The organism is Bradyrhizobium sp. CER78, assembly GCF_029846235.1.
Lineage (GTDB): Bacteria > Pseudomonadota > Alphaproteobacteria > Rhizobiales > Xanthobacteraceae > Bradyrhizobium.
Genome location: NZ_JARVWP010000026.1, coordinates 1 through 56752, shown reverse-complemented (window position 1 = coordinate 56752; position 56752 = coordinate 1). Strand labels below are relative to the sequence as shown.

At 64.1% G+C, this 56752-nt stretch carries 52 protein-coding genes and 1 tRNA gene (1 of these 53 cut by a window edge); 31 read left to right on the top strand and 22 right to left on the bottom strand.

The genetic code is table 11. From position 1 onward, the window contains the following. Both QDT69_RS34710 and QDT69_RS34705 read left to right on the top strand, forming a co-directional pair. A protein-coding gene (locus QDT69_RS34710; protein WP_050631102.1) for an N-acyl homoserine lactonase family protein crosses the window boundary here: on the top strand, positions 1-719 show its 3' portion. Its footprint begins 88 nt before the window's first position; 719 of the gene's 807 nt are visible here — the last part of the coding sequence; its start codon lies off the left edge, out of view; it ends in the stop codon at positions 717-719. A gap of 24 nt (positions 720-743) precedes the next feature. Then, positions 744-1676, top strand: a complete 933-nt coding sequence (locus tag QDT69_RS34705) for an NAD(P)-dependent oxidoreductase (protein ID WP_279710982.1) — start codon at positions 744-746, stop codon at positions 1674-1676. A 256-nt stretch (positions 1677-1932) separates the two neighbouring features. On the opposite strand, the gene QDT69_RS34700 is transcribed toward QDT69_RS34705, so the two are convergent. Then, the gene (locus QDT69_RS34700) at positions 1933-2382 is read right to left on the bottom strand and encodes a MarR family transcriptional regulator (RefSeq protein ID WP_245321347.1); all 450 of its coding nucleotides are present in this window, start codon (positions 2380-2382) and stop codon (positions 1933-1935) included. 406 nt (positions 2383-2788) lie between these two features. On the opposite strand from QDT69_RS34700, the gene QDT69_RS34695 reads away from it, so the two are divergent. The 5 genes from QDT69_RS34695 to fahA all read left to right on the top strand — a co-directional run bounded on the left by QDT69_RS34695 (position 2789) and on the right by fahA (position 8452). Beyond that, positions 2789-4414 (top strand): FAD-dependent oxidoreductase, encoded by a 1626-nt coding sequence (locus tag QDT69_RS34695; protein WP_279710962.1) that lies wholly within the window; start codon positions 2789-2791, stop codon positions 4412-4414. Positions 4415-4424: 10 nt separating this feature from the next. Further along, positions 4425-4652: a DUF2783 domain-containing protein gene (locus tag QDT69_RS34690; protein WP_050425419.1), complete on the top strand. Its 228-nt coding sequence runs from the start codon at positions 4425-4427 to the stop codon at positions 4650-4652. 23 nt (positions 4653-4675) lie between these two features. Beyond that, positions 4676-5629 (top strand): MBL fold metallo-hydrolase, encoded by a 954-nt coding sequence (locus QDT69_RS34685; RefSeq protein ID WP_097675815.1) that lies wholly within the window; start codon positions 4676-4678, stop codon positions 5627-5629. A 2-nt stretch (positions 5630-5631) separates the two neighbouring features. Continuing rightward, complete coding sequence (gene hmgA, locus QDT69_RS34680; protein WP_279710961.1) at positions 5632-6978, top strand: homogentisate 1,2-dioxygenase; 1347 nt, start codon at positions 5632-5634, stop codon at positions 6976-6978. Between the two features lie 202 nt (positions 6979-7180). Next, complete coding sequence (gene fahA, locus QDT69_RS34675; RefSeq protein WP_279710960.1) at positions 7181-8452, top strand: fumarylacetoacetase; 1272 nt, start codon at positions 7181-7183, stop codon at positions 8450-8452. A 99-nt stretch (positions 8453-8551) separates the two neighbouring features. Here the strand turns inward: fahA and QDT69_RS34670 are convergent, their stop codons facing one another. Next, positions 8552-8863 (bottom strand): DUF1272 domain-containing protein, encoded by a 312-nt coding sequence (locus QDT69_RS34670; protein ID WP_279710959.1) that lies wholly within the window; start codon positions 8861-8863, stop codon positions 8552-8554. Positions 8864-8949: 86 nt separating this feature from the next. Further along, a complete protein-coding gene (locus QDT69_RS34665) occupies positions 8950-9426 on the bottom strand; it encodes an Lrp/AsnC family transcriptional regulator (protein ID WP_279710957.1) in 477 nt (158 codons plus the stop codon). A 123-nt stretch (positions 9427-9549) separates the two neighbouring features. Between QDT69_RS34665 and hppD the strand changes: the two genes are divergently transcribed. After that, positions 9550-10668 carry a 4-hydroxyphenylpyruvate dioxygenase gene (gene hppD, locus QDT69_RS34660; RefSeq protein ID WP_279710956.1) on the top strand — a complete coding sequence of 373 codons (1119 nt, stop codon included), beginning with the start codon at positions 9550-9552 and terminating at the stop codon, positions 10666-10668. Between the two features lie 168 nt (positions 10669-10836). Here hppD and QDT69_RS34655 read toward each other — a convergent pair whose 3' ends face one another. The 5 genes from QDT69_RS34655 to QDT69_RS34635 all read right to left on the bottom strand — a co-directional run bounded on the left by QDT69_RS34655 (position 10837) and on the right by QDT69_RS34635 (position 16470). Beyond that, positions 10837-11949: a CaiB/BaiF CoA-transferase family protein gene (locus QDT69_RS34655; protein WP_279710955.1), complete on the bottom strand. Its 1113-nt coding sequence runs from the start codon at positions 11947-11949 to the stop codon at positions 10837-10839. 322 nt (positions 11950-12271) lie between these two features. Continuing rightward, positions 12272-13072 (bottom strand): xanthine dehydrogenase family protein subunit M, encoded by an 801-nt coding sequence (locus QDT69_RS34650; protein ID WP_279710954.1) that lies wholly within the window; start codon positions 13070-13072, stop codon positions 12272-12274. A gap of 13 nt (positions 13073-13085) precedes the next feature. Further along, positions 13086-15425, bottom strand: a complete 2340-nt coding sequence (locus tag QDT69_RS34645; protein WP_279710953.1) for a xanthine dehydrogenase family protein molybdopterin-binding subunit — start codon at positions 15423-15425, stop codon at positions 13086-13088. Positions 15426-15515: 90 nt separating this feature from the next. Continuing rightward, a complete protein-coding gene (locus QDT69_RS34640) occupies positions 15516-16001 on the bottom strand; it encodes a 2Fe-2S iron-sulfur cluster-binding protein (protein WP_279710952.1) in 486 nt (161 codons plus the stop codon). A gap of 268 nt (positions 16002-16269) precedes the next feature. Beyond that, complete coding sequence (locus QDT69_RS34635; RefSeq protein ID WP_279710951.1) at positions 16270-16470, bottom strand: hypothetical protein; 201 nt, start codon at positions 16468-16470, stop codon at positions 16270-16272. Here QDT69_RS34635 and QDT69_RS34630 point away from each other — a divergent pair. The 4 genes from QDT69_RS34630 to QDT69_RS34615 all read left to right on the top strand — a co-directional run bounded on the left by QDT69_RS34630 (position 16454) and on the right by QDT69_RS34615 (position 20915). After that, a complete protein-coding gene (locus QDT69_RS34630) occupies positions 16454-18121 on the top strand; it encodes a PQQ-dependent methanol/ethanol family dehydrogenase (RefSeq protein ID WP_347952184.1) in 1668 nt (555 codons plus the stop codon). The two genes, QDT69_RS34635 and QDT69_RS34630, sit on opposite strands and share 17 nt — an antisense overlap. A gap of 28 nt (positions 18122-18149) precedes the next feature. Further along, positions 18150-19349 carry a transporter substrate-binding domain-containing protein gene (locus tag QDT69_RS34625; RefSeq protein ID WP_347952185.1) on the top strand — a complete coding sequence of 400 codons (1200 nt, stop codon included), beginning with the start codon at positions 18150-18152 and terminating at the stop codon, positions 19347-19349. Positions 19350-19373: 24 nt separating this feature from the next. Further along, positions 19374-20054 (top strand): response regulator transcription factor, encoded by a 681-nt coding sequence (locus QDT69_RS34620; RefSeq protein WP_279710948.1) that lies wholly within the window; start codon positions 19374-19376, stop codon positions 20052-20054. Between the two features lie 81 nt (positions 20055-20135). Then, complete coding sequence (locus tag QDT69_RS34615; protein WP_279710947.1) at positions 20136-20915, top strand: response regulator transcription factor; 780 nt, start codon at positions 20136-20138, stop codon at positions 20913-20915. Here QDT69_RS34615 and QDT69_RS34610 read toward each other — a convergent pair. Both QDT69_RS34610 and QDT69_RS34605 read right to left on the bottom strand, forming a co-directional pair. Further along, positions 20910-22283, bottom strand: coding sequence for an ATP-binding protein (locus QDT69_RS34610; RefSeq protein ID WP_279710946.1), 1374 nt, complete (start codon positions 22281-22283; stop codon positions 20910-20912). The genes QDT69_RS34615 and QDT69_RS34610 overlap by 6 nt on opposite strands. After that, complete coding sequence (locus QDT69_RS34605; protein WP_279710945.1) at positions 22280-23452, bottom strand: FIST N-terminal domain-containing protein; 1173 nt, start codon at positions 23450-23452, stop codon at positions 22280-22282. Before QDT69_RS34605 ends, QDT69_RS34610 begins: the two co-directional genes overlap by 4 nt. Before the next feature lie 455 nt (positions 23453-23907). On the opposite strand from QDT69_RS34605, the gene QDT69_RS34600 reads away from it, so the two are divergent. Then, positions 23908-25941 (top strand): methyl-accepting chemotaxis protein, encoded by a 2034-nt coding sequence (locus tag QDT69_RS34600; protein ID WP_279710981.1) that lies wholly within the window; start codon positions 23908-23910, stop codon positions 25939-25941. A gap of 164 nt (positions 25942-26105) precedes the next feature. On the opposite strand, the gene QDT69_RS34595 is transcribed toward QDT69_RS34600, so the two are convergent. Beyond that, positions 26106-26486 (bottom strand): DUF3175 domain-containing protein, encoded by a 381-nt coding sequence (locus QDT69_RS34595; RefSeq protein WP_279710944.1) that lies wholly within the window; start codon positions 26484-26486, stop codon positions 26106-26108. 185 nt (positions 26487-26671) lie between these two features. On the opposite strand from QDT69_RS34595, the gene QDT69_RS34590 reads away from it, so the two are divergent. From QDT69_RS34590 to QDT69_RS34575, 4 genes are all read left to right on the top strand, one after another. Continuing rightward, a complete protein-coding gene (locus tag QDT69_RS34590; RefSeq protein ID WP_279710943.1) occupies positions 26672-28165 on the top strand; it encodes an MFS transporter in 1494 nt (497 codons plus the stop codon). A gap of 27 nt (positions 28166-28192) precedes the next feature. Next, positions 28193-29002: a trehalose-phosphatase gene (otsB, locus tag QDT69_RS34585; protein ID WP_279710980.1), complete on the top strand. Its 810-nt coding sequence runs from the start codon at positions 28193-28195 to the stop codon at positions 29000-29002. Between the two features lie 366 nt (positions 29003-29368). Continuing rightward, entirely contained in the window at positions 29369-30820 is a 1452-nt protein-coding gene (locus QDT69_RS34580; RefSeq protein WP_279710942.1) for a trehalose-6-phosphate synthase, read from the top strand. A 452-nt stretch (positions 30821-31272) separates the two neighbouring features. Further along, positions 31273-31362 (top strand) — tRNA-Ser (locus tag QDT69_RS34575). 216 nt (positions 31363-31578) lie between these two features. Here the strand turns inward: QDT69_RS34575 and QDT69_RS34570 are convergent. Next, positions 31579-32238 (bottom strand): hypothetical protein, encoded by a 660-nt coding sequence (locus tag QDT69_RS34570; RefSeq protein ID WP_279710941.1) that lies wholly within the window; start codon positions 32236-32238, stop codon positions 31579-31581. A gap of 395 nt (positions 32239-32633) precedes the next feature. On the opposite strand from QDT69_RS34570, the gene QDT69_RS34565 reads away from it, so the two are divergent. From QDT69_RS34565 to QDT69_RS34555, 3 genes are all read left to right on the top strand, one after another. Beyond that, positions 32634-33896: a pilus assembly protein TadG-related protein gene (locus QDT69_RS34565; RefSeq protein ID WP_279710940.1), complete on the top strand. Its 1263-nt coding sequence runs from the start codon at positions 32634-32636 to the stop codon at positions 33894-33896. Between the two features lie 101 nt (positions 33897-33997). Continuing rightward, the gene (locus QDT69_RS34560) at positions 33998-34408 is read left to right on the top strand and encodes a TadE/TadG family type IV pilus assembly protein (RefSeq protein WP_279710939.1); all 411 of its coding nucleotides are present in this window, start codon (positions 33998-34000) and stop codon (positions 34406-34408) included. Further along, positions 34405-34785 carry a pilus assembly protein gene (locus QDT69_RS34555; protein ID WP_279710938.1) on the top strand — a complete coding sequence of 127 codons (381 nt, stop codon included), beginning with the start codon at positions 34405-34407 and terminating at the stop codon, positions 34783-34785. Before QDT69_RS34560 ends, QDT69_RS34555 begins: the two co-directional genes overlap by 4 nt. A 63-nt stretch (positions 34786-34848) precedes the next feature. On the opposite strand, the gene QDT69_RS34550 is transcribed toward QDT69_RS34555, so the two are convergent. From QDT69_RS34550 to QDT69_RS34530, 5 genes are all read right to left on the bottom strand, one after another. After that, complete coding sequence (locus QDT69_RS34550; RefSeq protein ID WP_279710937.1) at positions 34849-36525, bottom strand: alkaline phosphatase family protein; 1677 nt, start codon at positions 36523-36525, stop codon at positions 34849-34851. A gap of 210 nt (positions 36526-36735) precedes the next feature. After that, positions 36736-37398, bottom strand: coding sequence for a hypothetical protein (locus QDT69_RS34545; RefSeq protein WP_279710935.1), 663 nt, complete (start codon positions 37396-37398; stop codon positions 36736-36738). Continuing rightward, positions 37395-37988 carry a papain-like cysteine protease family protein gene (locus QDT69_RS34540; protein WP_279710934.1) on the bottom strand — a complete coding sequence of 198 codons (594 nt, stop codon included), beginning with the start codon at positions 37986-37988 and terminating at the stop codon, positions 37395-37397. The genes QDT69_RS34545 and QDT69_RS34540 overlap by 4 nt, the downstream gene beginning before the upstream one ends. Then, entirely contained in the window at positions 37985-38890 is a 906-nt protein-coding gene (locus QDT69_RS34535; protein ID WP_279710932.1) for a phosphatase PAP2 family protein, read from the bottom strand. The genes QDT69_RS34540 and QDT69_RS34535 overlap by 4 nt, the downstream gene beginning before the upstream one ends. 48 nt (positions 38891-38938) lie before the next feature. Next, a complete protein-coding gene (locus tag QDT69_RS34530) occupies positions 38939-40747 on the bottom strand; it encodes an adenylate/guanylate cyclase domain-containing protein (protein WP_279710931.1) in 1809 nt (602 codons plus the stop codon). A gap of 581 nt (positions 40748-41328) precedes the next feature. Here QDT69_RS34530 and QDT69_RS34525 point away from each other — a divergent pair. The 6 genes from QDT69_RS34525 (at position 41329) to QDT69_RS34500 (ending at position 46340) form a co-directional block, all read left to right on the top strand. Beyond that, on the top strand, positions 41329-42306 hold the full coding sequence (locus QDT69_RS34525) for a tripartite tricarboxylate transporter substrate-binding protein (RefSeq protein WP_279710979.1): 978 nt from the start codon (positions 41329-41331) through the stop codon (positions 42304-42306). Positions 42307-42499: 193 nt separating this feature from the next. Then, complete coding sequence (pstS, locus tag QDT69_RS34520) at positions 42500-43510, top strand: phosphate ABC transporter substrate-binding protein PstS (protein WP_279710930.1); 1011 nt, start codon at positions 42500-42502, stop codon at positions 43508-43510. A 700-nt stretch (positions 43511-44210) separates the two neighbouring features. Further along, complete coding sequence (gene minC, locus QDT69_RS34515) at positions 44211-44927, top strand: septum site-determining protein MinC (protein ID WP_279710929.1); 717 nt, start codon at positions 44211-44213, stop codon at positions 44925-44927. A 26-nt stretch (positions 44928-44953) separates the two neighbouring features. After that, positions 44954-45769, top strand: coding sequence for a septum site-determining protein MinD (gene minD / locus QDT69_RS34510; RefSeq protein ID WP_050419827.1), 816 nt, complete (start codon positions 44954-44956; stop codon positions 45767-45769). Beyond that, the gene (gene minE / locus QDT69_RS34505; protein ID WP_279710978.1) at positions 45769-46047 is read left to right on the top strand and encodes a cell division topological specificity factor MinE; all 279 of its coding nucleotides are present in this window, start codon (positions 45769-45771) and stop codon (positions 46045-46047) included. The genes minD and minE overlap by 1 nt, the downstream gene beginning before the upstream one ends. Then, positions 46044-46340, top strand: coding sequence for a hypothetical protein (locus QDT69_RS34500; protein ID WP_074125256.1), 297 nt, complete (start codon positions 46044-46046; stop codon positions 46338-46340). Before minE ends, QDT69_RS34500 begins: the two co-directional genes overlap by 4 nt. A gap of 154 nt (positions 46341-46494) precedes the next feature. On the opposite strand, the gene QDT69_RS34495 is transcribed toward QDT69_RS34500, so the two are convergent. Beyond that, positions 46495-47337, bottom strand: a complete 843-nt coding sequence (locus QDT69_RS34495) for an NAD-dependent protein deacetylase (protein WP_279710977.1) — start codon at positions 47335-47337, stop codon at positions 46495-46497. A 73-nt stretch (positions 47338-47410) separates the two neighbouring features. Here QDT69_RS34495 and QDT69_RS34490 point away from each other — a divergent pair, with 73 nt between their 5' ends. Further along, positions 47411-47791 carry a c-type cytochrome gene (locus tag QDT69_RS34490; RefSeq protein WP_279710928.1) on the top strand — a complete coding sequence of 127 codons (381 nt, stop codon included), beginning with the start codon at positions 47411-47413 and terminating at the stop codon, positions 47789-47791. Between the two features lie 20 nt (positions 47792-47811). Here QDT69_RS34490 and QDT69_RS34485 read toward each other — a convergent pair whose 3' ends face one another. The 3 genes from QDT69_RS34485 to QDT69_RS34475 all read right to left on the bottom strand — a co-directional run bounded on the left by QDT69_RS34485 (position 47812) and on the right by QDT69_RS34475 (position 51192). After that, positions 47812-48966, bottom strand: a complete 1155-nt coding sequence (locus tag QDT69_RS34485; protein WP_279710927.1) for a LysM peptidoglycan-binding domain-containing protein — start codon at positions 48964-48966, stop codon at positions 47812-47814. Between the two features lie 148 nt (positions 48967-49114). Next, on the bottom strand, positions 49115-49795 hold the full coding sequence (locus QDT69_RS34480; protein WP_279710926.1) for a hypothetical protein: 681 nt from the start codon (positions 49793-49795) through the stop codon (positions 49115-49117). Further along, entirely contained in the window at positions 49786-51192 is a 1407-nt protein-coding gene (locus QDT69_RS34475) for a selenium-binding protein SBP56-related protein (RefSeq protein ID WP_279710925.1), read from the bottom strand. Before QDT69_RS34475 ends, QDT69_RS34480 begins: the two co-directional genes overlap by 10 nt. Before the next feature lie 322 nt (positions 51193-51514). On the opposite strand from QDT69_RS34475, the gene QDT69_RS34470 reads away from it, so the two are divergent. After that, positions 51515-53080 carry a serine hydrolase gene (locus tag QDT69_RS34470; RefSeq protein ID WP_279710924.1) on the top strand — a complete coding sequence of 522 codons (1566 nt, stop codon included), beginning with the start codon at positions 51515-51517 and terminating at the stop codon, positions 53078-53080. Between the two features lie 42 nt (positions 53081-53122). Here QDT69_RS34470 and QDT69_RS34465 read toward each other — a convergent pair whose 3' ends face one another. Next, positions 53123-53587 (bottom strand): Lrp/AsnC family transcriptional regulator, encoded by a 465-nt coding sequence (locus QDT69_RS34465; RefSeq protein WP_279710923.1) that lies wholly within the window; start codon positions 53585-53587, stop codon positions 53123-53125. Between the two features lie 160 nt (positions 53588-53747). Here QDT69_RS34465 and QDT69_RS34460 point away from each other — a divergent pair, with 160 nt between their 5' ends. The 3 genes from QDT69_RS34460 to QDT69_RS34450 all read left to right on the top strand — a co-directional run bounded on the left by QDT69_RS34460 (position 53748) and on the right by QDT69_RS34450 (position 56607). After that, entirely contained in the window at positions 53748-54761 is a 1014-nt protein-coding gene (locus QDT69_RS34460) for a 1-aminocyclopropane-1-carboxylate deaminase (RefSeq protein ID WP_146989586.1), read from the top strand. Positions 54762-54894: 133 nt separating this feature from the next. Continuing rightward, positions 54895-55140, top strand: a complete 246-nt coding sequence (locus QDT69_RS34455) for a hypothetical protein (RefSeq protein ID WP_279710976.1) — start codon at positions 54895-54897, stop codon at positions 55138-55140. Between the two features lie 204 nt (positions 55141-55344). Next, positions 55345-56607 carry a trypsin-like peptidase domain-containing protein gene (locus QDT69_RS34450; protein ID WP_279710922.1) on the top strand — a complete coding sequence of 421 codons (1263 nt, stop codon included), beginning with the start codon at positions 55345-55347 and terminating at the stop codon, positions 56605-56607. Positions 56608-56752 lie beyond the last annotated feature (145 nt).

Below are 56752 nucleotides of genomic sequence, written 5' to 3'. Positions count from 1 at the left end.
ATGACACCACGGCACAGGATCTGGATTATTTTGTCTGGCTGATCCGTGGCCACGGCCGCGACATCCTGGTCGACACCGGCTTCAATGCGGAGGAGGCCAAGGCGCGCGCCCGCAAGCTGACGCTCAACCCGGTCGATGCGCTGGCCGGCTTCGGCGTCAGCGCCGACGCAATCCGCGATGTCATCGTCACCCATCTGCATTATGACCACGCGGGCAATCTGGATCGCTTCCCGAACGCCAAATTCCATCTGCAGGAACGCGAGATGAGCTACGCGACCGGCCGCTGCATGTGCAACGGCATGCTGCGCCATCCGTTCTCGATCGAACATGTCACGCAGATGGTGCGCCACGTCTATGGCGAGCGTGTCACCTTCCATTCCGGCGATGGCGAGATCGCGCCCGGTGTCACCGTGCATCGGGTCGGCGGCCATTCCGATGGTTTGCAAGTGGTGCGGGTCGAGACCGCGCGCGGCCCGGTCGTGCTGGCGTCCGACGCCGCGCATTACTACGCGAACCTGCACAAGAAGAGCCCGTTCCCGATCGTCTACAATGTCGGCGACATGGCGCAGGGCTGGGAGACGGTCGAGCGGCTCGCCGGTCATCCCGACCGCTTCATCCCCGGTCACGATCCGATCGTCAGCGAGATCTATCCGCGCGCCAGCGACAAGGTCGATGCGTTCGCGCTGCATCTCGCGCCATCGCGATCGTTCGCGAAATAGCCTCGCCGATCGGACGAGGCGCACCTGCAACATTTCAAGAAACGTCAAAGAAGAAGCGATATGACTGACTACAAGACTGCCGACACCAAGACTCTTGGGTTCATCGGCCTCGGTGTGATGGGTGAGCCGATCTGCCGCAACCTCGTCAGGAAGAGCGGCAAGCGCGTCGTGGTGTTTGACCTTTCGGCCGAACCGCTAGAGCGCTTGCGCGCTGACGGTGCTGAGATTGCCGGCTCGGTCGCCGACGTCATCAGGCAGAGCGACGTGCTGTTCCTCTGCCTGCCGAGCGCCAAACATGTGCGCGCGGTGTTCGAGGGCGACGGCATTTTGAAGAACGTGAGGGCCGGCCAGGTCGTGGTCGATCTCGGCACGTCGTCGGTGAGCCAGACCCGCGATTTCGCCGGTCGGTTGCAGGCCAAGGGCGCGGCCTGGGCTGATGCACCGATCGCGCGCACGCGGCAGGCGGCGCAGGACGGCACGCTCAGCGTGATGGTCGGGGCCGTGCCCGCGCTCTATGCTGCGATCGAGCCGCTGATCCGCTGCTTTGCCACCGACGTCACCAATTGCGGCGATGTCGGCGCCGGGCAGGTGACCAAGATCCTCAACAACATGGTGCTGTTCGAGACCGTGAACGCGCTGGCCGAGGCCGTCGCGGTGGCCAAGCACAATGGCGTCGATCCGAAGCTGCTGCTGGACACCCTGTCGAAGGGCTCCGCCGACAGCTTCGCGCTGCGCAACCACGGCATGAAGGCGATCGTGCCCGGCGTGTTTCCCGAGCGCGCGTTCTCGACCGAATATGCGCTGAAGGATCTGTCCTACGCGCTGGAACTCGCCGCCGACGCCGGCATCAAGATCCGCGGCGCGGAGCTGATTGGTACGGTGCTGCAGGAGGCGATCGACAAGGGGTCGAAGGATTATTACTTCCCGGTGATCGCCAAGCATATCGAGGGGGCGTGACGGCTCCGTCACTGCGAGGAGCGCAGCGACGAAGCAGTCCATCGTTCCGCATGCATGGATTGCTTCGCTTCGCTCGCAATGACGGTGGAGGGACTACGCACAAAATTCCATCACCGTCACCCTGAGGAGCGCGCTCTTGCGCGCGTCTCGAAGGGTCGACGGCCACCAGCCGGGCCGTGCATCCTTCGAGACGCGCTACGCGCTCCTCCAGCGACAAAGGCGAAGCCTTTGCGCGGGGATGACGGGTTGAGTGACCCTAATACGCGTCCTTCGCGTCGGCCTCTTCGCTGGTCTGCACCAGCTCGAGGCTGCTTTCGACCTTGCCGAGCAGGCGCCCGAGGTCGCGGCGTTCCTGCGCGGAGAGGCAGGACAGGATCTCCTGCTCCTTGCGCAACAGGCGCGGGATCAGCTCTTCGTACAGCGCCTGGCCTTTCTTGGTCAGCCGCAGGCGGAATTCGCGGCGGTCGTCGGCGTTCTCGACGCGCTCGACGATCTCGCGCTCCATCAGCGCCGACACCGCGCGGCTGATGGTGGATTTATGGGTGCGGGTGCAATGCGCGATGTATTGCGCGCTGCAGGGATCGCTGCGGAAGCCTAGCGTCGCGAGCACCCGCCACTCCGGAATGTCGAGGCCGTAGCGTGCCTGATATTCGCTCGACAGCGCCGAGGAGACCTCGGCCGCCAGCCGGTTCAGGCGGAACGGCATGAAGTGGAACAGGTCGAGGCGCTTCTTCGCCGGCGCGGCATCGTCGCGCGCGTCGGCTTCCACGGCGCTGCGCGGCCGGATCGGAGGCTGGCTTGCAGAGGTCCTGGCCAAAAATTCCTCCAAATTGAGTTGACGTCGAGCCCGACTGGGAGTTTAAGATAGTTGCAAGTGAGACTAATTTAGCAAGGTCGCGGCCGACCCGCAAGGTCCTGTCGCAAGCCGGTCACACACGCCGCAGCCCGAGCTACAGACGAGGGCCGGCAGAACTAGAGCGTTTTCGAGCGAAGTGGATACCGGTTCGCGTGAAGAAAACGCGTCAAACAAGAATCGAGAGCCCCGTTCCGATTGAATCGGAACGGACAAGGCTCGAGGGGAACATCCAGGGTCACGCAAGTAGGGTCAAGCAATGGCAGCCAATACGGCACAGGCCAAAACCCAGTTCGGCTATCGCCGCCACCCCGACCAGGACCGGTCGGGCGCTAACGTCGCGGAGCATCCGGTCGTCGTGGTCGGCGCCGGGCCTGTGGGACTGTCGCTGGCGATCGATCTTGCGCAGCGCGGCCAGCGCGTGGTGCTGCTCGACGATGCCGACCGGATCGGCGAGGGCTCGCGCGCGATCTGCTTCTCGAAGCGCTCGCTGGAGTTCTGGGATCGCCTCGGCGTCGGTGACCGCATGGTCGAGAAGGGCGTCGTGTGGAGCGTCGGCAAGATTTTTCACGGCGCCTCGCAGCTCTACCAGTTCAACCTGCTTCCCGAGGAGGGCCACAAGCGGCCCGCCTTCATCAATTTGCAGCAGTTCTATGCCGAGGCCTATCTGGTCGATCGGGTCGAGCAGTTGCCTGAGATCGATCTGCGCTGGCGCAACAAGGTGATCGCGCTGGAGAGCCGCAATGACGGCGTCGCGCTGACCATTGCAACGCCCGAAGGCTCCTACCAGGTGCATGCCTCGTTCGTCGTCGCCTGCGACGGCGCGCGTTCGTCGCTGCGGCAGATGGTCGGTGCGGAGTTCGCAGGCCAGGTGTTCGAGGATCAGTTCCTGATCGCCGACGTCAAGATGACGGCGGCGTTCCCGACCGAGCGCTGGTTCTGGTTCGATCCGCCGTTCCATGCCGGACGCTCGGCGCTGCTGCACAGGCAGCCGGACGACATCTGGCGGATCGACCTGCAGCTCAATCCGGATGCCGATCCAATCGCCGAGAAGCAGCCTGAGAATGTGCGGCCGCGGATCGAGCGCATGCTGGGCCACGACAAGTTCGAGTTCGAGTGGATCTCGCTCTACAAATTCCAGTGCCGCCGGATGGCGAGGTTTATCCACGGCCGGGTGATCTTCGCCGGCGATTCCGCGCATCAGGTCTCGCCGTTCGGCGCGCGCGGCGCCAATTCGGGGCTGGAGGACGCCGAGAATCTGGCGTGGAAGCTCGACCGCGTGCTGCGCCGGCTGTCGCCCGAGACTTTGCTGGAGAGTTATCACATCGAGCGCAGCGCCGCGGCGGACGAGAACATCCGCGAGTCCACCCGCTCGACCGATTTCATGGCGCCGGTGACGAAACAGGAGGCGCGGCTGCGTCGGGCGGTGCTGTCGCTCGCCGAGGATACCGAGTTCGGCAAGCGGATGGTCAATGGCGGCCGGCTCTCGGTGCCGTCGGTCTACGACACGCCGCTGTCGAGCGGCGATCGCGACGACTGGCGCGGCGGCCCGCGACCGGGCACCTCGATGCCGGATGCGCCGGTGACCGAGCCGGGTGGCGGTTCCGGCTATCTGACCGACGCTTTCATCAGGCAGGGAACGCGTTTCACGCTGCTGGAGTTTGGCAATGGCGCTGATGTCGATGTGCCCGAAGGCGTCGGCAGCATCCGGGTCGGCGGCGCGGGCGGGCTGGTCGACGCGCAGGGCCTTGCCGGCCAGCGCTACGATGCCGAACCCGGCGCCGCCTATCTGCTGCGGCCGGATGGTTACGTCGCGGCGCGTTTCCGGAATGTCGCGCGGCCGGCGCTGGATGCAGCGCTGGCGCGCGCAGCTGGCCTGAACTGAGGGATCTGCGATGGCGCTCTCGACCAGTTCGAACTTCGCAAAGCCCGATGACGCCTTCCGCGCCATCGTCGAGGCGCATCGCGGCCTCACCGACGCACAGAGCGCCGATCTCGATGCCGCACTGGTCCTGGTGCTCGCCAACCATATCGGCGATCTCGACGTGCTGCGCGAGGCGATCGCGCTGGCGAAACGACGAACGCTGGATGCAAGCCAGCAGCAACAACAGCAACAGCAATAGATCAAACGGACAGGATTGAACTGATGGCCAAAGGTTTCGCATCGACCACCGACCTCGCCGAGAAAAAGGTCACCTTCTCCGAGATCGGCACCGATCTCTACGCCTTCACCGCCGAAGGCGATCCCAACACCGCCGTGATCGTCGGCGAGGACGGCTGCCTGGTGTTCGACGCGCAGGCAACGCCGGCGATGGCCAACAAGGTGATCGAGCGGGTCAAGACCGTCACCGACAAGCCGATCAAATATGTCGTGCTGTCGCATTATCACGCGGTGCGCGTGCTCGGCGCCTCGGCCTATCACGCGCAGGGCATCGTCGCCTCGCAGGAGACCTATCGCTTGATCCAGGAGCGCGGCCAGCAGGATTGGGATTCCGAATACGGCCGCTTCCCGCGGCTGTTCCAGGATGCCGCGAGCATCCCGGGCCTGACCTGGCCGACGCTGACCTTCGAAGGCGAGATGTCGATCTATCTCGGCAAGCGCGAGGTGCGGCTGATGCAGCTCGGCGCCGGTCACACCTCGGGCGACATCGTCGCCTGGGTGCCGGATGCCGAGGTGATGTTCTCCGGCGACCTGATCGAATACCACTCGGCCTGCTATTGCGGCGATGCGCATCTGCGCGAGTGGCCGATGACCTTGAACGAGATCCGCGCCTTCAATCCGAAGGCGATCGCGCCGGGCCGCGGCGATGCACTGAAGGGCCTCGAGACCGGGCGCGATGCGATCGCGATGACCCGCGATTTCGTCACAACGCTTTATGGCGCCGCGGAATCGTCCGTCGCCAAGGGCCGCTCCTTGAAGGAATCGATGGCGGCGACGCGCGAGGTGATGGATCCGAAGTTCTCGAAGTTTGCGATCTACGAGCACTGCCTGCCGTTCAACGTTTCGCGCGCCTATGACGAGGCGTCCGGGATCGATGACCCCGTGATCTGGACCGACAAGCGCGACCAGGAAATGTGGGCCGCCCTGCAAGGAGGATAGTGATGAACATCAATACCTCGCCTGATCAGATCGTGCGCAGCTCGGGGCAGGTGACCCCGGGCTACATGTCCGGCTTCGGCAACAGCTTTGAGACCGAGGCGTTGCCCGGTGCGCTGCCGATGGGGCGCAACTCGCCGCAGCGCTGCGCCTACGGGCTCTATGCCGAGCAACTGTCCGGCTCGCCGTTCACGGCGCCACGCGGCACCAATGAGCGCTCCTGGCTCTACCGCATCCGGCCGTCGGTGCGGCACTCCGGCCGCTTCGCGAAGGCCGATGCCGGCCTGTGGCGCACCGCGCCGTGCCACGAATACGACATGCCGATCGCGCAGCTGCGCTGGGATCCGGCGCCGATCCCGAAGGAGGACATGACCTTCCTGCAGGGCGTGCAGACCATGACCACGGCGGGCGATGCCAACACCCAGGCGGGCATGGCGGCGCACGTCTATCTCATCACCAAATCGATGGTCGATCAGCATTTCTACAATGCCGATGGCGAGATGATGTTCGTGCTGCAGCAGGGCAATCTGCGTCTCGTCACCGAGTTCGGCCGCATCGATGCCGAGCCGGGCGAGATCGTGGTGATCCCGCGCGGCGTCAAATTCCGTGTCGAGATTCCGAATGGACCGGCGCGCGGCTATCTCTGCGAGAATTATGGCGGCGCCTTCACGCTGCCGGAGCGCGGCCCGATCGGCGCCAATTGCCTGGCCAATTCGCGCGACTTCCTGACGCCGGTGGCCGCCTACGAGGACAAGGACACGCCGACCGAGCTCTACGTGAAATGGGGCGGTTCGCTGTTCAAGACCACGTTGCCGCATTCGCCAATCGACGTGGTCGCCTGGCACGGCAATTACGCGCCCTACAAATACGATCTGCGCACCTTCTCGCCGGTCGGCGCGATCGCCTTCGACCATCCCGACCCGTCGATCTTCACGGTGCTCACCTCGCCGTCGGAGACCGCGGGCACCGCGAACATCGACTTCGTGATCTTCCCGGAGCGCTGGATGGTGGCCGACAACACCTTCCGCCCGCCGTGGTACCACATGAACATCATGTCGGAGTTCATGGGTCTGATCTATGGCGTCTACGACGCCAAGCCGCAGGGCTTCGTGCCGGGCGGCATCAGCCTGCACAATTGCATGCTGCCGCACGGTCCCGACCGCGAAGCCTTCGAGCACGCCAGCAACAGCGAGCTCAAGCCGGTGAAGCTGACCGGCACCATGGCCTTCATGTTCGAGACCCGCTTCCCGCAGCGCGTGACGCGGCACGCCGCGACGTCATCGACGCTGCAGGATGACTACTCGGATTGCTGGAAGGGCCTGGAAAAGAAGTTCGACCCGACCAAGCCGTGATCTTACCCTCCCCTGGAGGGGGAGGGTCGACGCGAATGAGATGAGCGGCGGGGTGGGGTGACAGTCTCTCCCTTGAGGCGGTACCCGAGTGGAGGGATCACCCCACCCCGTCTCGCATTTCGCTTCGCTCCATGCGAGCCGACCCTCCCCCTCCAGGGGAGGGTGGCGAAAGTGGCACCACCATTATTGCATCGAGAAAACGATGACCCACCCCAACGACCCCAAACTTCGCTCCTTCATCGACGTCGCGCCCACCTCCGACTTCCCGATCCAGAACCTGCCCTACGGCGTGTTCTCGTCGAAGGACGGCCTTGCGCCGCGCGTCGGCGTTGCGATCGGCGACTATGTGCTCGACCTCTGGGAGCTCGAGCAGGATTCCCGGCTCGATGTCGGGCCGCTCGGCGTGTTCTCGCAGCCGTCGCTGAACGCCTTCATGGCGCTCGGGCCGAAGGTGTGGTCGGCGACGCGGGCGCGGATCAGCGAGCTGCTGCGCTCGGATCATCCGGAGCTGCGCGACAACAGGGAATTGCGCGCACGGGCGCTGGTGCCGATGGCCGACGCCAGGCTGCACATGCCGTTCGCGGTCTCGGGCTATACCGATTTCTATTCGTCGAAGGAGCACGCCACCAATGTCGGCGTCATGTTCCGCGGCAAAGACAACGCGCTGCAGCCGAACTGGCTGCATATGCCGATCGGCTATAACGGCCGCGCTTCGACGGTGGTGGTGTCGGGCACCAAAGTGAAGCGGCCGCGCGGTCAGCTCAAGCCGCCGACCGCTGAGGTGCCGAGCTTCGGCCCCTGCAAGCGGCTCGACTTCGAGCTCGAGATGGGGGTCGTCGTCGGGCAGGCGTCAGCGATGGGCGAGATGCTGACCGAGAAGCAGGCCGAGGAGATGATCTTCGGCTTCGTCATCCTCAACGACTGGAGCGCGCGCGACATCCAGCAATGGGAGTATGTGCCGCTCGGCCCGTTCCAGGCCAAGGCGTTCGCGACCTCGATCAGCCCATGGGTGGTGACGCGCGAGGCGCTGGAGCCGTTCCGGATGCAGGGTCCGGCGCAAGAGCCGGAGCCGCTGGCCTATCTGAAGCAGGCCCAGCCAAACAATTACGACATGCAGCTCGATGTCGCCTTGCGGGCCGGCGCGATGAACGAGGCGAAGACGATCTGCAGCACCAACTTCAAGTACATGTACTGGTCGTCGGTGCAGCAGCTTGTGCACCATGCCTCCAGCGGCTGCGCGATGAATGTCGGCGATCTCCTAGGGTCCGGCACGATCTCCGGCCCGGAAAAGCACCAGCGCGGCAGTCTCCTGGAGATCAGCTGGAACGGCACCGAGCCGGTCGAGCTTGCCAGCGGCGTGACGCGCTCGTTCCTCGAGAACGGCGATTCGCTGGTCATGCGCGGCTGGTGCCAGGGCGACGGCTATCGTGTCGGGTTCGGCGAGGTCGAGGGGACGATCGTCGCGGCGGAATGACGTCTCGTCATTGCGAGCGAAGCGAAGCAATCCATCGATCCGCGTATGACGACGGATGGATTGCTTCGTCGCTTCGCTCCTCGCAATGACGAGGGAAGCTCACCGCTCCTCCGGCCTGATGTCCCTCAGCCGCGCCGTATGCGCCGCGCAGTCATCAAGACTATATTTCAGATGCACCCGCTTGTCCGACGGCGGCTGGTTCACGATGCAGACGCCCGCTCGCCACGGCTTGGTCGGGCGGATCGGGCGCGGCGCAAAGCCGCCGCCGCAGTTCGGGCAGACATTGCCGAGCTTGGTCTCAGCGCAATCCGCACAGAACGTGCATTCATAGGAACAGATCCGCGCGTCGGTGGCGCTCGGTGGCAGGTCCTTGTCGCAGTACTCGCAGTTCGGTCGCAGCTGCAGCGCCATGGTTGTCTCTCTTGCCGGATGTTGGAGGAATGATCGCAAATCGGACCGGGAAAGCGAATGACGTATTTCCCTCGATTCGCGACGGATCAGGTCGGTAGCGATTTCAGCGGCAGCTTGGTGCTCTCCTTCAGGCGGTCGAGCACGATCGAGGAGCGCACATGCGCCACGCTCTGGTGCGGCATCAGCACGTTGTTGACGATGTCGGACAGGCTCTTGAGGTCGCGCAGCATCACCTTCAGCACGTAGTCGGCATCCCCCGTCAGCGCGTAGGCCTCCTGGATGTCGTCGACGCGGTTGACCAGTTCGCGAAATCGCTTGGCATTGTCGGGCGAGTGGGTTGCCAGCGTAATGTGGATGAAGGCGATCAGGCCGAAGCCGAGCGCCTCGCCGGCGAGGTCGGCGTGGTAGCCGGAGATCACCTTCTCCTCCTCCAGCCGCATCCGCCGCCGCGAGCATTGCGAGGCGGATAGCCCGACGAGGTCGGCGAGCTGCTGGTTGGTCAGCCGGCCGTCATCCTGCAGCGCGGCGAGCATTTTGAGGTCGAAGGCGTCGACTTCTGGCATGCGTTAAATGTCCATTTCATGCACGGATCATGCGCGATATTAGCAAAACGGGCCTCATTTTGCACGCACGTTGCGTCGAAGATGACGGAAGCTGATCCCCAGACAAACCAGGGAGTTACCGCCATGGGTCCGTTTCCGCACGATGCGCCGCCCGCTGAAATCAGCGCCGACAACCCGATGGGCACCGATGGCTTCGAGTTCGTCGAATACGCTCATCCCAATCCGGCTGAGCTGCACGCGCTGTTCAAGCTGATGGGCTTCGTCGCGGTCGCCCGCCACCGGACCAAGGCGATCACGGTCTATCGCCAGGGCGATATCAACTATCTCGTCAATGAGGAGCCTGGCAGCCACGGCTTCAACTTCGTCGCCGCGCACGGCCCTTGCGCGCCGTCGATGGCGTTCCGCGTGGTCGATGCCAAGCACGCCTATGAGCGTGCGATCGCACTTGGCGCGGAGCCGGCGAATCTGTCGTCCGCGGAGAAGACGCTCGATGTCCCCGCGATCAAGGGTATCGGCGGCAGCCTGCTCTATTTCGTCGATCGCTATGGTGCCAAGGGCTCGGCCTATGATGCCGAGTTCGAATGGCTGGGGGCCGCCAACCCGCGTCCCGCGGGCTCGGGCCTTTATTACGTCGATCACCTCACCCACAACGTCCATCGCGGCCGCATGGATGTCTGGACCGGCTTCTATGCAAAGCTGTTCAACTTCCGCCAGATCCGCTTCTTCGACATCGAGGGCCGCGCCTCCGGCTTGTTCTCCCGCGCGCTGACCAGTCCGGACGGCAAGATCCGGATTCCGATCAACGAGGACGCCGGCGATTCCGGGCAGATCGAGGAATATCTCAATGTCTATCACGGCGAGGGCATCCAGCACATCGCCTGCGGCGCGCGCGACATCCACGCGACGGTCGAAAGGTTGCGCGCGGATGGCCTGCCGTTCATGCCGTCGCCGCCCGACACCTATTTCGAGCGGATCGACGCCCGTCTGCCCAAGCATGGCGAGGATGTCGCGCGGCTCAAGACCAACGGCATCCTGATCGACGGTGAGGGCGTGGTCGACGGCGGCCAGACCAAGGTGCTGCTGCAGATCTTCTCGGCGAACGCGATCGGGCCGATCTTCTTCGAATTCATCCAGCGCAAGGGCGACGATGGCTTCGGCGAAGGCAACTTCAAGGCGCTGTTCGAATCGATCGAGGAAGACCAGATCCGCCGCGGCGTGCTGAAGGTCGATCACGCGGCGTAAGCGAGCCGTAGCGTGCTACGCTAGCGTACAGTCAAAGGTGTCGTCCCGGCGAAGGCCGGGACCCATAACCACAGCTGTTCGTGGTTAGAAAACGCTGGGGCCCCAGCTGCGCGCAATCAGCGCGGCCGGTGGTTATGGGTCCCGGCCTTCGCCGGGACGACGGGGGATTTACTTCCCCGTTTTCCACTCGGCCGTCACATCCCCAATGCTCGCAAGTTCCGGCTCGCGGATCGCCGACGGCGTGCGCGAGAAGCGCGGCGCGGGGGCGGGCTGGGTGACGCCGTGGCGTTCGACGAACACCTGGCGCGCCGCCATGTGCGGATGCTTCGGCGCTTCCTCCATGGTCAGGATCGGGGCGAAGCAGATGTCGGTGCCTTCCATGATCTTGCACCAGTCGGCGCGCGACTTGCTCTTGAACACCTTTTCCAGCTTCGCCTTCAGCGCCGGCCAGGCCTTGCGGTCCATCTGCGCGTCGAAGTCGGCATCGGTGAGGTCGGCATGCTTGCGCAGCAGTGCGTAGAACTGCGGCTCGATCGAGCCGATCGAGATGAAATTGCCGCAGGAGCATTCGTAGACGCCGTAGAAATGCGCGCCGCCGTCGAGGAAATTCTGGTCGCGGCCGCCGCTCCAGCGGCCCTGCGCAGCCATGTCGTAGAACATCGACATCAGCGAGGCGGCGCCGTCGCACATCGCGGTGTCGACCACCTGGCCCTTGCCGGACTTCTGCGCTTCCAAGAGCGCGGCGAGCACGCCGACCACGAGGTACAGCGCGCCGCCGCCGAAATCGCCGACCAGGTTGAGCGGCGGCACCGGCTTCTCCTTGGTGCCGATCGCAGCCAGCGCACCCGTGATCGAGATGTAGTTGATGTCGTGGCCGGCGGCGTTGGCCAGCGGGCCTTCCTGGCCCCAGCCGGTCATGCGCCCGTAGACCAGTTTCGGATTGCGCGCGAACACGACATCGGGGCCGAGGCCGAGGCGCTCCATCACGCCGGGACGAAAGCCTTCGATCAGCGCATCGGCATGGCTCAGCAGGTCGAGCACTTCGGATATCGCCGCCTTGTTCTTGAGGTCGAGCTCGATGACCTTGCGGCCGCGGGTCGCGACCGCCTTCAAATTCTTGCCCGCGCCGACCCGGTCCAGCGTGATGACCTCGGCGCCCATGTCGGCGAGCAGCATGCAGGCGAACGGGCCGGGGCCGATGCCGGCGAATTCGACGATGCGGAAGCCCGTGAGCGGGCCCGAGGTGCGAGCGGCGGTTTGGGAGGCGGGCTTATCGAGCACGTTGTTGTTCCGTTGTTGCTATTGGGGAGTAATCGAAGGGATCTTGTTCACTTGTCCGACGCGCCAGGGGACCGCACCGGCGCTGCCGTCAAAGGCGCGGCCTAGCCGTCGCTAGCCATGGGAATGGGGGCTCGTTTGCTCTGCCGAACGTCATGGGTCCTCTCCCCGGGGCCGTCCGTCTGACGGTATTTTTAATTAGCTGATTAGCTAAATTCTCTCGCCTAATGCGGGATGTGGCAAGTCCTTTCGGCTGGAATGCCAGCAAAACGCGAACGGCGCGCATCGCTGCGCGCCGTCTGCATAGGTTCCGGTAGGATAGCGGTTAGCCGGCGGCGGTCACCGCCCGCTGTCCCATCACCTTCACCAGGTTCGCACGGTAATCCGCCGAGCCATGGATGTCGGCGAGCAGGCCGCTCGCCGGGATCGTGACGCTGTCGAGCGCCGACGCCGCCCAGTTCGCCTTCAGCGCCTGCTCGATCGGCGCCACCCGCATGACGCCGCTCTGCGACGCACCTGTCGCGGCGACGCGCACGTCACCCGACTTGGTCTTGGCGACAAACACGCCGGTCAGCGCGAAGCGCGAGGCCGGGTTCGGAAACTTCGCATAGCCCGCCTTGGCCGGAACCGGGAACGACACCGCGGTGATGATCTCGCCATCCTCGAGTGCCGTTGAGAACAGGCCCTTGAAGAAGTCCTCCGCCGCGATTGACCGCTTGTTGGTCTTGACAACAGCGCCAAGCGCCAGCACCGCCGCCGGATAGTCCGCCGCCGGGTCGTTGTTGGCGAGTGAACCGCCGATCGTGCCGCGATAGCGCACGGCGGGATCGCCGATCTCCGACGCCAGTTTGGCGAGCGCCGGGATCGCCTTCTTGACCGCATCGCTTTGCGCCACATCGTAATGCGGCGTAGCGGCCTTGATGGTGACCGTGTCGCCCGAAACCTCGATGCCGATCATCTCCTGCACCTTGGAGAGGTCGATCACGTCGGAAGGCGCGGCGAGACGCTGCTTCATCACGGGGAGGAGGGTCTGTCCGCCGGCGAGGAATTTTGATTCCGCGCCTTTGGCGAAGGTCGCAGCGGCATCGGCGACCGAGGAAGCGCGGTGATAATTTGTCTCGTACATGGCTCTTCCTCCCTCAACCGTGAATGGCGTGCCAGACGCGATCGGGCGTCGCCGGCATTTCCAGCTTGTTGTTGCCGATGGCGTCCGTGATCGCGTTGATCACGGCAGCAGAGGCGCCGATTGCGCCGGCTTCGCCGCAGCCCTTGACGCCGAGCGGGTTGCCCGGACACAGCGTCGTGGTGTGGGAGAGCTGGAACGACGGCAGGTCGTCGGCCCTTGGCATCGTGTAATCCATGAACGACGCGGTCACGAGCTGGCCGGTGTCGTCATAGACCGCACCTTCGAGCAGCGCCTGGCCGATGCCCTGCGCAAGGCCGCCATGGACCTGGCCTTCGACGATCATCGGGTTGATCAGCCGGCCGAAGTCGTCCGCCGCCACGAAGTTGACGAAGGAGGTCTTGCCGGTGCCGGGATCGACCTCGAGCTCGCAGATGTAAGCGCCGGCCGGGAAGGTGAAGTTGGTCGGGTCGTAGAACGCCGTCTCCTTCAGGCCGGGCTCCATGCCGTCAGGCAGGTTGTGCGCGGTGTAGGCGGCGAGCGCGACCATCGGCAGCGCGATCGACTTGTCGGTGCCGGTGACCTTGAACTCGCCGTTCTCGATCACGATGTCGCTCTCGGACGCCTCGAGCGCATGCGCCGCGATCTTCTTGGCCTTGGCCTCGACCTTCTCCATCGCCTTCACGATCGCCGTACCGCCGACCGCGAGCGAGCGCGAGCCGTAGGTGCCCATGCCGAACTGCACCTTGTCGGTGTCGCCATGGACGATCGAGACCTGGCTGATCGGCACGCCGAGCCGCTCGGCGATGATCTGGCAGAACGTCGTCTCATGGCCCTGGCCGTGGCTGTGCGAGCCGGTGAGCACCTCGATGGTGCCGACCGGGTTGACGCGGATCTCCGCTGACTCCCACAGACCGACGCCGGCACCGAGACTGCCGACCGCCTTCGACGGCGCGATGCCGCAGGCCTCGATGTAGCAGGAGAGGCCGATGCCGCGCAGCTTGCCGTCGGCCTTCGCCTTGGCCTTGCGCGCCGGGAAGCCGGCATAGTCGATCGCCTTCATCGCGGCGTCGATCGAGGCGTGGAAGTCGCCGATGTCATACGCCATGATGACCGGCGTCTGATACGGGAACGTGGTGATGAAGTTCTTCTTGCGCAGCTCGGCCGGATCGACCTTCAACTGCCGCGCCGCCGTCTCCATCATCCGCTCGATCAGATAGCTCGCCTCGGGACGGCCGGCGCCGCGATAGGCGTCGACCGGCGTGGTGTTGGTGTAGACGCCGATCACCTCGGCGTAGATCGCCGGGATCACGTACTGGCCCGACAGCAGCGTCGCGTAGAGATAGGTCGGCACCGCCGAGGAGAACAGCGACATATAGGCGCCGAAATTGGCGTGGGTCTTGACCCGCAGGCCAAGGATTTTGTTGTCCTTGTCGAACGCCATCTCCGCCTTCGAGACATGGTCGCGGCCATGCGCGTCGGTGAGGAAGGCTTCCGAACGATCACCGGTCCACTTCACCGGGCGGTTGACCTTCTTGGATGCCCACAGCGCCACCATCTCTTCCGGATAGATGTAGATCTTGGAGCCGAAGCCGCCGCCGACGTCGGGCGCGATCACGCGCAGCTTGTGCTCCGGCGCGATGTTGTAGAACGCCGACAGCACGAGGCGGGCGACGTGCGGGTTCTGCGACGTCGTGTAGAGCGTGTAGTGCTCCTCGGCCTGGTCGTAATGCGCGACCGCCGCGCGCGGCTCCATCGCATTCGGCACCAGGCGGTTGTTGGTGAGGTCGAGCGTCACCACATTGGCGGCCTTGCTGAAGGCATCCTTGACCGCGGCTTCGTCGCCGAGATGCCAGTCATAGACGATGTTGCCGGGGGCTTCGGGATGCAGCTGCGGCGCGCCCGGCTTGATCGCGGCCTTGATGTCGGCCGCCGCGGGAAGCTCTTCGTAATCGACGACGACGGCTTCGGCCGCATCCTTGGCCTGGTTCTTGGTCTCCGCGATCACGACCGCGACCGCCTGTCCGACGAAGCGCACGGTCTCCGGCGCCATCGCCGGCCACGCGCCCATTTTCATCGGCGAACCGTCCTTGGAGGTGATCGCCCAGCCGCAGATCAGATTGCCGACCTTGTCGTCGACGATCTGCTGTCCGGTCAGCACCGCGATCACGCCCGGCATCTTCATGGCCTCGGTGGAGTCGATGCCCTTGACCTTGGCATGTGCATGCGGGCTGCGGATGAAGTGCGCGTAACTCATGCCGACCATTTTGACGTCGTCGACGTAACGTCCTTGTCCGGTGATGAACCGGCGATCTTCCTTGCGCACGACACGTGCGCCAATTCCTTCAACACCCATTGTCTTGTCCTCCCGACCGGAGATTCGATTTGCCGCCGTTTCCATCGAGACCGGCGGTGATGAGCTTGATCGTATGCGTTGTGCGGGCTGCTATTCGGCGGCCTGCGCCACCTTCATGCGGCCGGCAGCGTCGAGCACCGCCTTAACGATGTTGTGGTAGCCGGTGCAGCGGCAGATGTTGCCTTCGAGCTCATGGCGAACCGTTTCCTCATCGAGCTTGCCGCTATGGCGGTGTACGATATCGACCGCGGACATGATCATGCCGGGGGTGCAATAGCCGCACTGCAGGCCGTGATTGTCGCGGAACGCCGCCTGCATCGGATGCAGCTCGTCGCCCTTGGCGAGGCCTTCGATCGTGGTGACGTTGGAGCCGGCGGCCTGGCCGGCCAGCATGGTGCAGGATTTGACCGCCCGTCCATCGACATGGACGACGCAGGCGCCGCACTGGCTGGTATCGCAGCCGACATGGGTGCCGGTGAGGTTGAGGTTTTCGCGCAAGAGATGCACGAGGAGGGTCCGGTCCTCGACGTCGACCGAAACCGCCCTGCCGTTTACCGTCAGTTTGACTGTAGACACGCGTTTCTCCCAATAGCTTCGTTATGGGCCCAGTAGATCACGCTTCATGTGGGACGTAACCGCGATCAAAGTCGTAGGTGCGGCCCTGTCAGGAAGGCTCCGGGCTGTGCCTGTGATCCTAGCAGGCGGCCGTTCAATGGGCAATTTGCAAGCGGCCAGTCGCGTGCTCCGGCGCGATGAAAATGCCCGGCGGCGTAAGCGATTTTGGGCCGACTGACGCTGTTAGCGGCACGCAAAAATCGTTGCCGCTGACGCTACTACCTTCCGCCTATAACGACGCAAAAGCGTTGCTGTCATTTTGATCGCCGACGCAGCGACGCAAGATCGCTGGTTCATGAAATTGGGTATCGATTCGCGCGCGCGATGCATCCATCGCGGCAACGAAACCATATTGGAGGAAGCCAATGAAGCTGAGGAGCGGGATTTTCTTTGCCGGTGTGTCGCTGGTTGCCATGGTGATGGCCAGCATTGGTGCGTCGAAAGCAAATGATTCCGTCGTGAAGGCGGCGTCCGATCCGAACGGATGGGCGATCGCCGGCCACGACTACGGCAATACGCGCTTCAGCCCGCTGAAGCAGATCAATTCCGAGAATGCCGGCAAGCTGCAGCTCGTCTACTCGCTGTCGCTTGCCTCGCTGCGATCCAACGAGTCCTCGCCGCTGGTGATCGGCAAGACGCTCTATGTCTCGACCTCGTGGGGTCCGAAATACGTCTATGCGATCGACGCCGCGACCGGTGCGCGCAAATGGACCTGGCAGCCCGACATTCCCGATGACGTGCTTCAATACGCCTGCTGCGACGTCAACAATCGCGGCGTGTCCTATGCCGAAGGCAAGATCTTCGTCGGCCGCCTCGACGGCAAGCTGACCGCGCTCGACGCCGAGACCGGCAAAGAGCTCTGGACCTCGACGGTCGTCGACTACAAGCAGGGCTCGGTCATCACCTCGCCGCCGCTTATCGTCCGCGACAAGGTCATCACCGGCTTCGGCGGCGGCGAATACGGCGTCCGCGGCTCGTTGCAGGCCTTCAACCTCAAGGACGGCAAGCTGCTCTGGCAGACCTTCACGGTGCCGGCGCCGGGCGAGCCCGGCAGCGACACCTGGAAGGGCGACACCGGGCAGCATGGCGGCGGCGCCGCCTGGCTGGTCGGCTCCTACGACGCCAAGACCGATACGGTCTACTGGGGTACCAGCAATCCGGGACCGTGGAATACCGGCGTGCGCTCCACCGGCGACGGCAATTTCGGCAAGCTGACCAACCTCTATACGGCCTCGACGCTGGCGATCGATCCCAACACCGGCAAGATCAAGTGGCACATCCAGGGCACGCCGGCCGACGCCTGGGACTATGACGGCGTCAACGAGCTCTTGCTCGCCGACCTCAAGATCAAGGGCGCCGAAACCCCCGTTCTGATGAAGGCGGATCGCAACGGCTTCTTCTTCGTCGCCAACCGCGAGACCGGCAAGGTGATCTCGGCCGAGAAGTACGTCTTCGCCAACTGGGCCAAGAAGTGGGACATCAACACGATGCGGGCGGAAGAGGATCCGGACAAGCGTCCGGGCCCCGGCCATCCCGCCAAGGACATCTGCCCGAACCTGATCGGCGGCAAGAACTGGCAGCCGATGTCGTTCAACCCTGGGACCGGCCTCGTCTACATCCCGAGCAACAATGTCTGCATGGACTGGTCGGTCTCTGACGTGAACTACAAGCGCGGCGTGTTCTATCTCGGCGCCGAATTCCCGACCAAGCCGGGACCCGGCGGCTTCCTCGGTGAGCTCGTGGCCTGGGATCCCGTGGCCAACAAGAAGGTGTGGAGCATCAAGGAAGACCTGCCCTTCAACGGCGGCACGCTGACGACCGGCGGCAATCTGGTGTTCTCCGGCAATCTGCACGGCGATTTCCGCGCCATCGATGCCAAGAACGGCAAGGTGCTGTGGAGCAAGAACCTCGGCAGCGGCATCGGCGCTGGCCCGGTGACCTATTCGGTCGACGGCAAGCAGTATGTCGCGATCGTGGTCGGACGCACCGCGGCGCTGCCGGCTTTCCTCGGTGACATCGGCAAGAAGATGGTCGCCGCGGCGCCGGAAGGCGGCTCGCTGTTCGTGTTCGCCCTGCAGTAACGACCCTCACGAGGAGGCAGCATTGTCCGTGTCACGCATCAACTCGAACAAAGTGCCGAGCTCAACGCGCAGCGTGCAGTTGGGGAAGGTGATCCGGACCGTGCTGCTCTCCGCCACGCTACTCGCGCCGGCCTTTTCGGCCGGCGCGGAAGAGGCCAAGCCGCCGCTGCGGCTTTGCGCCGACCCGACCAACCTGCCGTTCTCGAGCGACGAACCCGGCAAGCCCGGTCTCTATCTCGAGATTGGTCAGGCGGTGGCGCAAAGGCTCGGCCGCACGGTGAGCCATAATTGGTACAAATCCTATTTCGGCAAGCGCACCGTGCGGGAGACGCTGCTCAGCAAGCAGTGCGACGCCATGGTCGGCCTGCCGCTGATCGACGATTTCATGGGCCCGGCGGTGATCTTCTCGAAGCCGATCGCTCATGAAGGCTATGCGCTGGTCGGCGCCAGGGATCGCAAGCTTGCCGGCATCGACGATCTCAGGGGATTGCGGGTTGCGGTGCAGTATCAATCGACGCCGCAAAACCTGCTGGCGATGCGCGACGATGTCCAGAAGGTCACCGTGCTCAGCCCGGAAGAGGGCATGACCGCCCTCGACCAGGGCAAGGTCGATGTCGCCTTCATCTGGGCGCCGGTGGCGGGCTGGCTCAACAAGACCAGCTACGGCGACAAGTATCAGATCGTCTCGACCGAGGGCGACGGCCTGCTCTGGGCGACCGCGATCGGGTTCGCTAAGGCGTCCGGAGCGCTGCGCGATGAGGTCGATGGCGTGCTGCCGTCGCTGCAGGGCGACATTTCGGCCCTGTTCGCCAAATATGGTGTGCCGAACGGTGCTCCGGTGAAGTTCGGCCAGGCCGCGCCGGCGACGACATCGTCCATCGGGGCCAGCGAGCCGGTCACGGTTGGGCAGGCGACTGCGGCCGAGAAGCCGGTTCAGACCGCCGCATCCGCAGGGGATGCCAAAGGCGATTCCATCGCGGGCCGGGAGGTCTTCAACGGCACCTGCGCCCATTGCCATGGTCCGGATGCGGTGCAGGCCGAACGAAAGATCGATCTCAGGCTGCTCAAGAAGCGCTATGCTGACGACATGGAATCGACGTTCTGGAAGACGGTCCATGACGGGCGGCCAGCCAAGGGCATGCCGGCCTGGAAGGACGTCTTCAGCGACGACGAGCTCAGAAACGTATATGCCTATCTGCAGAGCGTGCAGGATACCGGCGGGAACTAGGTGAAGAGCAGTGCGAGGGTCCTCATGATGGGGTTCCTGATCATCGACGATCACCCCCTGTTCGGGGAGGCGCTTGGCAATGCCATCCGCATCTCGCATCCCGATGCCCGGATCTATGAGGCGACCTCGATCAAGGGCGCGCTCGGCATTCTGGCCAGCGAGCCGAATATTGATTTGGCGCTGCTCGATCTGCTGCTGCCCGACGTGGTCGGCTTCTCCGGCTTCCAGAAGCTCAGGGATCGCTATCCGCGGCTGCCGATCGCCATTGTCTCCAGTGAAGAAGACAAGCACACCATCCGCGAGGCGCTGGAAATGGGCGCGGTCGGTTATCTGCCGAAATCGACCTCACTCGGCGAATTGTCGCAGGCGATCGCGCGGGTGCTGAGCGGATCGGTCTCGGCACCGCGGGATTTCGTCGCGGTCGGCGCGCTGGACCAGTCCGAGACGGCGCGAACGCTGCGCGAGCGGATCCAGAAGCTGACGCCGCAGCAGATCCGCGTGCTGCACTTGATCATCCGCGGCCTGCAGAATCGCGAGATCGCCTCCGAGCTCAAGCTCGCGGAATCCACTGTCAAGGCGCATGTCACCGAGATCCTGCGCAAGCTGAAGCTGTTCAGCCGCAACAAGGCGATCATCGAGCTCGGCAAGATTCCGCTTCCGGCCCTTGAGACCAGCTCGGGAGCGAAGGCGGAGAAGACGCCTTAAGGCCTGCTGCGCTGCAAGGCGAATGCATTGACTATCCGCCTATAGGCTGTTGGTCGGCTTTGAGATAACGTCGTGCACATCATGGCTGTCATCAGCGATCCGAGGGAGGACGGCGCAGCATTGACCACGACCGCGCCCCTGGCGGACGAGCCGCCGCTCGATCAGGCGGGTGCGCCTCGACTGCTGATCGTCGAGGATCACCCGCTGTTCCGGGCCGCCCTGATCGGCGTGATCGGGGCCGAATTTCCCGATGCCGAGGTGCTGCAGGCGACCTCGATCGACGGCGCGCTTGATGTGATCGCCGCGCGCGATGGCCTCGATCTGATCCTGCTCGATCTGTCGATGCCCGGGACCACGGGCCTGCTGGGCGCCTACCGGGTGCGCGCCGCGGCGCCGCGCAGCGCGCTGGTGATCGTGTCGGCGCATGACGATTCCCGGATCATCGGCGGCGCGATCTCGCTCGGCATTTCCGGATTTATTCCGAAGTCGACGCCGAAGGCCGAACTGGCCCGCCTGCTGCGCGGCATCCTCGAAGGCGAGGTGTGCCTGCCGACGCGCTTCCGCGATGCCGCCGCGGCGCGGAAGGGCCAGGCCGAGACCAAGGAACTGGTGCAGCAGCTCGGCCAGTTCACCGCCCAGCAGCTGCGCGTGCTCGACATGATCTGCCGCGGCCTGCAGAACAAGCACATCGCCTATCAACTCGATATCTCGGTCACCACCGTGAAGGTGCATGTCTCGGAGATCCTGCGCAAGCTCGGCGTGCGCAGCCGGACCGAGGCCATCATCGCGCTGTCGAAACTGGATTTCGGCAAGCAGGACCATGCACCGGTGACGGCCGCGCCGCACAACGCTGAATCATAGCCGCGCACCCGATTGCTCCGCCGCGAGCAGGAACGACAGCAGCGAGCGCATCTCGGCGGGCTTGATCGGCTTCTTCAGGAGTTCGTGGCCAAAGGCCGAGACGTCGGAGGCGGCCTTGGCCGAGTAGTCGGCGGTGACGATGATCGCCGGCACCTTGGCGTTGATCTCGCCGCGGATCACGTCGACGGCCTGGATCCCGGTCTCGCCATTGTCGAGATGCAGGTCGGCGATGATGGCGTCGGGAATGCCGTCCAGCGCGTGGATGCGTTCGAGCGCCTCGGTCTTCGAGATCGTCACGGCAACGTCGCAGCCCCATTTCTCCAGCAGATGCGCGAGACCCTCGGCGCTCGATAGGTCGTTCTCGATCAGCAGGATCTTCGCGCCCTCCATGCCGCCATAGCGATAGTCGACGCTGGCCTGCTCGCGCACCGGGATCGCAACCGGATCGAGGGTGCGCGGCACCGTGACCGAGAACACCGAGCCCTTGCCGGCGCGCGAACTCAGCCTGATGTTATGGCCGAGCAGGTCGGCAAAGCGGCGCACGATCGAAAGACCGAGCCCGATGCCTGCCTTGTCGCCGGCGCCGGCGTCGCCGCGCTGAAACTCGACGAAGATCGCCTCGCGCTGGGCTTCCGGGATGCCCGGCCCGGTGTCGTGCACCTCGATGCAGATATCGTCGCCCTTGAGGCGGCATCCCATCAGCACGGTGCCGCGCTGGGTGTAGCGCAGCGCGTTGGCCAAGAGGTTCTGCAGGATCCGGCGCAGCATCAGCGGATCGGAGCGGACCACCGCCGACGACGGCATGATCCGGAAGTCGAGATTGCGCTTGGCGGCGGTCGCCACGAATTCCTGCTGCAGCGGCTCGAACAGCGAGGCGATCGCGACCGGACCGAATTCGGGCCTGAGCACGCCGGCATCGAGCTTCGAGATGTCGAGCAGCGTCCGCAGCATATCCTCGAGCGTCGCCAGCGAGCGGTCGATCTGGTCGGTCAGCGCGACGCTCTTGGGCTCGGTCGCCATCTCGGTCAGCGCGGACAGCGTCAGCCGCGCCGCATTCAGCGGCTGCAACAGGTCGTGCGTCACCGAAACCAGCACCGATGATTTCAGCGAGCTTGCCGCCTCGGCCTGCTGCTTGGCTTGCAGCAGGCGTCCGTTGGTCTTCTCCAGCGATTGCAGCGCCTGCTTGAGCTGCTGGGTTCGGTCGCGCACCTGCTGATCCAGCGCGATCGCGGTCTCGAACAGGGAGAAGGCGTTGAGCTGCTGGTCGGTCGAACGTTCGACGCGCGACATCAGCGCCGCGTTGATCTTGCGCAGCTTCTCGGCTTCGCGTTCGAGGGCAGCGATGCGCGTGGTCTTTGTGTCGGTCATTGCGGCGCGACAGCCCGCTTGCCGATGGCGATGCCGGTCAGCGTCTGGTTGACATGCATGGAGCGATACTGCTCGCCATAGGTCTGAAAGCCAATCACTTTATTGCGGCGATAGAGCTCCGACATCTCCCGCGACAGCTGGCGCTGCTCGACGTCGAGCCGGCGCAGCACGCATTCGAAGCCGATGAACATCGAGACCTCGCCGAGATCCTCGGTCAGCTCCTTGAGCAGGCGGCTCGTGACGTCGATCGGATCGCGCTCGCGCGCCACCGTCAGCACCATGCCCTCGTCGATGGCGCAGAAGAATTGCAGCGACCCGTCGGGATTGGTGCGCTGGATCGACCGCGCATAATAGGCGCCGCCGACGCGGACCAGCACCGGATGCGCCGCGAACGAGAACAGTTCGAGCTTGCTGTCGCTGAGGCCGACGGCGCGGGAATATTCCAGCGCGGCCGGCTCGGCGTTCAACTCCTTGACGATGCGGTGCTCGATGTCGGCCTCGGTCACCACCATCTTGGTCGAGGTCGGCTCGAAATGGTCGCACTTGAACAGGCGGAACGGCAGCCGGGTCCGGATCAGGATCAGGACGGCGGCGTCGGTATGGGCCTTGCCGCCGTGGAACACCCAGGACTTCTCGAAGCGCAGGCCGTCGCCGGCGGAGCCGCCGACCACCGGGATGTCGCCGAGCGATGCGTAGATCGCCGACATGATGGTTTCCTCGCGCTGGCACATGCCGTCGATGAACAGCAGCCCGAAGGAATCGTCGGTGTGATCGCAATGCTCGGTGCGCTGCGCGAATTCGCTCTGCAACTCGGTGCAGATCGAGCGGCCGTGGTCGACCCGAAACGTCGCGAGGTCGAACAGCGGCCGGGCCGCGATGACGAAATCGGCCGCGTCGAAGCCCATCGCGACGACGCTGTCTTCCTCCCAGCCGCCGGGCGATAGTTCTCCCGCCGTGGTGCAGCCGAAGATCGGAATGTCGGGCAACCGGCCGGACAGTTCGGCAATGAATTGTTGCGGATCATAGAACGGCGACACGAACACCACGAGCATAGCGAGATCGACCGCCGCCAATTGGCGCGCGATCTCGTCGGCGGCCTCCCGCGGCCCGGTGGTCTTTGCCTGCACCACGACAATACTGTCGGTGGCGCTGCCGTTCTGCTTCGCCAAAGGCGTCCTCCCTGACCAGAATTTTTTGCTTTTCTTGGCGCGGTCGGCCGCGCGGGTCGCAAGAGTGTCGGCGCCATGCCGCGAGGTTCGCGGTTCGGCCCGTCTTTATATTCTAGGTCGTGAGGGGGAATGTCATTGGCCGGGCCACTTCGCCGGCAGCTATGCTCGCCGCAAGCGCCAACGGCGCCGCTCGACGCGATGACATGGGACACCTCCCGATGTGTTCTCCTGGCCCGGGCAGGGACAGGTTTGATCGGTTCTAAAGTATCGGGCCGGACCCGCGCGTCAATCACCTTGCCCGCAGCCCCGGGCCGACCAAGGTAGTACCGGACAGAGACCGGCGGCCAGTGCCTATTTACCGGGCCTTATTGATTTTGCCTTAGTTTTGCCCTCCGGGGCTGGGGCGGTTTGCCGCCGGACCCCACGTGGTTTTCAGAATGAAGACGGGGGTTGGAATGCCGGGGCTGAAGCGATCGTCGTCGATCAGGTTCCCAACCCTCAGATTTCGCGCCAAGATCATGGTCGGCTTTGCCGTCACGCTGGCGCTTTCGGCAGCCACCATGGGCTTCGCCTATATGGGCTTCGAGCGGGTCTCCGCCGGTGTCGGCTCCTATCGCCAGAGCGTTGCGGAAGCCGATCTTGCCCGCAACATCGATCGTGAAATGATCTCCTACCGTTCGCTGGCGCGCTACTACGTCGCGACCGGCAAGGAGGACGACGCCAAGGCCGCGCTCGCCGCCGAGGCCAGCCTGAAGGACGCCATCGTGGCGTCGATGAAGGGCACCACCAATCCGGCCCGGCTCGAGCAGGTCACCAAGCTGGAGCGCGAATTCCGCGCCTTCACCAAGATCTTTGCCGAGATCGTCCGCATCAAGGACGAGAGCGCACAGGTCGCGCAGAACCAGCTGACCCGCAGCGCGACCTCGATGCGCTACAAGCTCGACGATCTGCCGAGCAATGCCGACGATTCCGAGCTGCAATCGATTCAGTTCGGCGCCAAGAAGGTCGCCGACCAGCTGCAGTCGATCACCGGCGCTGTCAACACCTTCGTCGTCAATGGCGACAAGACCGTCGCCTCCAGCGCGCTCGCCCGGCTGAAATTCGCCGACAATCTGGTGAAGGGCATCACCTCGAAGGACGAGCGGATCACCCAAAGCGTGAAGGACATCACCGCGCTGCTTGGAGAGTACCGCGAGGCGCTCGCCAAGCTGATCGCGAATGCCAAGTCGATCGACGAGTTAACGGTCGAGATGACGGAATCCGCAGCTGCCATCAGCCAGGGCGCGGCGGCGATGAAGTCCGATCTGCTCGCCGACCAGAAGCGGCTCGAGAACGAATCGCATGCCATGATCGGCGAAACCGAGCAGCTGATCCTGATGCTTGCGGCCGGCAGCTTCGTGCTCGGGCTGGTGTGGGCGTTCCTGCTCGGCAAGGGCATTTCACGCCCGATCGCGGCGATGTGTGCCGCGATGCGCGAGCTTGCGGCGGGCAATTTCGACGTCGTGCTGCCGGGCCTCGGCCGCCGCGACGAGCTTGGCGAGATGGCCGGTGCCGTGGAAGAGTTCAAGGTTCAGGCGGTCGCCAAGGCCGAGCGCGACGCCGCGACCCAGGAAGCGCAGAACAAGGCGAGCGCCACCGCGCGGCGCGCGGAGCTCATTCGTTTCGCCGACGAATTCGAAGCCGCCGTCGGCTCGATCGTCTCCAACGTCTCGGCGTCCGCCGTGCAGCTCGAATCCGCAGCCGGTACGCTGACCCGGACCGCGGAGACCACGCAGAACCTGTCGAGCCAGGTCGCCGGCGCCTCCGAGGAGGCGTCGAGCAACATGCAATCGGTTGCGTCTGCGACCGAGGAGCTGTCGGCGTCGGTCGACGAGATTGGCCGCCGCGCCAAGGAATCCAGCCAGATCGCCGATTCCGCCGTGCGTCAGGCCGAGCAGACCGATGCGCGGATCGGCAAGCTCTCGCGCGCTGCGCAGGAGATCGGCGACGTCGTCAAGCTGATCACGGCGATCGCCGAGCAAACCAACCTCTTGGCACTGAACGCCACCATCGAGGCCGCGCGCGCCGGCGATGCGGGCCGCGGCTTCGCGGTGGTCGCCGCCGAAGTGAAATCGCTGGCGAGCCAGACCGCCAGGGCCACGGACGAGATCTCCACCCACATCTCGGGCATGCAGGCCGCGACGCAGGAGTCGGTTGCCGCGATCAAGGAGATCGGCGGCACGATCGGGCAGATCTCCGGGATCGCGACCAATATCGCGAGTTCGGTCGAGCAGCAGAGCGCGGCCACGCAGGAGATCGCGCGCAGCGTGCAGAATGTCGCGCAAGGCACCCAGGAAGCCGCTTCCAGCGTCACCCAGGTCAATCGCGGCGCCACCGAGACGGGCGCCGCCTCCGAAGAGGTGCTGAACTCCGCCCGCTCGCTGTCGGTCGAGAGCTCGCGGCTGCGCGAGGAGCTCGATCGCTTCATGGCGAACATCCGCGCGGCGTAGATTGGATTGCGGTAGCTGACAAACCACCGTCGTCCTGGCGAAAGCCAGGACCCATACGTCGCGGCCCTCGAAAGGGGCAAGCGGCGAGTTGTCCCTACACCATTAGACAGTGGTGGTAATGGGTCCTGGCTTTCGCCAGGACGACGGCAGTCGGGACGACAATCTCAATCCCGCCCGAACTGACGCTTCAATTCAACCTTGGCTCGTTCCAGCCGTGACCGTTCGGTCTTCGGCAGCGTCCTGCCGGCGCGGTTGATATAGAAGGTGAGCATCGACAACGCGGAACGATAGGCACCGCTCTTGCGTCGCGTGCTGCGCTCGGCGGATGTCTTCAGCGATGCCGCGATCTTCTTCGCGCTCGTCAACTTGAAGACGCCGCGCTTGAGGTCGAGGGCGTCGCTCTCTCTAGTTACCCGTTGCGACCAGCGCTTCGGCGTTGTCTTCTTCGCTCCACGCTTGCGGCGTGCCGTGCCCGTGGATTGTGCGGTCGATCTTCGTGCCGGCTTTCGTGCCGTCTTGCGCGTCGCTCGCTTGCGTGCGGCCATCGATCCCTCCGTGGATCTTCGGTCGAGAACAGTCTGCCGCGGTCGCGGTTCCTATGCCGCATTGCGGGAACCCTTGCCGGTCTGCGGCGTTGACATCGCGTGGCGGGCACTCTGTTTGCCGCAATCCTGGGAGGGAGAACCTTGGAACGCACCGTTCCGGGGATTTTCTCATTTGGTCCAATCTGATGAATTTGCAGCAGACACAGGTCAGCTCTGCGACAACGGCGGACAGGACGGCGTCGCTGGATGCAGGGAATAACGACCGCATCATCGAGACCTCGATTCCGGTTCGGCTCGACAATCTCAGCTGGAGTGGCTTTCACACCCGCGTCGTGCTGGCGCTCGGCATCACCTGGATTCTCGACGGGCTCGAAGTGACGCTGGCGGGTGCGTTGTCGGGCGCGCTGAAAGAGAGCCCGACGATGGGCTTCTCCAACGCCGATGTCGGGCTTGCCAGCAGCGCTTATCTCGCCGGTGCCGTGCTCGGCGCGCTCGGCTTCGGTTGGCTCACCGACCGGATCGGGCGCAAGAAGCTGTTCTTCATCACGCTCGCGGTCTATCTCTCGGCAACCGCTGCGACCGCGCTGTCGTGGAATGTCGCGAGCTATACGCTGTTTCGCTTCCTCACCGGCGCCGGCATCGGCGGCGAATACACCGCGATCAATTCGACGATCCAGGAGCTGGTACCGGCGCGCTATCGCGGCTGGACCGATCTCGTCATCAACGGCAGCTTCTGGATCGGTGCGGCGATCGGCGCGGTGACCGCGATCGTCCTGCTCGATCCCGCTTTCCTTGCGCCCGATCATGGCTGGCGGATCGCCTATTTCACCGGCGCGGCGCTCGGCCTTGTCGTGCTGTTGATGCGGATGTGGATTCCGGAAAGCCCGCGCTGGCTGATGATCCATGGACGCCCCGGCGAGGCCCACAAGATCGTCGCCGGTATCGAGAGCTCCGTGCTCGGTCACGAACAGTCGAGCGAAGATTTCGAGAAGATCAAGCTCCGGATGCGCGATCACACGCCGCTGCGCGAGGTCGCGGTGACGCTGTTTTCCACCTACCGGCAGCGCTCGCTGGTCGGCCTCACGCTGATGGCAGCGCAGGCATTCTTCTACAACGCGATCTTCTTCACCTTCGCGCTGATCCTGACCGATTTCTTCGGCATCGCCGCCAGCAATGTCGGCTGGTACATCCTCCCCTTCGCCGCCGGCAACTTCCTGGGGCCGCTGCTGCTCGGCCGCCTGTTCGACACGCTGGGCCGCCGCACCATGATCGTGCTGACCTACGCCGTGTCGGGCGTGCTGCTCGCGCTGTCGGGCTATCTGTTCTCGATCGGCGTGTTCAGCGCACAGACCCAGACCATCGCCTGGATGGTGATCTTCTTCTTCGCTTCGCCTGCGGCAAGCGCCGCCTATCTCACCGTCAGCGAGACGTTTCCGCTTGAGGTCCGCGCGCTCGCCATCGCCGTCTTCTATGCGGTCGGCACCGGCATCGGCGGCGTGATTGGACCTGCGCTGTTCGGCGTGCTGATCGACACCGGATCGCGCAACAGCGTCTTCGCCGGCTACCTCCTGGGAGCGGCACTCATGATCGCCGCCGCAGCCGTCGCGTGGCGCTACGCCGTCGCGGCCGAGCGAAAATCGCTCGAACACGTCGCGCGGCCTTTGGCATGTGTGGAGTAGACTATGACGAAGCATGACGTAGCCGAAATGCCCCTGGATGACGACATCACCCCTGACGCCACGACCGGCGGCGTGCCGGCGCCGGCGTCGCTGATTTCGCCGCTGGAGCGGACCGCGGTGCTGCTCGACATCGACGGCACTTTGCTCGATTTCGCACCGACCCCGCGCGAGGTCTGGGTGCCGCCGGAGCTCGCGACCACGCTGAAGCAATTGCATGAGCGCACCGGCGGCGCGCTGGCGCTGGTCAGCGGCCGCTCGCTCAACGACATCGACCTGATCTTCGCGCCGGAAGTATTCCCCGCGATCGGCGGCCATGGCGCCGAGATGCGGCTGCAGCCGGACAGCGAGGCGGTCGCCGCCCACGCGCCGCCGCTCGACAAGGAATTGAAGCGTCGCCTCGCCGCGATCGCAAAGCTCAGCCCCGGCATTCTGCTCGAGGACAAGGGTTACTCGCTGGCGCTGCATTATCGGCTGGCGCCGCAGGCAGAGAAAGCGATCTATGAAGCGGTGTCGCTGATCCGCGCCGAGTTGCCGAACGCGCCGATCGAGGTGCTGCCGGGCAAGAGCGTCTGCGAGATCAAGCATTCCGGCTTCACCAAGGCAACCGGCGTGCTCGAGCTGATGACGCATGAGCCGTTCAGGGGACGTCGCCCGTTCTTCATCGGCGACGACGTCACCGACGAGACCGTGTTCGCGATCATGCCTGATTTTGACGGCCTCGCATTCTCCGTCGGTCGTCGCGCGACCGGCGTCGCCGGACATTTCGACGGGCCGAGCGATGTGCGCGCGTTCCTCGCGCGGCTGCTCGACGATGATAGGGACGTGAATCTGTCCTAACCGGATCAACTGCATCGCGGGTTCGAATCGAATGCGGTGCTTTTGCGTCGTGGCGTCAGCCTCGCGCGCAATTTTCTTTTCGCGAGTTCCCGCGAGTTCCTTCGCGCTTCGCCAGAATTTGGTTTCATTTGGGAGATTCCTTGACGAGTGCCGCCGATTTGAAGTTCCCAAAATCTCGCGGCTGGCATGTGTAGGAACTTCAAATCGATCAGCGGCACTCGATTTGTTGTTTGCGAGCGCCTCTTATCTTCCGAAGTTGGCGTAAGGAATCGCGGCGAACGCGACGCCAACTTCGGAAATGAGGCGCTCGGAACCATCTTGATGAATGGTTGTTAATACGCGAGTTGACCAACAGGAGGGGACCTGGTGAACCTCGTCGTCGTATCGAACCGCGTTTCGCGCGGAAAACCCAATGAACCCATGACGGGGGGGCTTGCAGCGGCATTGTTGCCGGTGGTGGAAAAGACAGGGGCAATATGGGTTGGTTCCAGCGGACGGGTCCGCGACGGGAACCTGAAGGAGCCTTTTGCAGAGGTCGAAGCTCTCGGTGCGGGTGCGCTGGCGATGCTCGATCTGCCGGCCGCGCATTATGGCGGCTACTATGAAGGCTTTGCCAATTCGGCGCTGTGGCCCGCGATGCATTCGCGCGCCGATCTGATTCGTGCCTCGTATGAGGATTACACCAGCTATCGCGAAGTGAACGCGTTCATGGCGCGCGCGCTGCTGCGCTTCCGCAAGCCGGATTCCGTGTTCTGGATCCAGGACTATCATTTCCTCGCGCTCGGCGCCGAGCTGCGCGATCTCGGCGTCACGCAGCCGATCGGCTTCTTCCTGCACACGCCGTGGCCGACGCGCGCGGTGATCGCAGGCGTGCCCAATCATCGTGAGCTGATCGAGGCGATGTTGTCCTACGATCTGATCGGCTTCCAGACCGATGAGGACTGCGACAATTTCCTGAGCTATGTGCAGCACGATCTCGAATTCGAGGTGCGCGACGGCGTGATCAATTCGCCGTTCGGCCGCACCCGCGCCGCGGTGTTTCCGATCGGCATCGATCCCGAGAAGTTCGCCCAGCAGGCGACCAAGGCGATGACGCATCCCGACGTGACGCGGCTGCGGCGCAGCCTCAACGGCGAGAAGCTTGCGATCGGCGTCGACCGGCTCGACTATTCCAAGGGCCTCGTCAACCGCATCAAGGCGTTCGACAAGATGTGGACGCTGCAGCCGGCGCTGAAGCGTTCGGTGTCGCTGCTGCAGATCGCAACGCCCTCGCGCGGCGCGATCGAGGCCTATGGCAATCTCGCCAGCGAGGTGGCGAAGCTCGTCACCGACGTCAATGGCGTGCATGGCGAGGTGGACTGGACGCCGATCCGCTATCTCAACAAGGGCTTTGGCCAGGGCGTGCTCGCGGGGCTCTACCGCACCGCGCAGGTCGGCGTGGTGACGCCGCTGCAGGACGGCATGAACCTCGTCGCCAAGGAATATGTCGCCGCGCAAAATCCGGCCGATCCCGGCGTGCTGGTGCTGTCGAAATTCGCAGGTGCGGCGAACGAGCTCGACGCAGCGCTGCTGGTCAATCCGCACGACATCGACGGCATGGCGCGCACCTTGGCAACCGCGCTCGGGATGCCGCTGACTGAGCGACGGATGCGCTGGGAAGCCATGATGGAGAAGCTCAACAGCGGCACCATCCAGCAATGGTTCGCCGATTTCATCGAGGCGCTGCAGGATACGCACAATGCGGGTGCCGCGGCGCTGCCGGAGCCACCAACCCTGTGGCCGCGCCGCACGGCGGATTTTGCCGCGCGATATCACTGAGCGAGCATAGAGCTTGCGGGATGGGCGCGTTATAGCGCCCATCCAGTGCTGTCGTCCCGGCGAAGGCCGGGACCCATAATCACCGCGTTCAATTGCGGACGAGATCGTGGCCTCAGCGTCGCGCAACAATGCGCATTCGGGGCAATGGGTCCCGGCCTTCGCCGGGGCGACGGCGAGTTTGTGGCGTACCGGTGGGGCGCGGTTGGGCGCTGCGCGGCGGATGACGGGCTCCGCGAAAGCTCCGAACCCATCCGATCGCATGCATGGCGTGATTTGCGCCGGTCTTTGGCCGGCCACCGGCCAGAATCGGCGCCTAACGCTAGACAAAGCGGTGCCGTCCGGCCGATCTCGCCGCCAATTTACCCAATATTTTCAATCAATTGGGGAAATTTTGTGCTCCGGCTCCGCGCTCCCTTGCAAAATCCGCCTCAGCCCTTCAAGAGAGGCCTCCCGGAGAGATGGCCGAGTGGCTTAAGGCGCACGCTTGGAAAGCGTGTGTGCGGGAAACCGTACCGTGGGTTCGAATCCCACTCTCTCCGCCATATGGCCGACTGCAACGTTCCGCCCGGACAATGCGAGCGGCGGCTTCGTGGCTTGAAGGCCGGATGTTCAAATCCGGCCATCGCTGGAAACGTGAAATCATCGGACGATGAGATATCAGCCGCGAGCGGTTTGGCTCAGGCCCGGCAATGTTCGATTGCCGCCCGCCAGCGCGGGATCGCGCCGGCGGTGTCGCCGCTCAAGCCTCGCGGCCGTTCTCACGCACTCGCGGCGCTGTCGCGAATAACCTCGAACGGCAGGGCGGGCGCGTTGTATTCGGAGATATCCAGCTTCCAGACATGCTGGTCGTCCGTGGCGCCGGCCGGCGCGAAGCCGAGCTTCTTGTACAGGTCGCGGACCATCCCGTTCTTGGCGGTCGGGAGGTGGCTTCCCTCCAGCGTGTCGACGCCGTTCAAGCGGCAATGGCGGACAAGCTCGGCAATGATGGCTTCCTCGACCCGCCTGCCGAGAACCCGGCAGCTCATCAACCAGGTGTCGATGTCGAAAGTCGCGTCCTTCTTTCGCGCAATGACGACGCCGATCACCCCGTTGTCACCGAAGCGGTCGCGAAGCCTGATCTGGAAGGTCAGGCAATCCGGCGAGCGCGACATGGTCTCGACCTCGGAATGCGTGTAGCGGCGCGTCGTCAGGTTGAACTGGTTCGTCTTGTTGATGAGCTGCGCGATCCGCCCGAGATTGACGGCATCGAACGCGTGGAATTCGATCGTCATGCCGAGCGAGGTCAGGAATTCGTCCATGTCGCGGGACTTCGCTGACAGCTCCGCGCGTTGCGCATTTGCCTGATATTGGTCGCCGCGCTGACGATCCTCTTCGGAAAACGTGACGGCTTCGAAGCGATGCCGGGCCGTTTGGCGCAAGAGCAGTAGCGGCCGATATCAGGTCGACGGCTGCGAAGTCGTCCGCCATCCAATGAACGACCCGCCTGGCGGCCGTTCAATCTCTCGCCATCGTCTCGTTGCGCCCGCCGCGGAGCACTGCGCGTGACTGGGCCGGGCATGATCGCGCTCGCGTTGCCGGCGCTGCCCGGCATGTTTGCAGGCGGCGCGCGCCAGGCGCTGGTGAGGGCATCGCCATGGCTGGCGGCCCGGATTGGCTAAGGGAGTGTTAAGCGCCATGTCCGATTTTCGTCGATCGCGCAGAGCTGACATTAAATTATCATGCCGTAGGAATTGGGGGAGTTTGCCACAAGCGGCGTGAGGACAACATGACGGCCTTCATTCCTTGGAAGGCGGAAGTTGGAATATCCTCGCAAATGAGGTCGGCACCGGATGAGTGCCGGGTTCGCCAGGACGGTCTCCTGAAGCGCTTTGCGCGCGACCGGTCCGGCAGTTACGCGATCATCATCGCCTTGCTGATGCCAGTCCTGGTCGGGACCGCAGGACTCGGAACCGAGGTCGCGTGGTGGTTCTACAAGCACAAGAACATGATGAGTGCGGCCGACTCGGCGGCTGTCAGTGCGGCCACCGCCGGCACCAATTTCGCGACCGAGGCCAACGCCGTCACGACGTTCTACGGCTATGCAAACGGGATCGGCAACGTCACCGTCACGGTGAACCAGCCTCCGTCCACGGGAAGCTTCGCCTCCAGCCCCCAGGCGGTCGAAGTCATCATCAGCCAGCCGCAAGCGCGGCTGATGTCGGCCTTGTTCGGCTCCGGGGCGGTGCAGGTCACGGCCCGCGCCGTCGCACTCGGCAATGTCGGAACGGGCTGCGTGCTGGCGCTCGACCCGACCGCCAATCCCTCCGTCACCGTGAAAGGCAACACCCAGCTCAACCTGATCAATTGCAACCTCTATGACAACTCCAACGGCAGCTCGGCGCTCAATGTCAGCGGGACGGCAACGATATCTGCGGCCATGGTTGGCGTGGTCGGCGGGGTTTCCGGTACGAGCAGCATCACGGCGACCAACGGCATTCGGACCGGCATCAGGGCGATCGGCGATCCCTATGCCAACGTCACGCCCACGATGCCGACATGGTGCGACTACTCGAACAAGTTCAACGTGAAGGGCACGACGACCCTCAGTCCGGGCAGCTATTGCGGCGACATCTCGGTCGCCGCCGGTGCGACGCTGACGTTCAATCCCGGGATTTACTATTTCAACGGCGCGAACCTGTCGGTGGCCGGCAACGCCACGATCTCGGGAACGGGCGTCACCCTGGTGTTTACCGGGTCGAGCGGCAACTGGGGCACGGCGACGATCGGGAGCAACGCCAATGTCAGCCTCACCGCGCCGACCAGCGGAACGACCGCGGGAATCGCGATCTATGGCGACCGCAGGATGCCGGTCGGCAGCAGCTTCAACTTGACGGGCGGCGGTACGCAGAACCTGCAGGGAGCGGTCTACCTGCCGAAGGGGGCGCTGAGCTTCAGCGGTGGCAATGGCACGAGCGCGAACTGCACGCAAATCATCGCTGACACGATCTCGATCGTCGGAAATTCCAATGTCAAGGTCAATTGCGCTGCGATGGGCGGCAATGCGATCGGCACGGCAACAGCGCAGCTTGTCGAGTAAGCCGGAGTGATGAGATGAAAACGGGCACGATAGGGAGTGAGCGCCGTTCTCAGCGGCGTCGCGGCTTTTTCCGTCGCAGGTTCGGAGACGACACACGCGGTGTGGCGGCGATCGAATTCGGCGTCCTAGTCCCGCTGCTTTCGCTGATGGTCGTTTCCGTGACCGATATCGGCCTTGCGATCTACCGCAAGATGCAGGTGGAGGGCTCCTCGCAGGCGGGCGTCGAATATGCCATCGCGCATGGGTTCGACGCCAATGCGATCTCGACGGCCGTGGCAGCTGCGACGAACTCCAATGCGATCAGCGCCTCGCCTGCTCCGATCAAGTTCTGCGGCTGCGCGACCAGTTCGGGCGTCACCAGCATGACCTGCGGCGGAACGTGTCCCGGAGGCGGAATGGCGGGTACATACACCATTGTCTCCGCGCAAGGCAGCTACTCGACGATCATCAACTATCAGATCGTTCCGAACAGCTATGTCATCAGCACGCAGTCCACGGCGAGGCTGCAGTGAAACGCGCATTCTGGCGTGACCGGAGCGGAGCGTCGGCACTCGAATTCGGCCTGATCGCGCCGGTCTTCTTCGCGTTCCTGTTCGGCGTGATCGAGTTCGGGCTGCTGATGTGGACGCAGGTGGGAATGCAGCACGCGGTGGCGGTCACGGCGCGATGCGCGAGCGTCAACCCCGCGCTTTGTCCTACCGGCAACCCGAGCGCAATCGCCGCATACGCTACCCAGCAGGCGTTTGGACTGAGCTTGCCGTCCTCGACGTTCAGCTACAGCGCCGCGGCGTGCGGCAGCCAGGTGAGTGCAAACTATCAATTCCAGTTTCCCCAGATCCTCAATCTGGCTCCGTTCACGCTGACGGCAGCGGCCTGCTTTCCTGCCTAGGGCATGATCCGAAAAATCGGCGCCCCGTGGGGCGCCGATTTGTAGGCCGGGCCACCGCGGCGGTCAGAACCGCTCCGCGCCTTCATTCAACTTCAGGGCCTCGACGCCCTCTTCGCGAACCGCCTGGAGGCTGCGCGGATCGAGGTCGAGCGCACGGAGGATCGTCGGTGCGATCTGGGTGGTGAAGGCGGTCTCCTCGATCGTCCGCGCATGCTTGATGCGAGGCGAGGAGAGCAGCAGCAGGACATTGCGATCGTCCTTGGAGAAGCCGCCATGCTCGGCGAGCTTGCTGCCGCCGGTGCAGATGACGCCATGATCGGTGATGGCGATGAAGTCCGGCACCCGGCTGTTGTGGAACGGATCTTCGTAGAGCTTGGTCAGTTCATCGCGGTCGAGCAGCTTCTGGATATGCAGATCGGCGGCGTGGGCCAGAATGTAGGCCTTGGCATCGGCATAATAGGGGTTGCCGGTCGCCGGATTGGTCGCCTGCTGCAGCTCCGGCGACAACCAGACCAGCGCCGCGTCGTCGCAGATCTCGAAGCCGTTGGTGCCGAAACCGGGCGTGTTGCTGTACAGCGCGTCCGAGATCGCCACGCGATCCGCGAGGTTGATCGGCGACTGGCCATGCTTGGCGCTGATGATGATCAGCGTCGTATCGTAGAGGTTCTGCGCCTTGAGCTCGTTGACGAACTTGCCGAGTGCATCGTCCACGAACTGGAATTGCTGCGTGAGCGCGTTGCCGGGCGTCGCGTTGGCATCGGCATAACCGCCGACCAGCGACTTGTCGGTATCGGCGTTGCCGGCCTTGGCGAGCTTCTGGCCAACGCTGACCGCCTGGAAGTTCATGCCGAAGATCGCGGGGACGCCTTGATGCTGAGTTCGCGTGCCGTTGTAGCCGTCGATCCAGTTCAACACCGCCTGCACCTTCAGCGAGTCGTATGAACGGACACCGACAAAGCTCTTGGTGTAGTCGTCGCCGGGCTTGGCGCCGGTGTCGATCGTGTCCTGCGCGTTGATCTCCGGCGTGAAGAGCTCGTCGAGGCCCTTGCCCGACGGGCCCGCGAGGTCCTCATAGGCCGGATGCTTGTCGGACCAGGCCGTGCGCATTCCGGCCTGCTTGATGACTTCGAAGATCGTATTGGTGCGTACGTAGTCGTGCGGATAGACCGGAACGCACTGGCCGTTCACCAGCTTGCGCTGCATGTGGTCCGGATCGAGCTGCGTGTAGACCTGACCGAGCGTGCCGCCGGCGGTGTAATCGGCGACCAGTCCGCTGGAGTAATCGAAGGTCTTGTCGAGCGCTTCGAAGTTGGTGAGTTCGGTGCCTGCCGGGCTCACGCAACCCGGGTCCGGAAGATTCTGGCTGGTATAGAAGGCCTTGGCCGGATACTCGTTGCGATCATAGCTGTCGTCATAGAACAGGCCGCCGCCCTTTGGCGTCGCGCCGGTGACCTGCGCGAGCATGCCGGGATAGCTGTCGGACGGAGCGGTGGTGTAGGCGTTCGGATAGACGACGCCTTTGCCGGTGAGCTGGGCGAAGTTGCCGCCGGGGCGGCTTTCGACCCAACGCTTCAAATCGACGGCGTGCATGCCGTCGACGCTGATCAGCAAGACGTGCTTGTAGCCATGTCGCTGCGAGTGCCCGTTGTCATCATCCGCGTGCGCCACTGCGACGCCGCAGGCAAGCATGGCCGCCGCGATCGCGGCAGTCGACAAGACATAGTCACGAAAACCACTCATGAGTTCGCCCCTCTCTATTTCCGACAGGATTGGATTCGTCTGCACTGACCGCGACAACTTGTCGCGGTCAGTTGACGGAGGGATGACGTTTTCGTGCGAGTTCGATGACCGTGGCGCAAGCGAACGGCATCCAGCGGTGCGCGACGCGCTGTCGCCGCGCAATGATTGGCTCTTGCAGTTCACTCGCCAAATTGCGCTGGGCTGCGCGTGTCACCCTGCCGAAGCGCTGTCGCTTGGAATTGCGATCGACGCGTGAAGCAGGGCATCGAGAACCTGCGCGGCGTCCACATTGTGGAAAGCCCGCAAGTGGCTGGAATCCATCGGCAGGATGAAGTCTTTACGGCTGTCCTGATGCCGGATCCACAATCCGGCAAAGCAAATTGCCGGAGCGAGCAGCAACAGCGGCTCACAAGGTTTGTCATCGTCGGTGTCGGATGAGATCGCGCGGCGTACGGCGGGCGCCTGAAGCGCCTTGAGAAAGCTGGCTACGTAGGGTCCCTCGTTCAGTTCGGCCAACCGATAGCCGCCCTGGTCGGTGAAGACGGCATGAGCAGCAGCGATCGGCTCAAGAAGGTTCTTGTCATAGATGAGAAACCGCCAGCCGAGGATGGTCGCCACCGAACTGAGCGCAGGCAGCTCCATCTCCGCTGGAGCCTTGGCCACGCACCCGCCGGGGCCCGCCAGACGGCGCAACACGCTCAACGGCAGCAACGCCATGCGATGGGGTGCGCAAAGCTCGAGGTCTTCGGGATGATTGCGATGCGCGAAGCTGAGCTTGGGCGTCGCAAAGCCGCGCGTGCGCGCTCGCCTGGCCATGCCGGCAAGGACGGCGTCGCGGGCATCGTCGGGAAGGTCAGCTGCCGGAATCGTCATGCCGTTGCCCTCCTGGTGTAGTATGTGTCCGTCCAGGTGCCGCAGTTGACATAGCCGCGCGGAAATTGCGCGGCATCGATGTCCGAGAGGCCCCACCAAGGGTCCGCAATGGCCAGGCCGTAGTTATTTTGTGCGGGCAGGCTGACCGCCGCGGAGTAACCCTTGATCGTGACAAGGTGGGCCCCGCCGCCGTTCCAGACGATGCGCACGCATAGCGGGCGTCTGCCGCCGATCTCTTCCTGGGTCTCTCGCAAGGACGCAGAGCGGCGCGCGGTCCATTTCCTGAAATGGCCAACGCGGAACAGCGACGACATCAGGTAGCCGTAGACATTGCAGGAATCCTTGTCGGCCACGCAGCAATCAGTCCGGCCCAGCTGTCCGTTCGCAATGTCGCATTGGGTCACCCTGCTGGAGGGACGATAAAAATGGGCGACGCTGGCCGCGACGGCGGCCCAGCACCAGTGTGTTTTTTCCTGATGCTCGTTCTTGAAGTCGAGCAGCCGCCATCTCGATCGCCTGAACGGGGGCAGATTGATCGGGACGCATGTCGTGTTCACGAGAGAAGCGATTTCGTCTGCTGCCGGTGTCACGATCGTTTCCCCCGCTTCTTCTTGGAGGTCGAACGTCCGGACGGCAGGACGAGTGTCCCGGCCTTGCCGGGCTCACGTTTGGCCTCAGCCAACACCGCCTTGAACGTCGGGCATTCCTTGAGGATCTCGAACGCCTGGCCGGCAATCACCTTTCCGGCGTGGGTATCGCTCGGGTAATGGACGCCTGCCACCTCGCGATTGCGCCCAATGCGATCGGCCAGCGCGACGAGCATCCGCTTGGTATGTCGAGGATGCATCTCCGCGAGCGCCAGAGCGATCAGGTGACTTTCGAGCGAATGCGCGCTCGGAAACGAGGCGTGCCCCGGCGAATTGATCAAGGGAACGAGCGCAGGACAGATCTGTTGCGGCCGAGCTCGATTGAACCGGAGCTTGAAGTCTATTGCCACCATTTGGGCAACCCGGATCGCCATCTCGATGATCTTGAGCGAGCTCGGATGCGACCACGGCGACATCATCAAGACTTCGGCAAAATAGCCGCGCAGTCGCGTATTTTGATCGAGAATTTCACCGATCAGGCGAGGGCGCTCATCGCGCGCCATTGCGGCCAACTGATCGATCTCGGCAAAAATATCGGCATGACGATGTGGCGGATCGGGAGCTTGAATAGAGCGACGCCAATCCGTTTGGCCGAACTCAGCCAGCGCGATCACGCCAAAAAGGTCGGGCTCCCATCCCGACCAGGGGAAAACCACGTTGAAATCGAGGTCTTTCTCGCAGATTTCACCGCCCAGCGGATCGAAGATCAGGAAAGGTGCGCCCTGTGCTGGTGGCGAACCCATATAGGCTCCGCCCGCGCCATAACTTTGACCGCCGCCTCCCCCGCCATCCCCGCCGCCGTCGCCGCCACCGTCCCCGCCGCCATCAAATACATGAAACTGCATTGCAACCTCCCAGCTCCAATATTCAATTTGTCAATCAGGCACTCCAATTCAAACAGGAAGTCCGGCGGCTTCCAGCCGTTGCACGTAAAGTGAAGCTTGCTCCGCCTTGAAAGGGCAACGCGGCGCGTAATGAGACACAGTGAATTGCGGCAGAACCGACCGGTGATGCGTTGCCAACAGCGCGGCGTCCTCATGCCGGCCGACGGCCACAAGGCTTGCCGCTGCGATCCGGATCGCGTTTCCGTATCGGGGATTGAGGCTGAGTGCCTTTCGCGACCAGCGAATGGCCTCCTCATAGGTGCCGTTCAAATAATGATTTTGGCCGAGCCGCGAAAAACTGGTGAAGGCCTGTTGATCCAGAGGGGACAGCCGGATGGCTCGTTCGGCTCGTTCGATTCCCGACGCCGGCTTGCCGATGAAGCCGTATGTTGCGCTGCTGAACATCCATGCCCAGGGATTGTTTGGCGAGGCGGCAAGCGCACGGTCAAAGCAGTCGAGGGCTGTGTCAAAGTCAAAATGGAACGCGCTCCGCGCGTGCCCCTGCAGTGAAAGGGCAAGCGCGTCGGATGGGTCTCGTTCGATGGCGCAATTCGAGAGCCGGATGATCTCGGCGATCTCGGCGTTGGGATCGGTCGACCGGCCCTCGGCGATGTTCAGCATGTGCCAGCGCGCTGAAAACGCATATGGCGCCGCATAGCTGTCGTCCTCTTCGCGCGCCCGCTCCAGCAGCGTCCGCGCCATCGAAAAGCTGGCGAAGTCCAGCTTGTAGAGCAGATCAAGCGCGCGCAGGAAATAATCGTACGAGTTGAGGTTGTGCGGGCGCTTCCGCAGCGCGCGCTTCACCTCGGCCTGGCGCACATGCGTCGAGATGCGGCCGACAATCATGAGGGCGATTTCATCCTGCACGCCGAAGATGTGCTCGATATCGGTTTCGTATTTCTCTGCCCAGATGACTGACGCCGTCGACAAGTCACCGAGCTCGACAGAGAGCCGGATTCGATCGCCGGCGCGGCGAATGCTACCACTGAGCAGATACCGCACGCCAAGTCGTTCGCCGGCCACCGTTCCGTAATCGACGGCGCGGCGATCGATCATCATGGTCGACCCGCGGGCAACGACCAGAAGATGTTTAATATTGCTGAGCGTCGCGATGATATCGTCGACGAATCCCTCGGCGAAATAGTTGTCGGCGGGGTCGTCCGAAAGACTGACGAGCGGCAGGACGGCGATCGAGGGCAATTTTGCCCGCCTGGAAGGTGAGCGCGCGAACCCGACTGCCGCGCCGCGGTCCACCCCCGGCAATCGCAGCGAGAACGCGGGGACAGCTCGGGTCAGATTCTTCAGCCGAAGGTCGCCGAGACTGTCGAATTTCAGGTCTCCCGCGCCATCAAGATTGTCGAGCACGGCCGATGACACCACGATCCCGTCTGCCGGTGCCGTCGTCTGAAGACGCGCGGCGATATTGACCGCGCTTCCGTAGACGTCATCGAGATCGAAGATGACAGGCTCCCAATGGATGCCAATTCGAAATGCGATGCGGCGCTCGGGAGAGTACTGGCTCTCCCGGGAGAGGATTTCCTGCTGCAGTTCGGTCGCGCATTCGACCGCATCCAGCGGGCTCTCGAAGACCGCGAGAAACCCGTCGCCGGTGTTCTTCACGATTTCACCGCGATGCGAGACGATGGTCGGATCGGTGACTTCGACGCGGAGAGTGCGATAGCGTTGATGGGTTTCGAGCTCGGCCGCTTCCATCAGTCGGGTGTAGCCAACCACGTCAGCCGCAAGGACCGCGCGACAAGCCCGCTCAAAGGGAGGCAGCACTTGAGGGGACAACACAGGGTCAGTGTGCACTGCCATGCCCGCTTATACCGTCGCACTATAACCTTCCATGTACGTTAGCATGCGGAAACGACCCTGTCGCCACCGGGGCGGGACTGGTCGGTGAGCCGCCGCCGACCGCCACAAAAACGGGCAAGCAAAAAGGCTGTTTATCCGGGAATTCGCTACAGATGATGGCTATCAGCCCACGCCCATATCCCGGCCTTGGCCATCCTCTTCCTCCGCAGATGGCCAAGCGCTCAGTGCCAAGATGGTACGGGGGTGAGAACTGCTGGTCGGCGTTATGCAGATTGGGCCAACTCCCGCAAATGCCGTTCGATCGGGGCGTCGACGTCGTCCGGGTGATCCGCCTGGGGCGGGCGCCCGGTGGCTGCAATGATCGTCAGCCGGGATCGCTGCGAGCGCCGTCATCGGCCGCACCAGCTCACGGGAGGGAGGATGCGCCCGACGGTGACACCGGACAGCACCCGTCGCTTGCCCGTAGTCGTCAGGGCTACCGCGAGACCGAGCAGTTCATGATGGATTGGGGCGCGTCGAAGGGCTGGAGCTTCTAGGCAAGCGGCTCTATGACAGCAGGAGGGGGAACGCGCATGCCCAACATGTCTCGCCGGCCATTCCTGCAACTCGCGCTCGGCGCAGCGACGCTGCCGCTTGCATCACGAGGTGGGCGCGCGGAAACCATCGCGCGCCCGATCACCATGATCGTGCCGTTCGCCGCCGGCGGGCCGACCGATGTGCTGGCTCGGATCCTCGCTGAATACATGCGCAATGCGGTCGGCCATCCCGTCATTATCGAAAATGTCACCGGCGCCTCCGGCACCGTCGCGGGCCTGCGCGCCTCGCGCGCGACACCCGACGGCACCACGATCACGATCGGGCATTGGGGCACGCATTGCCTCAACGGCGCGATCTATCAGCTGCAATATGACGTGCGCGAGTTCGCGCCGATTGCGCTGATCGCGAGCGGACCGCAGCTCATCATCGGCCGGCCCGACCTGCCGGCGAAAAATCTGAAGGAGCTGATCGCCTGGCTGAAGGCCAATGGCGACAAGGCCACGGCAGGCACCGCCGGCCCTGGCTCGGGCGCGCATGTCGCCGGCGTGTTCTTCCAGCAGTTGACGAACGCGAACTTCTCCTTCGTGCCGTATCGCGGCGCCGGCCCTGCGCTGAACGATCTGATGGCCGGGCATATCGACATCATGTTCGATCAGGCTTCCAACTCGCTGCCGCAGGTGAACAGCGGAACCGTGAAGGCGTTTGCGGTGACCGCGTCGTCGCGGCTTGCATCGGCGCCCGATATTTCAACCGTCGATGAGGCGGGATTGCCGGGTCTCTACATTGCCTATTGGCACGGCATCTGGGCACCGAAGGGCACACCCGCCGATATCGTATCGATCTTGTCGAAGGCGGTGATTTCGGCGCTCGCCGAGCCCGCCGTCCGGCAGCGCTTCGCCGAACTCGGGCAGGAGATCCCGCCGCCGGACAAACAGAGCCCCGCCGCGCTGCACGACCATCAGGCCGCCGAGATCGAGAAATGGTGGCCGATCGTCAAGTCGGCCAACATCAAGGCGGAATGAGTTCCAACCGCGACGCTCCCGCAAGCTTCAACGCAGCGCGAATGGCAGGCACCCTGCCGTTTTCGGACTTTCGATGTAGGCCAAAGGTCAAGCGCCGCTGTCATTCCATCGTCATCGGCGTTCGAAAAAACGTCGCCGCTGCTAACGAGAGCATCGAGCACGCGAGGCATCTCGCGTTTCCACGGAGATCAGCATGAAATTCGTCAAATCGATCGTGGCCGCTAGTCTGGTGTTCATGGCTACGCCCAGTTTCGCAGCCGACATCACCGGTGCCGGCTCGACCTTTATCTTCCCCGTCCTGTCCAAGTGGGCCGACGCCTACAAGAAGGATTCGGGCAGCGGTGTGAACTACCAGTCGATCGGTTCGGGTGCCGGCATCAAGCAGATCGAAGCCAACACCGTGACCTTCGGTGCAACCGACGCGCCGCTGAAGTCCGAGCAGCTGCAGAAGGATGGCCTTGCGCAGTGGCCGATGATCATGGGCGCGATCGTGCCGGTCGTGAACCTCGAAGGCGTGAAGGCCGGCGACCTTGTGCTCAACGGCTCGACGCTTGCCAACATCTTCCTCGGCAAGATCACCAAGTGGGATGACGCGGCGATCAAGAAGCTCAACCCGAAGGCCAAGCTGCCGTCCGAAGCGATCTCGGTCGTCCACCGCGCCGACGGTTCGGGAACGACCTTCAACTTTACCGACTATCTGAGCAAGGTCAGCCCGGACTGGAAGAGCAAGATTGGGTCCGGCACTGCGGTCGAATGGCCGATTGGCGTCGGCGCCAAGGGCAACGAAGGCGTCGCGGGCAACATCGCGCAGGCCAAGAACTCGATCGGTTATGTCGAGTACGCCTATGCCAAGCAGAACAAGCTGACCTACACCGCCCTGGTCAACAAGGCCGGCAAGACCGTCCAGCCGACCAACGAAGCATTCCAGGCTGCCGCCTCGAACGCCGACTGGACCAACGCGCCCGGCTACTACCTGATCCTGACCGACCAGTCCGGCGACAAGTCCTGGCCGATCGTCGCTTCGACGTTCATCCTGTTGCACAAGGATGCGACCGACAAGGCGGCCTCGAAGGAAGCGCTCAAGTTCTTCAAGTTCGCTTTCGACAAGGGTGCCAAGAGCGCCGAGGAGCTCGACTACATCCCGATGCCCGACAGCGTCGTGAAGCAGATCGAGAAGACCTGGGCTGCTGACGTGAAGAGCTGAGACGCTCCTTTCCAGTACACCCACTTGCAGGAGCCGGCGTCGATCGACGCCGGCGTTTTGTTTGGGCTCAGCGGCCGTCGAGTGGCGGCGGCGGGCGCGAGAAGGTCTTGCCGGTGCGGAATGCACTCCGGATCGAATCTGGCCCTTTGACTTAAAGGGCAAATTTCGGCGAACGTTTCTGCTGCGGGACCTTGAACGGCATCTGAGGCCATGTTGCGCGGTGTTCGATGCGTCCGTGCAGGCCGAGCGATCGCCGTCGGGCCGCCGTTGATCCGCGCCGTCCGGCCCTGCCACAGGCATCCTACGTCATGGCAGGGCCGGTAGCTTGCAAGTTCGGCATTGGAAATCGCTGCCGCGCTCGTCGGTGCGAATCTCGAAATCCTCCGAGACCCTCACAATCCGATTGCGGAATGGGCGATCTCGAACAGCTCGGCGTGCCCCGTGCGTCGGTATTTTGGGCACCGCAGAATCTCAGTCCAACGGGAGTTGGTCATGATGTGGCCCGACCAGCGCGCGCCGGAATGATAGCGCGATTGGGCCCAATTGACTTTGATCCAGCCCAAATGGGCCCGCTGGCCCGAGCCGGTGGTGCGAAAGAGCCACCTGTCCCAAATCAATGAAAACTCTGACGCCTGTTAACCTTTGGTTAACCATGCGGGTCGATTGTTAACCATTCGACAAGACAACCGAGTCAGGGGCGATGGACGCAACTCAACAGGTCGCACGTCAGCAGGTCCGCATGCGCGGGCGCTCCTATGTCGCGTTCGTTTTCTCGCCGGTCGTGCCTGTCGTGTCCTGGCTCGCCGAGATCGACGCGACGCTGGAGAAGTCTCCGGGCTTCTTCGCCGGCAAGCCTGTCGTGCTCGACCTCTCGGCGGTCGACCTCAGCCAGGCCGCGATCGCGCATCTGATCGGCAGCCTCGGTGAACGCAACATCCGGATCCTCGGCATCGAAGGGGTCGACGAATCGAAGCTAGGCGCCAACATGCCGCCGCTCCTGAGCGGTGGCCGCGCTTGCGCGATCACCCATGTCGAGCCGAAGACACCGCCGGCGCAGGAAAAAAACAAAGACAAGGACAAGACCAAGCTGCCCTCGCTGCTGCTGGAGAGCCCGGTTCGCTCCGGCCAGTCGATCGTGTTCGCCGAGGGCGACGTCACCGTGCTCGGCTCGGTCGGCTCCGGCGCCGAGATCGTCGCCGGCGGCTCAATCCATGTCTACGGCACGCTGCGCGGCCGCGCGATGGCCGGCATTAACGGCAATTCGGCGGCGCGCATCTTCTGCCAGAGGATCGAGGCCGAGCTGCTTGCCATCGACGGCTACTACCAAACTGCGGATGACATTTCCGACAGCCTGCGCAACCGGCCCGCCCAGGCGTGGCTCGAGGGCGAAATGCTGCGCATCACACCATTGAACTGACCGACTGACTACAAGGAGAGAGAGAAATGGCCAAGGTTTTGGTCGTGACGTCTGGGAAGGGTGGGGTCGGCAAGACGACCTCCACCGCCGCGCTTGGCGCGGCGCTTGCGCAAATGGGCCAGAACGTCGTCGTCATCGACTTCGACGTCGGCCTGCGTAACCTCGACCTCGTGATGGGCGCGGAACGGCGGGTCGTGTTCGACCTGATCAACGTGGTGCAGGGTGTCGCCAAGCTGCCGCAAGCCCTGATCCGCGACAAGCGGCTGGAAAACCTTTGGCTGCTGCCGGCGTCGCAGACCCGCGACAAGGACGCGCTGACCGAAGAGGGCGTCAAGCGCGTGATCGCCGACCTCAAGACCAAGTTCGACTGGATCCTGTGCGACAGCCCGGCCGGCATCGAACGCGGCGCGACGCTCGCGATGCGCTACGCCGACGAGGCCATCATCGTCACCAATCCGGAAGTGTCGTCGGTCCGCGACTCCGACCGCATCATCGGCATGCTGGACTCCAAGACGGTCCGCGCCGAGCGCGGCGAGCGGGTCGAGAAGCATCTTCTCGTCACCCGCTATGATGCCGGCCGCGCCGCGCGCGGCGAGATGCTGTCGATCGACGATATCCTGGAGATCCTTGCGACGCCGCTGCTCGGCATCGTTCCGGAAAGCCAGGACGTGCTGCGCGCCTCCAATGTCGGCTGCCCGGTCACGCTGAACGCTGCAAGCAGCGCGCCGGCGCGGGCCTATACCGACGCGGTGCGGCGCCTGATGGGGGAGCAGGTCGAGATGACCGTGCCGGTCGAGCGCAAGGGGCTGATGGACCGGCTGCTGCGACGGAGGGCGGCATGATGAACGTAATGCGGCTGTTCGGCGGCCGCGCTGCATCGGCGCCCGTCGCGCGGGAGCGGTTGCAGATCCTGCTTTCGCATGAGCGTGGCCGGAGTGGTGCGCCTGATCTTCTGGAGATGCTGCGCTCGGAAATCCTCAGCGTCGTGTCCAAGCATATCGACGTCGATCCCGACAAAGTCGTGGTCCGGATGGATCGCGGCAAGTTCGTCTCGATGCTCGAGGTCGACATCGAGGTTCCCAACGGCGTGCAACGATCAAAGATGGTGGCAGCCACATGACGGCAGACAGCGACAGTCACATTGCCTGGCAGCGCGCGCAGCTGAAGAAGCTGCGTGCGGCGCTGAAGCAGATCGAGGTCGATCAGCTCGGCAAGGCCAATTGCGGCCGCGCGACGCAGATGACGATCGACGAATTGCAGCGCAAGATCGGCGAGTCCGGCCGTTGCATCGCTGAGTACGAGCGCCGCACCCGCCGCCCGCTGGCGACGGATCTCGGCAGCCTCGCCAGCGTCAGCTGGACGCATTGGAACGCCAATCTGCCGATGGCCAAGGCGCCGCGACATCGGGCGTAAGCGATCATTCTGTCCGTCGTCATTGCGAGCCAACGGGTCGCGCGAACGCGCGCCCGATGACAGGCTCCACGAAGTAATCCATCCCTCCGCAGATGCGGAACGATGGATTGCTTCGTGGCTTCGCTCCTCGCAATGACGTGGAGAGGTCGGCGGCCTACAGCAAAAACGCCAGCGCCTGTTCGCACTGCTCCTCGATCTTGAGCGTCAGCAGCTCGTCGGCGCGGGTGCGGCCGAGATTGACAGCGGCGATCGGCAGGCCGCGCTGCTCCGCCATGCGGACGAAGCGGAAGCCGGAATAGACCATCAGCGAGGAGCCGACCACGAGCAAGGCGTCGGCCTGCTCGAGATGCGCCTGCGCTGATGCAACCGTGTCGCGCGGCACGTTCTCGCCGAAGAACACCACATCCGGCTTTAGCACGCCGCCGCAAGCTTCGCAGGCCGGCACCACGAACGACGAAAAATCCTGATCGAGATCGGCATCGCCGTCGGGCGCATCGGCGGCATCGAGCGCGAGCCACGCAGGGTTCAGCCGCGCCAGTTCGCCCTGAAACTGCTCGCGCGGCATCGTGGCACCGCAGCCGAGGCAGCGCACCACGTCGAGCCGACCGTGCAGGTCGATCACGCGCTGGCTGCCCGCGGCCTGGTGCAGGCGGTCGACATTCTGGGTCAAGAGCAGTTCGCAGCGCCCTTGCTGTTCGAGCTTTGCCAGCGCGCGATGCGCACCATTCGGCATCGCGCGGCCGAACCGCCGCCAGCCGACCATGCTGCGGGCCCAGTAGCGCTGCCGGGTCGCCGCCTCGCCCGAAAAGGCCTGGATGGTGACCGGCCGCGTCCGCTTCCAGTTGCCGTCGCTGTCACGATAATCGGGAATGCCGGAATTGGTGCTGCAGCCGGCCCCGGTCAGGACAAACAGGCGCTGGTGGCCGGCGACGAAATCCTCGAGGGCGGGGTGCTGCATGGCAGCACATCTAGTGCGGCGCGCACGACTGCGCCAGATGTGGGGTCTGACGGGCGCGGACCTTTCGTTCGGCCTCTGCGTTGACGGCATGGCACGTCCGACGGAGTGATCGATGCGACCAAGATTGATTGTCCTGCTATGCGGATTGGCGTCCCTGCCGCTCTCGCCGTCCTTTGGCCAGGACGCGGGCGTGTCAGGCGAGCAGGCGTTCAACAATTCCTGCCGCACCTGCCACACCGTCAAGGACGGCGACAACCGCGCTGGCCCGAACCTGAACAATATCATCGGCCGCAAGGCCGGATCGGTTGCGAATTTTCGCTATTCGGAGGCGATGAAGTCATCCGACATCGTCTGGGATGAGAGCACGCTGCTGCGCTTCATCGAGGATCCCGAAGCCGTTGTGTCGGGCAACGGCATGAAGCCGTACACCGGCGTCCGCTCGGCGGAGGATCGCGCCAGGATCGTGGCGTTCCTGAAATCGCCGGGCAAGTGACGGTTGGCGGAAGGCTGGCCTCACCGTGCCGGCACAACGAACACCTGACCGGGATAGATCAAATTGGGGTTGCGGATCTGCTGCTGGTTTGCCCGATAGATCACCGCATAACGCTGCCCGGCGCCGAATGCGCGCTGGCTGATCCGCCACAGACTGTCGCCGCGGGCAACCGTGGTCGTCGTGATCTTCGGCACGACCACGGCGGAGGGTGAGCTCGATGCGTCGGTGGCCGTCGCCGCCGCGAGCCGCGGCGCGGTCGCATCCGCACGGCCGGACGAGGCCGGGATCGATGCGGTCGTCGTCGCGTCCGGAACGTTGAACGGCACTTCGGCGCGCGCGCGGACCTTGCCGGATCCGGGGTCGACCTCGTCAAGCCGGACCTGATAGTTGCCGGCCGCGACACCCTTGTTGATCGTGACCGAGAGGTGCCCCGCCGCGTCGGCGGTGGCGGACGTGATCAAGCTGCCGTTGAGATAGAGCCTGACGGTCGCGCCGGGCGCGGCCTGGCCACTGACATGGAGCATGCCGCCCGGCTCGGTCTCGACCGACTCGACCACCACTTTCCCGGCGGCCGGCGGCGTCGCCGCCGGTTGCGATAGCACCCGGACCGGCTTGTCCGGCGTCATCAGCGCCACCATCGGCCGCTCCCTTGCCGCAGCCTCGAGCGCCACGGCCACGCTCTGTTTGGAGACCACCTGCTTGCCGTCGCGTGTCATGCGCAGCGTCAAGTCGTGGTTTCCCGGCGGGAGCGGGCGCGGCACCATGACGAACTGGCCGGACTTGTCCGCCACGGCGCGATCGTGCACCTCGCCGTTACGCAGCAATTCCACCGTCGCACCCGGTGCTGCCCTACCGGCGACAACAGTCTCGCCGGTCGGCTCGACGTTGACGACGTCGAACTCCGGCACGGCGTTGTCGCCCGGCACCGGCGACGGTGGTGCCAGCGCGTTGGCCAGGGCCGCGGTCTGGCTTTGCGCCTTCGCAAGCGCGGTCTTGTCCTGATTCTTGTCTTGGCCTTGCGCGGGAGCTGTCGGCGCGGATGGTGCCGTGGCCATCAAAGGCGTGTTCGTGCCGAGGATTTGCTGGGTTCGGTGGATGCCGAAGATGAGCGCCGCCGTGCCGCCGGCGGCAAGGGCCAACAACGGAATCACCAGTCGCATCGCCGTAGCGTTCATGATGTCATCCGCGGATCAATGCCCCCGCGCGTCCGCGCGCGACCCTGCAGCCCTGTGGGGCCTCCCTCAGAGACTGCGCCGCTTTGCGCCGGCCATCAAGTCGGATGAAAGGATTACTTCTCTCGGGCTGCCCGGCCGGCCCGGCCGCTCACGGCCACTCCGCGACGGTGACGGCAAGCGCTGCAGCGCCCACAAGAACGAGACTGACCGCCCAGACCGTCTCCAGATTGAACCAGCTCCGCGCGACGAATTTGACGCCGAGGTAGCGATAGACCAGCCAGGCCAGCAGGCCGCCGGCAGCGAGCATGGCGGCGGTGTGCACCAGCGCGACCAAAAGCGCCATCGCAAGGTTCTGGTCGATCACGCGCTGCGCCGCGATGTGGCCGTCCTGCGCTGCCGATGTCGCGCAGAGACCGAGATAGATCGGCAGCAGCATCAGGCCGGCGCCATGAGCAATCGCCACCGCGAACGACCAGAGCGCCAATCTGGTTGGCGGTATTCGCGCCAGCGCGCGCGGATGACGGCGATTGACGAGACGCATGAGGCCGAAGCCGATGATGATGATACCAGCTGCGATCTGGATCGGGCGTTGCCATTCCGCCAGCGCGATCAGCAGTGCGAACGGCAGCAGCACGAGCAGCATCGCCGCAAGGTGGCCGGTCGACAACGGCAGCAGCGCGCCGACGACGGCGCGCGGGGATTTGTCCATCAGGCCCGCGGACACCGCGAGCGGCCAGCCCATGCCCGGGTTGATCCCGTGATAGAGGCCGCTTGCGATGATCGCGAGCCAGAGCCAGATGGTCGTCGTATCGACGTTGCTCAATTCCATACCGACGGATAGCAGAACGAATCCGTCGAACAGTCGCCGCCCTCGAGGCGGATCTGATGCGGGCGATAGCCCTCGGGGAATTCGACGAAATAATCCTTGGCGAGCTCCAGCCCGCCGTTCGCGCCGACATTGGCCATGACCTCGGCGCCCGGCATGCCGTCGGGATAGAACTGGTCGTCCCAGGTCGAATACAGCGAGTTGGTCCAATACACCCGCTTGCCGTCGCGGCTGATCTCGACCATCTGCGGGCCGCCGGCAAACGCCTTGCCGTTCGGATGCGGCGTGCGGCGCGCGATGCCGCCGATATGCACCGACCCTGCAAGCTTTGGCTTCCTGGGATCGCGGACGTCGTATTGGCGCATTTCGCCGGTGCCCCAACAGGAGACGTAGAGGAAGCGGTCGTCCATCGACAGGTCGATATCCGTCACCAGCGGCGGCACGGCGCCGAACCCTTGCAACAGCGGCGGCAGCTTCTCCTTCGGCGCCGGCTCGGGCGGGATCGTCGCCGTCTTCTCGGCGTGGAATTTTCCGCCCTCGCGCCACCAGGTCCAGATCGAGGCTTCGAGATTGGTGGTGTCGACGACGACGCCGACGAAGCCGTATTCACGGATCGGATCATGCGCGGGCCTGACCTCGAGCGCCATCTGGTGATTGGCGCCGAGGTCGATGGTCTGCACATTGCGCCGCGCGCGCAGATCCCAGAAATGCAGCCGGTGGCCGTATTTGTTCGACAGCAGATCCTCGGCGACGATGCCGTTCTCGAATTGCGGCGGCAGCGCCCATTCGCTGGTCACCATGTAGTCGCGCGGCAGATTCCACCAGAAATCATAGTGCAGCGTCTGCGGTCCGCGGTCGATCTCCCAGCGGCCGAGCACGTCGAAGGTCTCGCAATCCATGATGAAGATGCCGGGCGGGCCTTGCGTGCCGTCCTTGCCGCTGCCGCCGAGGGTGGAGACGTAGATGCCATCGGGCCCGCAATGAATGGTGTGCGGCCGCGAGTAGCCGGTCTTCTTGAACACTTCCTCCGGCTCGATGATCTTGTGGATCTTGGCCTCGAGCGGCGAGGGCTTGGTGTCGATGATGTAGATGCGCGACGACCGCAGGCCGGGAATGATGAGATAGCGCCGCTCGACGAAGGCGTGTCCGGTGAGCGGTGACAGTGCGGAGGAACAGGCGTTCCAGCCGAAGTGATGGAACTCGTCGCCTTTGTTCGGCATCGTCACGGTGTGGACGATCTTGCCATAGGTCTTCGAGCCCGGCTTGGCGTCGATCACCGCGAGTGCGTCGGGCTTCTTGAAGTCGGGACTGAGCAGCAGCGTATAGGCGAACTGCTCCGGCGGCGCCTCCATCGCAAGCTTTGGCGAGGCGTGAAACGTGGGGTCGGGTCGCATCGTCATGACGTACTCCCGGTTTTGTTGGCTTGTTACCAACGTCGGGCCGTTCGCAGCGTTGCAATGGTCTGAATGGGGCGGCCTGGCACTCCGCTGGACGCGAGGTTGGCTGCGGACAGCTTACGGCATCGTGCGGCTTCCGGAAACACGCGCGCATCCCCATCGACTGCGGCGTCCTGCCACGAATTCGTGAGCCGTATCACACAGGGACTTGCGGGCGGCACGGCTCGTGCTGCGCCGTCATCCCCATGTCTGCAAGTTGTGAAGCGAGACCGCTGCCGCTCGTGGTATATGCCTTGCGCGAGTTGGTCACTGGCAGGGGCGGACTATGCAGGCAGTCGATCGCGTCGTTGGGCTTTCGTCACGGATCAGGGCTGCGGCGCTAGGCGCGGGCATCCTGCTCGCATCGGTCTATTCCGTCGCGGCCAATGCGCAAGGCGCCGAGCCGGTCTGGCCGACAGCTCAGTGGGAAACCTCGACGCCGGAGCAGCAGGGGATGGATTCGGCCGTCCTGGCCAAGCTGGTGGCGGCCGGCACCACGCGCAGCTTCGACAGCCTGCTGGTGACGCGCCATGGCCGCATCGTGCTCGATGCGTATTACGCGCCCTTCACCGCCGACATGCCGCACGCGATCAACTCCTCCACCAAGGCGGTGGTCGCGACGCTGCTGGCGATGGCCTACAAGGATGGTCTCTTGGATCGTCTCGATCATCCCATGCTGGATTTCTTTTCCGATCGCAGCATCGCTGATGTCGACGAGCGCAAGAAGGCCATCACGGTCCAGCATCTGCTCAACATGACGTCGGGCCTCGACTGGGACGAGGGGTTTGCAGGCGGGCGGGAGCAGTCGCTGCGCGACATGGGAAAGAGCCCGGACTGGGTCCAGTTCATTCTGGACCGCCCGATGTCGCATGCGCCGGGCGAGACCTTCTACTACAACAGCGGCGGCTCGCATCTGTTGTCCGCGATCGTCAGCAAGCTCACCGGCCAGAACACCGCCGACTTTGCCGAGGAACGACTGTTCGGCCCGCTCGGCATTGCCCGGCCGTTCTGGCGGCGGGATCCGCAAAGGCTCCCGATCGGCGGCTTCGGCCTGATGATGCGGCCGCGGGACATGGCGAAGATCGGCTATCTCTATCTCCGCAACGGTGAGTGGGCGGGCAAGCAGCTGCTGCCAGCGGATTTCCTCGATGCCGTCAACCATGCCACCGTGAACATGAATGCGCGATTTGATCCGCGGCTGCGCTATGCCAACCAGTTCTGGACCATTCCCGACAAGCACATCTTCATGACGGTCGGCTATCATTGCCAGGTGATCATGGTGATGCCGGAGCGGGATATCGTCGCCGTGATGACGGCGAGCAATTTCTGTTCGTTCGGCAAGCTGGCCGACGAGATATCCGGAGCGATCAAGTCCGATCAGGCTTTGCCGGATGATGCGGCCGCGGCCGAACAATTGGCGAAGGCGATTGCGGACGTCTCAACCGAGAAGCCGACGCCGGTCGGCGCGCCGCCCGCGATTGCATCCGCGATCTCGGGCCGCACCTACAAATTCCCCGACAACAACCTCGGTATCAAGACACTGACGCTGTTCCTTGCCGATGAGAACCCGCGCTACGTCGTGGAGACCAACGCGGGCGATCCTGCACGGCGCGACCTCAACGGACCGATCGGTCTCGACGGCCTCTATCGCAAGAGTGCTCCGACGTTCCTCGGTGTGCGCGCCGTCAAGGGCGCGTGGACCGACGAGCGAACGCTTGTCGTCGATCTCCAATATGTCGGGCTCGGCGACGCCTGGACCTGGACGCTCACCTATGACGGCGACAAGGTCGCGCTGCGCGGCAAGGCGAGGGATGGGCGCGAGGGCGCTGCAGAAGGGACGGCCGGCGGCTGATGCGCGATGCGATGAAGATGCATCATCATCGCTCGCGTCGGATCAAAACTCCAGCGCCGCATTGTCCACCACCTCCTTCATGACGAAGAAGGTGCGGGTTTGGCGCACGCCGGGCAGCGCGATCAGCTGGTCGCCATGGATGCGGTTGAAATCCTCCATGTCGCCGGCGCGGATCTTGAGGAAGTAGTCGAAGTCGCCGGCAACGAGGTGGCAGTCGAGCACGCATTTCAGTTTCGCCACCGCCTGCTCGAAGCTCGCAAAGCTTTCCGGCGTCGAGCGGTCGAGCACGACGCCGACCATGACCAGCGTGCCCTTGCCGAGCTTGCGCGGCGCCACCATGGCGCGGACACCGCTGACATAGCCCTCGTCGAACAGCGCCTGGGTCCGCCGATGGCAGGTCGCGGGGCTGACGCCGACCTGATCGGCCAGCTCGGCATTGCTGAGCCGGCCGTTCTTTTGCAGCAATCTCAACATCTTGAGGTCGATGCGATCGAGCCGGGCGGACATGGAAGAATCTCTCATCATTGTTCGGTCTGGTGAGAGGAAACATATCATTCAGACCAAATCCAGCAATCTTCGATAATTGCTTGGCCCGAGTTAGAGAGCACCTTTCGCGCCCAGGGTGATAGGTCTGGCCACCGTTCAGGACACCAACGAGGACGCCAGCATGCTGGAAAAATTCGCGCGTTATCCGCTCACCTTCGGGCCGACCGCCATCGAGAAGCTCGATCGGCTGTCAAAGCATCTCGGCGGCAAGGTCGAGCTCTATGCCAAGCGCGAGGATTGCAATTCCGGCCTCGCCTATGGCGGCAACAAGCTGCGCAAGCTCGAATACATCATCCCCGACGCGATCGCCTCCAACGCCGACACGCTGGTCTCGATCGGCGGCGTGCAGTCGAACCACACCCGCATGGTTGCAGCGGTCGCGGCCAAGATCGGCATGAAGTGCCGGCTGGTGCAGGAAAGCTGGGTGCCGCACGAGGACGCGGTCTATGACCGCGTCGGCAACATCCTGCTCTCGCGCGTGATGGGCGCCGATGTGCGCCTGGTCGACGAAGGTTTCGACATCGGCATCCGCAAGAGCTGGGAGCAGGCGATCGAGGAGGTGAAGGCGGCGGGTGGCAAGCCCTACGCGATTCCGGCCGGCGCCTCCGTGCACAAATATGGCGGGCTCGGCTATGTCGGCTTCGCCGAAGAGGTACGCGCGCAGGAGCGCCAGCTCGGCGTCAAGTTCGACTACATCGTCGTCTGCACGGTGACGGGCTCGACCCATGCCGGCATGCTGGTCGGCTTCGCCGCCGACGGGCGCGCGCGCAACGTGATCGGCATCGACGGTTCGTTCACGCCTGATCAGACCAAGGCGCAGGTGCTGTCGATCGCGCAGAACACCGCCAAGCTGGTCGAGCTCGGCCGCGACATCGTCGAGGACGATGTCGTGCTGATCGAGGACTACGCCTATCCCGCCTACGGCGTACCGTCTGAGGAGACCAAGGAGGCGATTCGCCTCAGCGCACGGCTGGAAGGCATGATCACCGACCCCGTCTATGAGGGAAAGTCGATGCAGGGCATGATCGATCTGGTGCAGAAGGGCTTCTTCCCGGCCGGATCGAAGGTGCTCTACGCCCATCTCGGCGGCGCGCCGGCACTCAACGGCTACGCCTACGCGTTCCGCAACGGCTGAGGCTGGTCATACTTCGTAGCCCGGATTACGCTGCGCTTCATCCGGGCTACGTTCATTTCCTACGTTCAGGTCCGCGTCAGTTTCTCCCGGTATTTTCTTCGTGCCGGGCGACTCGGGAGACCTTCGCGTGAGGATGATGAATGCGGCAGGCCGCGCCTTCGCCGCGCTCGGCGTTGGCATCGTCGCCGTGGGGCATTGGTTCTGGGCCTATCCGGGCCATGGCGCCGTGCTGCGCGCCCGCCTGCTGGCCATGAACCACGCGGTCGAACTCTATGGGGGTATCTTTCTGATCGGCGTCGGCGTTCACGGCCTCGCAGCCCACTACTGGTTCCGCGAACCAAACCCGCCCGCGCAGTCTTCGGCCCGGGAGCCGCAATAGCGTCCGGCTGTGCGGCCGATGAATTCTGTCCGGGTTGACATCTCAAGAACAAAATAGGAACATTGCGTCTGTAACCAGAGGGTGTGGCGATCGCCTCATCCGCGGCGGTCTTGTGCGGCCGCAGGACCAAAGGCCAAGCCGCACACCACTTGCGGATGAATTTCTCCGCCTCCTATGATGGGTTGTGGCTGGGGAGTGCGCGTCATGAGGGTTGTGGTCTGGGCGGTCGTTGCGGCCGCGTGGTTGTTTGCGTCTGCAACGCCATCGAGCGCCCGCGGTCCCTACGGCTCGATCACGGTCGGCAATTGGAAGGGCGGCGCCTTCACCAACGACAAGGACGGCGCGTTCACGCATTGCTCGGCGGGCACCACCTATCAGAGCGGCATCTTTTTCATGGTGGCGATCGCCAACAACGGCAGCTGGCGGCTGGGCTTTGCCCATGAGAGCTGGCGTCTGACTCCTGGCGAGGCCTTTCCGCTTGCGCTGACCTTCGACGGCCAGCCTGCGTTCAATGTCTACGGCATGCCGCTCGGCACTCAGCTCGTGAATGTCGAGATGCCGGTGAACTCGGCGCTGATCAATCAGTTCCGCAAGGCGCGCCAGATGACCGCGTTCGCGCAGGGCCAATTGTTTCAGTTCAACCTCAATCAGACCGCGCAGCTGCTGCCGGCGCTGCTCAACTGCGTGGTCTCGGTGAAGAAGAACGGCGTCGCCAGCGCCGGGGAATTCGCGGTCGCGGCGAAGCCTGCGGCAGCGCCGCCGCAGCAGCCCGCTCCGAGCCCGACGCAAAAGCAGGCGAAGTCGGGGACCGGGACCGGCTTTGTGGTCAGCAGCGCCGGCCATGTCGTCACCAACCATCATGTCATCAACGGCTGCAGCGAGATCACCGGCAATTTGAGCGGCGAGGCGCCGGTGAAATTGCGGCTGGTATCCGGCGACGAAACCAACGATCTCGCGCTGCTGCAGGCGCCGGCGCCGTTCAAGGATGTCGCCAAGATCAGGCAAAACCCCATTCCGGTCGGCAATGGCGTGGTGGCGATCGGCTATCCCTATCACGGGCTGCTGACGTCCGATTTCACCGTCACCACGGGCATCGTCTCTTCGCTGAGCGGTATTCTCAACGATACCCGCTTCCTGCAGATCAGTGCCGCGGTGCAGCCGGGCAACAGCGGCGGCCCGCTGTTCGATCTCGGCGGCAGTGTGGTCGGCGTCGTCGCGGCCAAGCTCGATGCTGTCACGGTCGCACGGGCAACAGGAACCATCCCGGAAAACATCAATTTCGCGATCAAGACCGGCGCGCTGCGCGATTTCCTCGACAACAGCGCGGTGCAGTACCAGACCGCCGAGTGGCGTGATTCGTTAAAGCGGGAGACGCCGGAGATCGCCAAGGACGCGCGCGGCTACACGCTCCTGATCGTCTGCAAGGTGAACGAGCAGGCCGCGGGCGCGAAGAAGCCGGTAAATTGAGATCTCCGCCACTCCCTCTCTCTGTCCTTACGGCAGGGCGACGGCATATGGCTACCGGCCATGCGCCTTTCCCTGCGAAGGTCCGGCGGCCGCCGGCTCCTTTGCATGGGGTTGTTTTCGATATTTTAGCAATGCGCGCCTGCGA

Coding starts and splice junctions, on each gene's coding strand:
- QDT69_RS34700 (WP_245321347.1), bottom strand. CDS start 2,382: ATGCCGTTCCGCCTGAACCGGCTGGCGGCCGAGGTCTCCTCGGCGCTG.
- QDT69_RS34695 (WP_279710962.1), top strand. CDS start 2,789: ATGGCAGCCAATACGGCACAGGCCAAAACCCAGTTCGGCTATCGCCGC.
- QDT69_RS34690 (WP_050425419.1), top strand. CDS start 4,425: ATGGCGCTCTCGACCAGTTCGAACTTCGCAAAGCCCGATGACGCCTTC.
- QDT69_RS34685 (WP_097675815.1), top strand. CDS start 4,676: ATGGCCAAAGGTTTCGCATCGACCACCGACCTCGCCGAGAAAAAGGTC.
- hmgA (WP_279710961.1), top strand. CDS start 5,632: ATGAACATCAATACCTCGCCTGATCAGATCGTGCGCAGCTCGGGGCAG.
- fahA (WP_279710960.1), top strand. CDS start 7,181: ATGACCCACCCCAACGACCCCAAACTTCGCTCCTTCATCGACGTCGCG.
- QDT69_RS34670 (WP_279710959.1), bottom strand. CDS start 8,863: ATGGCGCTGCAGCTGCGACCGAACTGCGAGTACTGCGACAAGGACCTG.
- QDT69_RS34665 (WP_279710957.1), bottom strand. CDS start 9,426: ATGCCAGAAGTCGACGCCTTCGACCTCAAAATGCTCGCCGCGCTGCAG.
- hppD (WP_279710956.1), top strand. CDS start 9,550: ATGGGTCCGTTTCCGCACGATGCGCCGCCCGCTGAAATCAGCGCCGAC.
- QDT69_RS34650 (WP_279710954.1), bottom strand. CDS start 13,072: ATGTACGAGACAAATTATCACCGCGCTTCCTCGGTCGCCGATGCCGCT.
- QDT69_RS34645 (WP_279710953.1), bottom strand. CDS start 15,425: ATGGGTGTTGAAGGAATTGGCGCACGTGTCGTGCGCAAGGAAGATCGC.
- QDT69_RS34630 (WP_347952184.1), top strand. CDS start 16,454: ATGGTGATGGCCAGCATTGGTGCGTCGAAAGCAAATGATTCCGTCGTG.
- QDT69_RS34635 (WP_279710951.1), bottom strand. CDS start 16,470: ATGCTGGCCATCACCATGGCAACCAGCGACACACCGGCAAAGAAAATC.
- QDT69_RS34620 (WP_279710948.1), top strand. CDS start 19,374: ATGATGGGGTTCCTGATCATCGACGATCACCCCCTGTTCGGGGAGGCG.
- QDT69_RS34615 (WP_279710947.1), top strand. CDS start 20,136: ATGGCTGTCATCAGCGATCCGAGGGAGGACGGCGCAGCATTGACCACG.
- QDT69_RS34610 (WP_279710946.1), bottom strand. CDS start 22,283: ATGACCGACACAAAGACCACGCGCATCGCTGCCCTCGAACGCGAAGCC.
- QDT69_RS34600 (WP_279710981.1), top strand. CDS start 23,908: ATGCCGGGGCTGAAGCGATCGTCGTCGATCAGGTTCCCAACCCTCAGA.
- QDT69_RS34595 (WP_279710944.1), bottom strand. CDS start 26,486: ATGGCCGCACGCAAGCGAGCGACGCGCAAGACGGCACGAAAGCCGGCA.
- QDT69_RS34590 (WP_279710943.1), top strand. CDS start 26,672: ATGAATTTGCAGCAGACACAGGTCAGCTCTGCGACAACGGCGGACAGG.
- otsB (WP_279710980.1), top strand. CDS start 28,193: ATGCCCCTGGATGACGACATCACCCCTGACGCCACGACCGGCGGCGTG.
- QDT69_RS34565 (WP_279710940.1), top strand. CDS start 32,634: ATGAGGTCGGCACCGGATGAGTGCCGGGTTCGCCAGGACGGTCTCCTG.
- QDT69_RS34550 (WP_279710937.1), bottom strand. CDS start 36,525: ATGAGTGGTTTTCGTGACTATGTCTTGTCGACTGCCGCGATCGCGGCG.
- QDT69_RS34545 (WP_279710935.1), bottom strand. CDS start 37,398: ATGACGATTCCGGCAGCTGACCTTCCCGACGATGCCCGCGACGCCGTC.
- QDT69_RS34535 (WP_279710932.1), bottom strand. CDS start 38,890: ATGCAGTTTCATGTATTTGATGGCGGCGGGGACGGTGGCGGCGACGGC.
- QDT69_RS34530 (WP_279710931.1), bottom strand. CDS start 40,747: ATGGCAGTGCACACTGACCCTGTGTTGTCCCCTCAAGTGCTGCCTCCC.
- QDT69_RS34525 (WP_279710979.1), top strand. CDS start 41,329: ATGTCTCGCCGGCCATTCCTGCAACTCGCGCTCGGCGCAGCGACGCTG.
- pstS (WP_279710930.1), top strand. CDS start 42,500: ATGAAATTCGTCAAATCGATCGTGGCCGCTAGTCTGGTGTTCATGGCT.
- minC (WP_279710929.1), top strand. CDS start 44,211: ATGGACGCAACTCAACAGGTCGCACGTCAGCAGGTCCGCATGCGCGGG.
- minD (WP_050419827.1), top strand. CDS start 44,954: ATGGCCAAGGTTTTGGTCGTGACGTCTGGGAAGGGTGGGGTCGGCAAG.
- minE (WP_279710978.1), top strand. CDS start 45,769: ATGAACGTAATGCGGCTGTTCGGCGGCCGCGCTGCATCGGCGCCCGTC.
- QDT69_RS34500 (WP_074125256.1), top strand. CDS start 46,044: ATGACGGCAGACAGCGACAGTCACATTGCCTGGCAGCGCGCGCAGCTG.
- QDT69_RS34490 (WP_279710928.1), top strand. CDS start 47,411: ATGCGACCAAGATTGATTGTCCTGCTATGCGGATTGGCGTCCCTGCCG.
- QDT69_RS34485 (WP_279710927.1), bottom strand. CDS start 48,966: ATGAACGCTACGGCGATGCGACTGGTGATTCCGTTGTTGGCCCTTGCC.
- QDT69_RS34480 (WP_279710926.1), bottom strand. CDS start 49,795: ATGGAATTGAGCAACGTCGATACGACGACCATCTGGCTCTGGCTCGCG.
- QDT69_RS34475 (WP_279710925.1), bottom strand. CDS start 51,192: ATGACGATGCGACCCGACCCCACGTTTCACGCCTCGCCAAAGCTTGCG.
- QDT69_RS34470 (WP_279710924.1), top strand. CDS start 51,515: ATGCAGGCAGTCGATCGCGTCGTTGGGCTTTCGTCACGGATCAGGGCT.
- QDT69_RS34465 (WP_279710923.1), bottom strand. CDS start 53,587: ATGTCCGCCCGGCTCGATCGCATCGACCTCAAGATGTTGAGATTGCTG.
- QDT69_RS34460 (WP_146989586.1), top strand. CDS start 53,748: ATGCTGGAAAAATTCGCGCGTTATCCGCTCACCTTCGGGCCGACCGCC.
- QDT69_RS34455 (WP_279710976.1), top strand. CDS start 54,895: ATGATGAATGCGGCAGGCCGCGCCTTCGCCGCGCTCGGCGTTGGCATC.
- QDT69_RS34450 (WP_279710922.1), top strand. CDS start 55,345: ATGAGGGTTGTGGTCTGGGCGGTCGTTGCGGCCGCGTGGTTGTTTGCG.